Raw genomic sequence first — 56,564 nt, 5'->3', positions numbered from 1 at the left:
GTCAGCAACATCCATAAATCGTTCAAGTCGAACCACGTACTGCAGGGCATCGATTTTACCGCCCGCCAGGGAGCCATTACTTCCATACTCGGCCCCAACGGCTCCGGCAAAACCACGCTCATTAAATGTGTACTCGGACTAAACACGCTGGAAAAAGGCGAAATCACCATTAACGGACAAAACATCCGCAAGGGCTGGGACTACCGCCGCGATATCGCTTACCTGCCCCAGATGAGCCGTTTCCCCGAAAACCTGAAAATAAGGGAGCTCATCCACATGATAAAAGACGTACGCGGACAGGAGGGAAGAGAGGAGCATCTCTTCGAGCTGTTCGACCTGAAAAAGCACTTCGATACCAGCCTTTCCCGCCTCTCTGGTGGTACCCGGCAGAAGGTTAATATCGTGCTGGCCTTTATGTTCGATGCTCCCCTGATTATCCTGGATGAGCCCACCATTGGTCTCGACCCGGTTTCCATGATACGCCTGAAAGAACTGATTCTGGAAGAGAAAGCCCGTGGCAAAACCATCCTCATCACCACCCACATACTCGAGCTGGTAGAGGAGCTGACCGATGAGCTCATCTTTATTCTGGAAGGGAAAATCTACTTCCAGGGCACCCTCGAAGAAATGGAAGAAAAAACCGGCGAACACAAACTGGAAAGAAGCATCGCCAAAATCCTGCTAAAGAGCGAAGCGGCCCCCGAGGCCGCACTCCGGCTTAAAATAGCTTGAAATTAGTATTGAGTAGTGAGTATTGAGTAGTGAGATAGAAGAGAGCGAGGAATCAACAGTCAGGAGCCAGGACAGAAGGAGCCAATAAAACGCTGTCATTGCGAACTTAGCCATAGCCTACGCGGCGCGGCGGAGTGAAGCAATCTCTAAATAGGAAGCTGTAAATTTAAAAAGAGCAGAAAATGATAGTACAAATAGGCTAAAGATTGCCACGTCGGCCTAATGGCCTCCTCGCAATGACAATAACCATGAGAATACCCGCTTGTGTGCCAAAATCTTGATACTTAGTACTTAGTACTTAGTACTAAAAACCAGCCACGAACAACCAGCAACGACCAACCATCAACGAACTACTACCATGATAAAAATATTCAAATATAGCTTTTACGACCTGCTGAAAAGCCGCTGGTCTGTCATATCCCTGCTCTTTTACCTGGCCGCTACCTTTGGCCTGCTGTACCTTAACATGGATTTGTCGAAGTCCATCATCAGTCTGATGAACATCGTGCTGTTCCTCGCACCGCTTACCGCCATTATGTTCGGAGTAATTTACTTCTACAACTCCCGCGATTTTATGGAGCTGCTGCTGGCCCAGCCGCTGAAAAGAAGTAGTGTGCTATGGGGACTATACCTCGGGCTGGCTACTTCACTTTCACTCAGCTTCCTTATTGGAATGGGCGTGCCTTTCCTGAGCTATGGCATACTGGTATCCGGCGAAATCTGGAATTTCATGCTCTTAATTTTCATTGGGGTACTGCTCACCTTTATCTTTTCAGCCATTGCTTTCCTCATTGCCCTCAGGAATGAAAATAAAACTAAAGGCTTCGGCCTGTCCCTGTTGCTTTGGTTGTTTACCGCCCTTATGTACGATGGTATTTTCCTGCTAATTCTGATTGTCTTCCAGGATTATCCGCTCGAAAAATTATCACTGGCCCTTACGCTGCTCAACCCTATCGACCTGCTGCGTATCAGCATGATGCTGAAGCTGGATGTTTCTGCCCTCTTCGGCTTTAGTGGAGCCGTGTTTAATAAATTCCTCGGACAAAGCACCGGTATTCTCCTTTCAATTGGCTGTGCCCTGCTGTGGGTGGTGGCTCCGCTTGGCTTCCTGTTCCGTTCCCTGGCTAAAAAAGATTTCTAAAGATGAAAAAGTCTGCGCTCTCCACCATTTTAACCGCCCTGCTGGTGGTACTGTCGGTGCTGACCGGCATCTTTGCCGGCTATAACCACCTTGGCTGGACAGGATTTTCGACCGGACTGGCGGGGGAGCATGGGGCTTTGATGGTAGGGAGCTTCCTGGGTACCCTCATTGCCCTCGAAAGAGCAGTGGTGGCGAAGAATAAATGGTTTCTCCTGGTGCCGCTGGTAAATGCCCTGAGCCTGCCGCTCTTCCTGTTCGGCTTTGCTGATTTTGCCCTGCTGGCCCTCGTGGCAGGGAGTGCCGGACTCTGCTACCTCTACCTCGATATTATTCACCGATACAAAGAGCTGTATTTTTACGTGATGCTGGCCGGTGCTGCCTGCTGGCTCATTGGCAACATACTGGCCTGGAAGTATCACTTCTATCCGCAAGCCCTGCCCTGGTGGATTAGTTTTCTGCTCCTCACCATTACCGGCGAACGCCTGGAGCTGAGCAAGTTTCTGCCCATCAGGAAATGGCAAAAAGGGATGTTGCTGGCCCTGCTGGGAATATTTGTCATCGCGGCCGGAACCTCTTACCATGGCTGGGGGCAAGGGGTGGCAGGAGCGGCCATGCTGCTGACTGCCCTCTGGCTGCTGCGTTTCGATATGATTCGCAAAAGCCTGAAGCGGAAAGGGCTGCACCGCTTTTCGGCTGTTATGCTGGGGATGGGGTATATCTGGCTGGGACTGTCGGGCATTGCCATGATGCTTTCGGTTTTTGCCCAAGTGGCTTATGATGTGCTGGTGCATACCTTTTTCATAGGCTTCACCTTCAGCATGATATTCGCCCACGGCCCTGTCATTCTGCCCGGAATTGCCAAACTGCCTTTCCACCCCTTTAGTCCCGGCTTGTATGTATGGGGAGGGCTGCTGCACCTGAGCCTGCTGGTGCGGATGTGTGGGAGTATCCACGGCTTTTATCCACTCAAATACTGGGGAGGTATCCTGAATGGAATTTTCATTGTCGCCTACTTCATTACCATCGGTTACCAGGTACTTCGAATGCGAAAGGCAAGGCTGTTGAAAGCTGAGGTAAATTCCCTTTTTAGCTGATATATATCATAAAATTCTAAACTCCGCTCACTTATTTTTAGGATAGTGAAAGTCTGCCGGTAAAGCAGCCTGGAGTATAATTTTCTGGCAAAATCTCCAAAACAATTATTAGAATCATGAAAGAAATAAAAGGAAGGGCGGAGATTATTGAGCTCGTCGATGCCTTTTACGATAAAGTAAATAAAGACGAGCTGCTCTCTCCCGTCTTCAATGAAATTGCAGGTGTTAAGTGGGAGCTGCACCTGCCCAAGATGTACAATTTTTGGGATTCGCTGCTGTTCGGCACCCAGAGCTACAAAGGAAAGCCTTTCGACCAGCATATACCGCTGCCTTTAATGGTAAAGCACTTCGACCGCTGGGTACGCCTGTTCAATGAAACCCTTGATGAACGCTTTGTGGGGGAAAAGGCAGAGGAGGCAAGGGTGAAAGCCACCAATATTGCCGGCGTATTCCGTTTTAAAATGGATATGCTCGGCAGGATGCAAGCAGAAATTTAAGTCATATGTACCGCAGGAGCTGGATAAAAATAGCGGTAGGATTTTTACTGGTAGCCACCATTTTGGGAGGCTTCCTGCGTTTCCTGATGTTCAACCCCATTGCAGGCATTGACTTTAAAAACCTGCTGCATGCCCATTCGCATGTGGCCTTTATGGGCTGGATATTCAATGCCCTTTTCGTGGCCTTGCTGTATTCTTTTATTCCCAAAGATTATGAGGGCGGAAAGAAATACCATCAGCTTTTTCTGGCTTTTCAGCTGAGCGTGCTGGGGATGCTTTTCAGCTTTCCTGTTCAGGGCTATGGGGCGGTTTCCATTACCTTTTCTACCCTGCACATCGTATTTTCGGTTGTGCTGGCGGTGTTCTTTGTCAGGGATAAAAATAAAATCTTTCCGGAGAAAAAACCATTGAGCCTGCAGTTTGCCCTGGCCGGAATCTTCTTCCTGCTGCTGTCATCTTTCGGGCCTTTTGCCCTGGGTTACGGCATGGCCAATAATATGGGGCACGATTTTACCCAGCTCTCCATTTACTTCTACCTGCACTTCCAGTACGATGGCTGGTTTACTTTCGCCATTTTCGCCCTCTTCTTCCGAATGCTTGAAAGAGAAGGAATAGCCTACAACCAAAAAGCAGCCCGCAGTTTCTTTATCCTGATGCTGCTGGGCTGTATTCCTGCCTATGCCGGTTCGACTCTCTGGACACAGCCTGAATGGTGGGTATTTGCAGCTGCCGTATTGGCTAATATACTCCAGCTGGCCGGACTGTTATACCTCTTCATTTCGCTGAGAGGCCTGCAATCCCGCATTCGCCAAATCATGTCAGGCTGGCATTATTCGCTGTTGCTGTTCGCCTTTGGTTGCTTTGTTTTTAAAATGGGAATGCAGGCCGCCGGCAGTATTCCTTTCGTGGCCGATATGGCTTTTGTGGTTCGGAATTTCCTTATCTTCTACCTGCACATTATTTTCCTCGGTTTTGTGAGTGTGTTCCTCTTTGCCTGGTTTGGGAAATATAAGCTCTACCAGTTAAAACCCACACAGGGAAAACTCTTCCTGCTGGCCTTCGTGGGAAGTCAGCTCCTGATGGTAGCCCAGCCGCTGCTGTTAATGGTTTCAGGCCCCCTTATTCCTTATTACCACGAGCTGATGTTTGGCGTCAGCATCTTTATCCCGCTTTCGCTGCTATGGAATGGAATCCCGCAGCTGGAGCAAAAAGAGCAGCTTAGGGAGCTGGTGAAAGGGTAAGTGGCTTTGCCAAATGAAGAATTAAAAATTAAGAATGATGAATGATAAGGGAAAAGTCATGCCTGTCATTCCTGCATGGGGTATTTCCGGCTTCTTTGTTCATTAAACTCATATTTGGACTGTTAATGATACGCCAGCTTTTAGTTACTAAAAAGTATAGAATTGGCTGTAAAACAGAAGGCGTACAGACTTGGCAGAAAAAGCCCCCTTTGTCATTCCCGCAGGGAATCTGATTTGCTTCTTATGAAGAAGAGCCGGGAAGAAGATGAGGGTTAAGGCCTTAGCTCATTCGCTTATTCCGACTATTCGTTCTTTTTCAAGCTCCTCAGGTGCACAAAGGGCATGACAAACAGGAGGAAAGCGAATTCACTTCAGAGAATTCTTTCAAAAAAATTCTTTAACTGATTTGAATCATAAGAGAGGGCGGGAGAGGAGCTTAATTTAGCAGTATAGATTAAAGGTTCTGGCGGTACAGAGACTGATAGTCGTGCCATCCCAACTGCTAAAAAATAATCCGATGAGAAAAGAAAGCATACTCGACGTTCGCATGCTCCCGCCACAGGGCAAGCACCAGCATATATTTGAAACCCTCGAAAATATTGCTGAAGGAGAAGACATCATTCTCGTAAACGACCACGACCCCAAGCCACTCTTTTACCAGCTGAACCAGATTTATCCTGATGTATTCAGCTGGGAGTACCTGCAGGAAGGGGAGGATGATGTGTGGAAAATTAAAATTTCCCTCAAACCTCGCTTTAACAAAACTGTACGTGAAGTAGTGTTGCAGTATCCGCCATCAGTAGCTGTTTTCAAGAAATATAAAATCGATTATTGCTGCCGGGGGAATGTTAGCTTTATGGAAGCCTGTGCTGCCAAAGGACTTGATGGCGAAGAGGTGCTGGCCGAAATCCGCCAGAGCGAAACTCAGGGGAATTACCCACTGCGCTTCCAGGACTGGAAGCTGAGTACGATATGCGATTTTATCGAGAATAACCACCATAACTATATAAGGAAAAACGCACCTTTAATTGCACAATTGGTCAATAAGGTAACTAAAGTGCACCATACCGACCATGCATTCCTGGTTGAGCTGAACCGTACCTTCTTTGAGCTCAATAAAGAACTAATGAGCCACCTTGAGAAGGAGGAGTCTGATTACTTCCCGCTGATTAAGCAATACGAAGAAAGCGGTATGCTGCCAGATGGTGGTGCCGGATTGAAAGAAGAATTGGAAAACGAGCATCGTGAAGTAGGAGACCTGATGGCTGAAATCCGGGAGCTAACCAATAACTATGAACTTCCTGCAGGTGCCTGTGCGTCCTTCGAGCTGACGTATAAATTTCTGAAAGAATTTGAGGATGACCTGCATCAGCACATTCACCTCGAGAATAACATCCTCTTTCCGAAAATTAAGGAGGGGATGTTGGTATAAGACCCTAATTGGTTTAGGTTTAGATTGGTTCGAAAGAGGTTGCCGTGTACGTGGCAGCCTCTTTTTTTATATCCTGCCCTGCCTAACACTAAAAGCTTTTAGCGGTTCAGATAGTATGGAAAAACAGATATGGACCATCGGCCACTCGACCAAACTGCTGAATGAATTTCTGGAGCTATTGCACACCCACGGGATTGAGCTGCTGGCCGATGTGCGGCGTTTTCCAGGCTCCCGAAAACACCCACAATTCCTGAAAGGAGCCATGGAGCAGTCCCTGCCGGAAAATGGCATCGCCTACCGGCATTTCCCGGAGCTGGGTGGCCGGCGAAGACCGGAGAATAATGGCCGCAACAGCATCTGGCGTAATAAAGCCTTTAAGGGCGATGCCGACTATATGGCCACCGATTATTTCCAGGAAGGGCTGGAGCAGTTGGTGGAAGTTACCGCAGAAAAACCAACGGCCATGATGTGTTCCGAAGTGCTGTGGTGGCGTTGCCACAGAAGCCTCATTTCTGATTTGCTCAAGTCGAAAGGGTATACCGTCAACCATATTATGTCGCCGGTAAAAATACAGGAGCACCCTTTTACCAGTGCCGCCCGTGTGGTGGAGGGTAAGTTAAGTTACGATGAGTGATGCATTCTTTTCCGGAGAGGAGAGGTTAAGAATAATAAAAGGCACCAATCAGTTAAGTTCCAGCCTCGGTAGACCGTTCCTTTACTGAGGAATACTTTTGCAGGAAAGATGAAGGATGATTTTTTAAATGATACTGCTGAATATCTGCGTTTCCGGCTTATTTCGCCATAGCCAGGAATCGGGTGCCATACTTTTATTCTGGATAAAGACATTATCCTGCTCCTGAATCAACTCTTTTTCCTCCGCTAAAACCATCAGGTGGTCCAGTTATCGTTTCTTCTGGCGATCGCCGGCTTCTACCTTTACAGGTGTTATGGCTTCTGATGAAACTGGAAAGTTGGATATGTTAACTTACCTAAGCCTCTTTTTTGCTCATAGATTTCCCCTCTAACAGAATGTAATATTACACTTGTAATTAATCCCAAACTCCCGATAAATTCCAGGCAAAAGTGGGTCTAATGAAGGCTAATTCTTCTTTTTTTTAAGAAAAGCGGAGATTGAAAGTCCATAATCTCTTTTGTGCTTTTATACTTTTTCTTTTTGCTTACATCTCAATCCGCTTCGTAAAATTCTACCAAAAAAATATATTCCAACCGTAAGACGATAATTGAAGTCTTACAGGTGGATTTGAAAAAAAACTAAACAAACTTGGAAAGAATTATCGCACCATATTCAGGTATCCCATGAACGTAAAGGTATCTCTACCGAAATGCTGCTTCTCAAAATATTTTAGCGGCAGTCATTTAGAGCTGTATCAGAGCTGCTCGAAATTGAAACTAAAAGAAAAAGTAACTATGATAAAACAATGTACAAAAGACTATAGCTCGCTTATCCGCCTGTCTTTCTGTTTTGCATTCCTGATGCTAACGTGCTTCACGCAAGTGAAGGCACAATCCATTCAGCGGCAAAGCATAGGCATGATGGGGGTGAATATGGCAGAAGATGGCTTGTTAGTGAAGCAAACCATTGGGCAGCCTTATGCCACCACAACTTACTATGCCAATGGCGTAGGTTTCCGGCCCGGATTCCAGCAGCCAACAGTATCCGCCCAACAGTCTGTAATAAAGCAGAAGTTACTGCCACACAGCTTATCTCTACAGGTGTACCCTAACCCTGCTACTTCTTCCATTATCCTTGAAGCTGCAGAGGTTATTTCCAGTGGATTATTAAAGGTAATCGACAGTAAGGGCCGGGTAATAATCAACCTGCACCTGTCAGAATTCCGCAGTCAGTCTATTGATGTTCATAACTGGCAAAGTGGACTTTACCTGATTACGGTAAGTACAGAAGAAAACCTGAACTACTCGTCAAGATTAATTATCTCAAAATAAAGAACGTATGAAATTTTCTGATATGAAATTAAAAGTTTTACTCTTTATGTTCGGCTTAATGTCCGCAACTACAACCATGGCACAGTCCAGCCTGACGCTGGATGCTTCTCAGCTTTCTTCTAATTTTAAATTTATTAACAGCGAGGGTGAGGCAGACAGCGAGTATAACCCTACTTATACTGGTGCTTACAGCCTGGGCTACCAGTATGCTACTGAAGGAGGTTTTATAGCTCGGGCAAATGTAGGTATGCGGAATGCCGGCGCTACAATGGTCTATGATGATGCCAACTACCTCTGGGACCTGCAGTATGCTGATGCGAAATTAGGAGCTGGTTACCGCTACAATCCTGGCCGCTTTAGTCCTTACCTGATCGTTTCAGCCTACTATGCTTATTTGCTTAAAGGAAACCAGGTTCAGGGGACTTCTAACCATGACCTCATTAAGGCAGGAGAGCTTCAGCGGAGAGATTATGGTGTGGTGGTGAATCCGGGTGTGGAGTTGAGCCTTTCCGAATATATTTCGGTTTATACCGAATTTAGTTACCTAATGGGCCTGCAAAACATTGAAGCCAAGCCAGTGGAAGGAGCGGACGCAGTTCAGCAAGGCTACAATAGGGCATTTGCTTTAACATTAGGACTGGCCTTTACCATTACAAAATAAATATTAGATACACAGAAATTTTATAGGATGAAAAAGTTATACAGCCTCTTTACGATAATGTTTGTGCTTTTTGCAGGCCCTAGTGTACTGGCTCAGCAAATAGGGGATTTAAAAGGAATTCATTTCCAGGCCGTGGCAATTGATGACCAGGGGAAGGAAATTGTTGGGATGGACATTGAGGGTAAACCTCTTTATAACAAGACTATCGGGGTGCGCTTCTCTATTTTGAGTGGAGATTCCGGACCGGTACTTTATCAGGAAACTCATACTACTTTAACTGATCAGCATGGTTTATTTTCGCTGGTAATTGGCCAAGGCGAGCTTACCGGAGCTGGACAATACGCTACTCTGATGGAGCTTCCATGGATTGAGGCTAACCAGTTCTTAAAAGTAGAGATTTCAATAAAAAATGACGGAGATTATAAGCTGGTAAGTCTGCAGCAGTTTATGGCAGTTCCATACTCTTTCTACACGGATGATATAGCCGATAATGCGATTACTACGGCTAAAATTCTGGATGAGGAGATTCTTTCTGAAGATATTAAAAATGAAGTAATCCTTTCTGAGGATATCAAAGATGAATCCATTGTAAATGCGGACATTGCCAATGGTACAGTAGATCTTACTGCTAAAGTTACCAACGTATTGCCAGTAGCAAATGGTGGTACCGGAGCTGCTACTTTAACAAATAGTGGTATTCTATTAGGGGGTGGGAATACTCCCGTAAGAGCACTTCCTGCAGCAACTGATCTCCAGATTCCTGTTGGTGTTACCGGAGCGGACCCGAAGCTATTAACTTTAACTCAGGGAACCGGAATTATTATTGAAGAGGATGCAAATAGAAATCTGGTAATATCTTCAGGTGTAAAAGGTGTAAATACTCAAGAAACAAGTGCTGTAACTGTAGGAACAATTGCGGCAGGAACAAACTTTGTTGTACAAGTAACTTTAGAAGGTGTAGCACTTGGAGACTTTGTGGTAGCCTCTTTTTCTAATCCACTACAAGGTTGTTTGATGTCTGGTTATGTAAGAAATAATAACCAAATTGAGGTAGCTATATTTAATGGAAATGCTACACAGAAAAACCTTGGATCGGGTACTTTTAAAGTATTGGTAATTAAATAAATATGTTTAGAAAAAAGTAAAGGCTGTTCTATTGAAAAGGAGCAGCCTTTACTTTTTTCTATACCTTTCAGTTTTTAAAAAGTTGGGTATATGGCAAAATTTCCTAAAGCAACAAGTTTTTTGGGTAGCAGCAAGAGGATGACTCATGTTTAATATCAGTATCTTTATTAGCTTCTTTGGAAATAAGGGCCGGAAAAACGGAGATTTTGAGCAATCTTTCTTCTCAAATCGTGCTGCTGAAAATCTGAGTTTCAGGCTTATTTCGCCATAGCCGGGCGTCGAGTGCCATACAAATGTTGCGGATAAAGGGTTTGCCGGATTCCCTTACCTGCACACTGTCTTCTTCCAGAACTAATAACTGGTCCTGTGCCAGTTCCTTCAGCCGGTCTTTGGCTTCTACAAGGGCAAAGGTTTTGCCTTCCTCTTCTTTCCAGTTGGTCTGGAAGCGGCACATCAGGTTTAAGATATGCTGGCGGAGCACCAGGTCCTCCCGGTTAAGCAGGTGTCCACGGAAAATTGGGAAGCGGCCGGATTCTACTGCTGCCCGGTAGGTTTCCACCTTTTTCAGGTTCTGCCCGAAAGCCGTCCAGGTATCGCTGATGGCCGAAGCTCCGAGTCCGAGTACAAAACGGGTGCCGCTGCTGCTGTAGCCCATAAAGTTGCGGTGCAGCTGTGCTTTTTGGGAAGCAGCATAAAGCTTGTCGGTTTTGAGGGCAAAGTGGTCCATGCCTATCTCCACATAACCTGCAGCTTCGAACATTTTCTTTCCTTCCTCATACAATGCTCGCTTTTCCTCATCACGGGGGAGGTCGGCTTCCGAATAACCACGCTGGCCCGGGCTTGTCCATGGCACGTGGGCATAGCTGTAAAACGCAATGCGGTCGGGACGTAATGAGTTGGCTATTTCAATGGTGCGAATAATGCTGGCCAGGGTTTGCTTCGGCAGTCCGTAAATAAGGTCGTAATTGATTGAGTCGTAGCCGATTTCACGGGCTTCGCGGGTAACCCTTTCCACATTTTCGAGCGGCTGAATGCGGTTAATCACCCGCTGCACCTCGGGGTCGAAATCCTGTATCCCAAAGCTAACACGTCGGAAACCAATGTTGTAAAGTGTTTGCAGGTGGTTCCGGGTAGTATTGTTCGGATGGCCTTCGAAGCTCATTTCCGCATCGGGTGCCACAATGGCTCCTTCAAATAAGCCATCCATTAACTTCTGGAGGTTAGCAGGGGAGAAAAAGGTAGGCGTACCGCCACCGAGGTGTACCTCTTTGATTAGCGGTTTTTTTCCAAACAGCTGCAGGTACAAATTCCATTCCTGTAGCAGGTTGGTAATATAAGGGTCTTCTACCTTATGGTTCATGGTAATGCGTTTGTTGCAACCGCAGTAGGTGCAAAGCTTTTCGCAGAAAGGCAGGTGCAGATAAAGGCTCAGCCCTTCGCCGGAGTTATCTGCCACCTGAAAAGCATTTTTTACATGCTGCTTCCATTCTTCTTCAGTAGGAGGAACTTCATTCCAGTAGGGTACTGTCGGGTAGCTGGTGTAGCGTGGACCCGGTACATTATATTTTCTGACTAAGTTGGTGTTCATTTTAGTGCTTGTTGGTCGTTGTTGGTTGTTCGTTCGTCGTCCGGGCTGAGCAAGGATTGATTTACCTAATCGATTTTCAGAATACTTTCATGGCTATTGTCATTGCGAAGGCGACGTAGGAGCCTGAAGCAATCTCCTACACATTGGTACTTTCCTCTTTGTTGTTCCTCTTCGAATCGAAAGAGATTGCTTCACTCCGCTAAGGCTACGTTCGCAATGACAGTCTTTAATGGGCTCCATCTTGTTTCTTGACTCCTGATTCTTGATTCATGTCTCCAATTCCAGAATCTATTGTCTATTGTTTCAAGTCTCAAATCTCCTGTCTATAAGCCTCACTTCAACCCACACATGGTCATGCCTTCCTCCACCAGCTCCAGTACAGGGCTGAAGGGGATGTCCAGCTCCAGGCCGCGGACAATCAGCAGAAGTCCTGTAAGGACACCGGCTACAGGCAAAATTCGGCGTATGGCATTCCGCCAGTGTAGATTCAGGAAGTTTCCGGCAAAGACTACGACCAGCATGGCGGGAAGGGTTCCGGCACCGAAAGCAGCCATATACAGAGCCCCTTCCAGAGGGGTTTCGCTGGTCACTGCAGCAGCGGCAGCCAGGTAGATTAATCCGCAGGGGAGCAGGCCGTTCAGGAGACCAATGGTATAGACGGATGCATAGCTCCTGCGACGGAACTGCAGCTGCATTTTCTGCTTCAGCCAGCTTACCAGTGTTCCCAATTTTCCGGCTGGATTTAAAGCAGGGGAAATGGCCAAAGGAAACAGGGCGGCAATGATTACGAGCAGGCCTAAGCTAATGGATAATCCTTTCTGCAGCCCGGCAAAAGCAAAACCTTTCCCGAGAAGACCGAAGAGGAAACCGATAGCAGCATAGGTGGTAATGCGGCCGATATTATAGGTGAGGCGGTTGCTGAGGAAGCGGACTTTTCCTTTTCCGGTGTTGGGTAAAGCAAGGGCAATGGGACCACACATACCCACGCAGTGGAAGCTACCCAGAAAACCCAATGTGAATGCTGTCCAGAGTGCCATGCTTAGCGGAGGTGAAGGGCTTCTTCGGTATAGTATTCGGTACCGCCTGCCTGCCAGTTGATTTTGATGCGGTAAAATCCGGCCGGCAGCTCTTTGGTAGAGATGTAGTGACTGTTATCCTCATCGGGCTTAATCGTGCTGAGGGTATCGAAGCGGGCATCGGAGGGACGGAATATCTGTACCTCTCCACTCACCGGCTTGCCGATAGGAGGAAAGTGCAGGCCCAGTTGCCCTTCTTTATTGCTGATGCGTACTCCTATTTCGAGTGCTTCTGCATTCTTAATTTTTTCAATCTGATGCTGATATTCCAGCTCCTGCTGGTAATAATTTTCCGTTACCAAATCGATATTCTGCTGAAAGCTTTTCACCACCAGCAACAGAATAAAGCCTACAAAGCAGGCAAAGAAAATGGCAATTCCGTGTCCCCAGTTCATATATTGAGTATTGAGTATTGAGTATTGAGTAGTGGGTATTGAGAAAATCAGCCTCAATTTCTCTTTTATTTACCTTACAAAAATGGGTGGAAAAGAGGAGGGGGCGAATGACGGGTATCAAGTGGAAAGCTGATTGTTGTCAGTTTTTTTCGGGAAGCAAGAAAGGCCCAACCATTTGGCCGGACCTTTTTCTTTGGCTGAATAATTTTAGGAACGTTTAGAGTGCAGGCCCGATAAATTTGGTATCGACTGTTTTAAGGAGCTTGCCGTTGTGGTAAATCCCAATTTCCAGCTCCTGCGATATGCCCTGCAGTTCTTCCTTGTGTAGCATCAGGAAGAGAGCACCTTCTGCCACTCCCTGGCGGGGAAGTATCAAGGCCCTTTCCTTACCTACAATTTTAACTTCTCCCTTATCGCTTTCCATCCGGAGGCTGAGCTCCATCTCCTGGTCTGTTTTATTGATAATTTTGAAGTTGTAGAGATTGCTGAAGCTGCCGTCGGGCTGCTCCTGGTACATCATGCCGGGGGTGCGGAGCACGGTGGCATCGACCTGCGGACGGACGAAGAGGAGGAAGGCCAGCAGCGAGCAAATTCCCACCAGAATGGCCGTAAAGGCAATGCTTCGACTGGTCCAGCGGAAGCCTTTTTTGCCTTCAGCCACATTGGCTTCGGAATCGTAGCGGATGAGGCCTTTCGGAAGACCAACATTTGCCATGATACTGTCGCAGGCATCGATACAGGCAGTACAATTTATGCACTCCAGCTGGGTTCCGTTGCGTATGTCGATGCCGGTGGGGCAAACGTTTACACACAGGCTGCAGTCCACACAGTCGCCTTTTGCGGCAGCCGCACGGTCTTCTCCACGGCGGATTTTACCCCTGTTTTCACCTCGTTTATAGTCATAGGTTACCACCACCGATTCCCGGTCGAGCAGTACACCCTGCAGGCGGCCGTAAGGACAGACTGTGGTACATACCTGTTCGCGGAAGAAGGCAAATACCCAATAGAATGCACCGGTAAAGAGCAGGATGGAAATAAGACCAGCTATATGGACAGCAGGCGGGTCAGTGATAATTCCGATAAGTGCTTCGCTGCCGATAATGTAGGCCAGGAAGGTATTGGCAATGATGAAAGAAATCAGGAAGAAGATAAAATGTTTGCTTCCTTTCTTCAATACTTTTTCCCGGTTCCACTCCTGCTTGTCGAGCTTTTTCTGTGCAGTCCAGTCGCCTTCAATCCAGTATTCAATCGGGCGGAAAACACCTTCCATAAAAACGGTTTGCGGACATATCCAGCCGCAGAACACCCGGCCGTATACTACCGTAAAAAGGGCGATACCTACTACTGCGGCCAGGGTGGCTACCACGAAAATATAGAAATCCTGCGGCCAGAAGATTTGGCCGAAAATAACGAATTTCCGTTCCACCACGTTGAGCATGAGCAGCGGAAGCCCGTTGATGCGGATAAAGGGGCCTGTAAACAGAATGGTCAGAAAGATGGCATTCACCACCATCCGCCAGTTGGTAAATTTTCCTTTCGGCTTCTTCGGATATACCCACACCCGCTTTCCGGCTTTATCAACCGTCGATACCTTATCTCGGAAACTTATCTCTGCTGCGGTACTATTCATAGTGAATGATGAATTAAAAATTAAGAATGATGAATTACGAGCACCATGTGATTCCCTCTTTCTTCATTCTTAATTCTGCATTATCGTTTAAAAACTTCCCCCTGTGGCTCTTTGGCGTTGGGTGGATTGCTGCCGGCTTTGCTGATGATAAAGCTGCTGACGTTCTGGATTTGCTCCGGGGAGAGCTGGGCTTTCCAGCTAATCATACCTTTGCTGGGAACACCATCGCGGATGGTTTTGAAGATATCGCCCACACTTCCGCCATGCAGCCAGTACTCATCCACCAGGTTCGGGCCTACGGTACCCTGCAGTTCACTTCCGTGGCAGGCGGCACAGTTGGCGGCGAAGATTTGTTCACCTTCCGACAGCAGGGCAGCATCGGTTACCACTTCCACATTTTCTTCCGTAAGGGCACCCCCTTTGGCAGCCATATAAGCTTCTATTTCCAGTTTGGCAGCGGCCACTTCCTGCTGATATTCTTCGTCCTGCAGGGCACCCCAGCCAAATACATGGTAAGCAGCCATATATACTACCGAGAATACAATAGTGGCGTAGAAGAGAGCCTTCCACCAGGGCGGCAGACTGTTATCCAACTCGCGAATGCCATCGTACTCGTGGTCGGTCATCCTTTCTTCTTCCTGCTCAGGTGATTCTGAATCCATCAGGCTGCTTTTCAGCTGCTGCCACAGGCTCTTTGAGCCTGCTTGTTCAGCGGTTTCAGTCTGAGCCTGAGGAGAGCCGGATAATATTCCCTTTAGGGCAATGGTGGCAAACAGGAGCCCGAGTGCAGCCAGGACGAGAGCGGCGGCAAGGAAAATGGCCAGACCCATCATCAGCTCACTGTCAGAAAAGGAAGGGGCAGTTTCTGTAGCAGCTGCTTCCTGTGCCTTTGCTGCAAGCGGAGCCATGAGCAGAAGGATGCTTGCTGCCATGCCCATTTTTATCGTTCTTTTACAGATTAACTTTTTCATGATTCGTTTAATTAAACAGCTGAGCATCATCCTCTTCTTCCAACGGAAGCTGTGCCATGCGGGCATTATAGCCCTTGTCGGAGCGGTATACCCACAGAATGAGTACCGTGAAGAAGATGAAAAAGATGAGCAGGGAAATCATGGGGAAGATTTCTATCCCCATGATGGTTTCCATATGATGTTTGATGAACTTGAGCATTTTTTCTACTTATTTTCAGGTACTATTTCGTAGGGCTTCACTTCCTTATCCGCATCGGCTTTAATGTCGGTGCCGAGGCGTTGCAGGTAGGCAATTAGGGCTATGATTTCTTTATCGCTGCTTACCTGTATGCCACTCTCTGCCAGGTTAGCGGTAATTTCCTCGGCCTGCAGTTTCATGTCGGCAACTGCCTCTTCTTCATACCCTTCAGGATAAGGCACTCCAAGGCTACGCATGGCGGAGATTTTGGCTTCAGTGGTTTCCACTTCAATCTCATTCTCGAACATCCAGGGGTAAGCAGGCATGATAGAACCTGGCGACATAGATTCTGGGTCGAGCATGTGGTGGTAGTGCCAGCTGTCGGGGTACTTGCCACCTAAGCGGAGCAGGTCAGGACCGGTACGTTTGGAGCCCCAGAGGAAGGGGTGGTCGTATACAAACTCCCCGGCTTTGGCATACTCGCCATACCGTTCGGTTTCGCTGCGGAACGGCCTCACCATTTGAGAGTGGCAGTTATTACAGCCTTCCTTTATGTAGAGGTCGCGACCGTGCAATTCGAGCGATGTATATGGTTTCACACTCGCGATGGTTGGTACGTTGGATTCTACCAGGAAGGTCGGAATCATTTCCACCATCCCGCCAATCAGGATTACGATTAAGCTACCTACCATCAGCTGAACGGGGCGGCGTTCAATCCAGCGGTGCCAGTGCTCGCCCTGTGGTTTTTCGTACACATCTTTCAGCGGAGCGGCTTCGGCTGGTTCGTTTTTTAGGAAGCTGCCCTGTTTGGCAGTCATTACCAGGTTATAGGCCATAATGAGCACACCCACAATATACATACCGCCACCAAAGGCACGGGCTGCATACATTGGCTTGAGTTGGGTAACGGTTTCGAGGAAGTTAGGGTAGGCCAGCATGCCTTCCTGCGTAAACTCTTTCCACATTAAGCTTTGGGTAAAGCCGGCCCAGTAAAGCGGAAGGGCGTAGAACAGTATACCCAGGGTAGCAATCCAGAAGTGGGTATTCGCCAGCTTGGTAGAGAACAGTTTGGTCTGGTACATTTTTGGCATCAGCCAGTAGAGCATCCCAAAGGTGAGCATACCATTCCAGCCAAGGCCACCTACGTGTACGTGGGCAATGGTCCAGTCAGTAAAGTGGCTGATAGCGTTTACGTTTTTGAGTGAAAGCATGGGGCCTTCGAAAGTAGCCATCCCATAAGCGGTAAGGGCCACTACAAAGAATTTCAGAACAGGCTCTTCACGAACCCTGTCCCATACACCACGGAGGGTTAAAAGGCCATTGAGCATACCACCCCAGCTGGGGGCAAGGAGCATCACGCTAAACACTACACCGAGCGACTGTGCCCAGTCAGGCAGGGCATTGTAGAGCAGGTGGTGCGGGCCGGCCCAGATGTAAAGAAAAATAAGAGCCCAGAAGTGGATAATGGAAAGTTTATAAGAATACACCGGGCGGTTGGCTGCCTTTGGTACAAAGTAGTACATCAGGCCCAGGTAAGGAGTGGTAAGGAAAAATGCAACCGCATTGTGGCCATACCACCACTGTACTAAAGCATCCTGTACACCGGCATAAAAGCTGTAGCTCTTCATAAAGCTGATAGGCAGCTCAAAAGAGTTCACCACATGCAGAACGGCTACGGTTACAAAGGTACCAATGTAAAACCAGATGGCCACATACAGGTGACGGGTACGGCGTTGCAGAATGGTAGCAAACATATTGTAACCGAATACCACCCACATAATGGTAATGGCAATGTCAATAGGCCATTCCAGCTCGGCATACTCTTTTGAGGAAGTATAGCCCAGCGGTAGGGTTATTACGGCAGAAAGGATGATGAGCTGCCATCCCCAGAAATTAATATTACTCAGGGCATCGCTGTACATGCGGGTTTTGCAGAGCCTTTGCAGCGAGTAATATACCCCTGTAAAGATACCGTTGCCCACAAAGGCAAAGATTACGGCATTGGTATGCAGTGGGCGGATACGGCCGAAGGTAATGTATTCGATTCCGCCATTGAGGCCGGGGAATACCAGCTCAAGGGCTGCCAGCAGGCCAACCAGCATGCCAATTGCCCCCCATACCATGGTGGCGGTGGCAAACAGCCGCACAATGTTGTTGTCGTAAGAGAAACGGTCGAGCTCCAGCTTTCCGCTGTAGTGGTCGGGTCTCTCCAGAATTGCTCCTTGCGTACTCATAAGTTATTCAATGATTTGCTTAAATTGGTTTATTGGTTGATTTATGGGTTCTATTTTAAATCGTGGTATTCCTATTTTCTTTTTCATTCTCCTGATTTCTGCTTCCTGCATCCGGCTTTCTTAGTCCTTCATCGAACAGCATGCGGACAGCCGGGGTATAGTCATCGTCGTATTGCCCGGAGCGGGTGGCCCATAAAAAGGCAGCCAGAAAACCCAGGGCAACCAGCAGACTAATGGCGATAAGAATAAATAATGCACTCATAGTTCTTTCATTCAGTATCACAAAATTGGGCTAAAAAAGAGGGGGTGAATATGATTGAAATCACAAGGAAAGGTGACCTTCATCAGCTTTTAATAATAATTCGAGAGGGCAGGGCCGATGTGCGGAGTGGGAGAGCAAAGTCTGAGAGAAGCTGACTTCAGAAAGAAAAATGGCTCCACCAGAGCTGCAAAGGCAGTTACTTTCCACTTCCTGATAAAAATCATCTTTCCTGCTGACCGCCCTCATGGTTATCCGCCGATTTTGTAAGGATTTTTGAGGCTGGATGGATAGGTGTGGGATGGGTTTCTTAATCAGGAACCATAAGCCAGTAAGCAGGACAGGAGAAGCTTATAGAATGCTGTCATTGCGGCCTACGCGGCCCGAAGGTAGCCCTAGCCTACGCGGCGCGGCGGAGTGAAGCAACCTAAAAGGGGCTGTAAAGGGGAAGATAAATAGTAACAACCTGCAACAGATTGCTTCGTCGTGCCTCCTCGCAATGACAGTAACCATCTAAAAGTCGGCTCATATTCCAGATTCTTAATACTTACTACTGTCTACTTAATACCCACAAACCACCAGTCACTAATACCGAACAACCAGCAACGACCAACGACCAACGAATTAATGTCCAAAATACTCGAAAAACAAAGCTGTTACCATTGCGGGGAAGACTGTCCTGAAACGCCCATTATAGCCGACCAACATTCATTTTGCTGCCAGGGCTGCCATACGGTGTATGATATCCTGAAAGGGAATGACCTGGCCGGCTACTACGAGATGGAAAAAGCGCCCGGCTCTAAAAGAGGGGAGGAGAATGCCGAAAAATGGGCTTTCCTGGAACTGGAGGAGATAAGGAAATCGCTGATTCAGTTTACCGATGGTCGAATTAGTAAGACTACTTTTTATATTCCTGCCATCCATTGTAGTTCCTGTATCTGGCTGCTCGAGAACCTGAACCGCCTGGATGGGAATGTTTATTCTTCTACCGTTAATTTTCTGAAAAAGGAGGTAAGCCTGAGTTGGTCGGAAAAAGGACTGAGCCTTCGTCAGCTGGCAGAGCTGCTCAGTCGCCTGGGCTATGCTCCGGATATTAAGCTGGAAAGCGGGAAGGAGAAGAAGAAAAATACTAGCCGCAGCTTTTACATTCAGCTGGGGGTAGCGGGCTTTTGCTTTGGTAATATCATGATGTTGAGCCTGCCCGAATACCTCGATAGCAAGTCGCTGGTAGAGGAGTCTTACAAGCAGTTTTTTGCTTACCTGAACATGCTGCTGGTGCTGCCGGTGGTGCTGTATTCTGCAAAGGACTTTTACATTTCAGCCTGGCGGGGCATCCGCTATAAATACCTGAGCCTCGACCTAACCATTTCCCTTGGCATACTCACCATTTTCGGCCGCAGCTTATACGAAATGCTGAGCCAGACAGGTGCAGGCTATATGGATAGTCTGGCTGGCCTTGTCTTCTTTCTGCTCATTGGCAAATGGTACCAGAGCAAAACCTACGAGGCATTGAGCTTCGAACGCGATTATAACAGCTATTTCCCCCTGGCCGCCACCCGAATTAAAGAGGGAAAAGAGGAAACCGTACTGCTGAAGGAACTGCAAACGGGTGACCGTATTCTGGTGCGAAACCAGGAGCTGATTCCTGCCGACTCTATTTTGCTGAAAGGAGAAGGAAAAATTGATTATGCTTTTGTAACTGGCGAATCGGAGCCGGTAAATAAGCAAAGTGGCGACTTCTTATATGCAGGCGGTAGACAAATCGGTGGCATGCTGGAAGTAAGTATTCAGAAGCCGGTGGAGAGCAGCTACCTCACCCAGCTCTGGAACCAGGAAGTGTTCAGAAAGGGAAATAAATTCCAGCTGTCGGCCATGGTGCAGGGACTCAGCAAACGCTTTACCTGGTTTATCTTAATACTGAGCCTGGCCACCCTTGCCTTCTGGTTTTTTGTCGACCCGGGCAAGATGTGGAATGCCCTCACCGCCGTGCTTATTGTGGCCTGCCCCTGTGCCCTGGCACTCGTTATTCCTTTTGCCCTGGGCAATACCCTTCGGGTGCTTGGCCGCTGGGGGCTGTATCTCAAAAATGCAGAGGCCGTGGAAGCCCTCGCGAATATTGATACCCTTGTTTTTGATAAGACAGGAACTATTACACACAAAAGTAAAGGCAGCCTGCAGTTTACCGGCACTACCGATTATAATATGTTGCTGGCTGTTCGCTCGCTCACCCGAAACTCCACCCACCCTTTGAGCCAGTCTATTTACGCCAGCTTAGGAGAAATGGTACCTGTTTTAGCAGTAGAAGATTTTAAAGAGGAAGCAGGTGCCGGCCTGAGTGGAAAAGTAAACGGGCAGGAGTATCGACTGGGTTCTGCGGCATTTACCGGAACCCATGTAGAAGCAGCCGATAGGGGAGCTACCAGGGTGTATGTAAGCCGCGATGGGCAGTCTTTAGGTTTTTACCAGTTTAACAGCCAGTACCGCGAAGGATTGGCCGACCTGCAGGCAGAATTAAGAGAGCATCAGTACCAGCTGCACCTGCTGAGTGGCGATAATGACCGCGAGCGGACCAAGCTGCAGCCCTTATTCGATGAACTTCATTTTAACCAGCAGCCGATGGGTAAGCTTAGCTATATCCGAAAGCTGAAGGAAAAAGGAAGAAAAGTGCTGATGATTGGCGATGGACTGAACGATGCCGGTGCCCTGCAGGAAAGTAATGTAGGTATTAGCGTGAGCGACGATATTTACCACTTTTCACCTGCCTGCGATGCTATCCTCGATGCGAAGAGTTTCGATAAAATTCTGAAGTCGATGCAGCTGGCAAAAGGGAGCCGGAAAATCATTAATATCGCTTTCCTGCTTTCATTTCTCTACAACATCATCGGCTTAAGTTTCGCGGTAAGTGCCCAGCTTAGTCCCATTGTCTGTGCCATTTTAATGCCGCTAAGCTCCGTTACCATAGTGGGCTTTGTAACGCTGGGAGTGCAGCTAATGGCCCGGAAGCTGGAAAAGCAAAAGTACAGCCGGGCAGAGGTGGCGGCAGGCTCAGTGCCTGCGATGAATAAGGCTGCCTGATAAAAGGTTGGTGCAGCAGATAAAGGAGAAAATGTTCAGTCTGACCCCCTCAGAAGAGAGGAAAATCAGTCAGCCATGTATAAATAAAGAAGGCTGTGTCGCTCACTCAGGCGGCACAGCCTTTTCTGTTTCTGAAAATATTTTTAAGATTCGGCTTCCCCGTTATTAGTTTCGCTGAGGGTGCGGAAATATTCAAGGATGGCTCTGGCCTGCTCTTCTGTTAAATTCTGGTCGGCCATGGGCGACATATACTCGGCCAGCAGTTGCTTGGCAATGGGGTCTTCCTTTACCATCTGCTCAGGGTTCAGAATCATATTCATAATCCATTCCGGGCTCCGGCGGGTAGTAACATCACCAATTGCTGGTCCGATATAGCGTTCCTCAATTTTGTGGCAGGGGGTGCAGTACTGGCTAAAAATAGCCTCGCCTTCCGTGGCAAGTTCCTGGTTAATGGCTGCTTCCAGGGTAAGTTCATGTATAGGGCCAACGCCTTTCACTTCCATGGGATTTGCCAGGGCTTCTTCTGCGGAAATTCCGACTTCTTCCACTCCGGTCTCCTCTGTAACCTCACCTTCTTCAGTTCCGCCACCGCAGGCGGTAAATGCGAACGGGAACAGGCTCAGGAAAAAAATGGTGCCGTACTTTTTTAGTATCGGTAAATGCATAGATAAAAAAGTTAAAGTTTTAAACTATCGTACACCCTTTTTACGAAGGCCTTAACGATGAGTTGGCTTTGGCAGCATCAGGCAGGCATCTTTTTTCCAGATAAAAGCCGAAAAAAATTATAAAGCAGCCCCAGAAAGGTAAGTACCCATGCAGTAAAAGCCAGGTAAATAAAGTAGGTGGGAATCAACTTCAGGTAGTCAAGGTCAAAGGCTTGAGCCAGTCGCCAGGTACAGACGGTATACATACCAAGGGGGAATACCATGCCCCAATACTGGGGGTGATAAAAGAGGGGGATGTGGTTATAAATGTGTCGCCAGATGCCCAGAATAACGATAATGGGAATCCACCAGCTGCCGGTAGCCCAGAAAAACAGGCTGAAGCCCTTCAGGAATGGAATAAAATCGAGAAAGCCTGTATTTTCATTGATAAACAGGATGAGTGTGGCTCCTGATAAGGTGCTGATGGCGACCGCTCCCATATTAATCCAAAAAGGAGGTGCAAATTCTTCTGCCCGCATAGGGTAAAATGCAAGGCGGTAGAAAATAAGGGTAATGAGGATGATGTAGAGCATACAGCCGAGCAGGTAACCGGAGAGGGTAAGAAAAATGACCCTTTCGGTGGGGAAGGGCAGGTGCTCAGAGAGTAAAGTTCCGAGAACAGAAACGGCCTGTGTAGCGACCACTATGACCAGCCAGATTCCATTAATACCCTTTTCCAGCGATGGCTTTTCTCTCTTCACAATAATCATGACGAAAAAGGCATAAATCAGGACCAGCCAAAGAATAAGCCCGAAGTACCAGAGTCCCATGGCTGGCATAAACCAGCCTTTCAGGAGAACATACTGGGTTCCTAATATACAGGTTCCGGCCACCAGTGTAAAAAAGCCGGCCCCTTTTGCATGTGAATTAAAATCTTCGAGAAAAGAAGGGAAATAAAAGAGTAGCCGTGAGAGGAGCATTCCCAACAGAAAGAAGTAGAGTGCATTATTGAGCCAGAAAAGCCCATTACTAATAGAAGGGAAGTCCAGTAAATGAGCGGCAATCGAGACAATTCCGGTGGACATTACAAGGGCAAAGTAGGCGGGAAAAAGGCTCTTTGCTTCTTCTTTCAGGGTGGCTACAATCGTCATTTTATTTTTTGTTGCTGGCTGTCAGGGTAAAGGGTAAACAAGTTTGTTTTTGCAAAATAAGGAGCCTGTGCCCGGATAATAAATGATGGTACTCAGTAAAAGAATTGATATTACTCAATAAATGTCCAGAAACGAAAGGCAGGAGCAGGGGCTGACGGAGAAGGAGCGGTGCATTTTCAGGAAGAAGTGCAGACTTCAGGAGCAAACATGATAATTATCATTTCAATTACTGAGGATTGTCATCCTTTTAGATCTGCCAGATAGGTAAATTTGAACTTCATTTAGTAAAGAATGCATCTGTTCTCTAAATAGAACGGGTATATAGAGTGTTGATACGTTTTTATAATGTTTTGAATTTTGTATTGTATTGAGAAGATTAGGACAACTGACTTAAAAGAGATACAAGGAGGCTTTAGGGCCGATTTTATATTGCTGTATCTTTTCTGTTGTGTTGTGGCCGATTTCATGAGGTAGTACATGAGTGGAATTTTAAACCATCTCTTCTATGTTTAGAATCTTTTATTCCTTAAACAGAAAAGCTTTAATAAACGCCACCATTGCCATGCTATTGGCAATAGCTCTGGTATATGTTGGCTCCCGCGACCTGCAGAACTTCGATGCGGCACTGATTGCTTATCTCTTCGGAACTATCTTTGCGGTGTTTGGTATCATGTACCGCTATTCTGTATGGCTACAGCGGCCACCAACACGGCTCTACTGGCGGCGGACCTGGAAGTTTGTGTTCAGTAAGCGATTCTTCCCTTACTTAGGCTTTGTAATTCAGCAGTTTGTCAAGAATATCATGTTCCAGCGCTTTATCTACCCACGTGGAAGGAGCCGCTGGTGGGGCCACTTTCTGCTGGCTACCGGCTGTATGCTGGCTTTTATGGTTACTATTCCCCTAACCTTCGGCTGGATTCACTTTACCCTACAACCCGGAACCTTGGATATTTACGAGGCCCATGTGTTTGGCTTTCATGTGGCAGAATTTGAGTTGGGAGGCTTTATTGCCTTCAATGCTTTCCATATCCTTAACTGGTGCTCCCTTTTAGTCATCGTTGGTGCTGTTTTAATGATGCGTCGCCGCATAAAAAACGGAGGACTGATTGCAACCCAAACCTTTCAGGACGACTGGATGCCGCTCATATTACTGCAGGCCATTTCAGTTACCGGTTTGGGCTTAACCTTCGACTACTCCTTTATGCAGGGCAAAACCTTCGAGTTTATGTCTGTTACACATGCCATAACTGTCATCCTGTTCCTGGTATGGATTCCCTTCGGAAAGTTCTTTCATATATTTCAGCGACCGGCACAGCTGGGTACTAATGTGTACCGGAAAGAAGGTGCCCGTTTAGGGATGGCGGTTTGTCCGCATACCGGCCATGAGTTTGCCACTCAACTTCATGTGAATGACCTGAAAAAGGTAACGAAAGAGCTCGATTTTAACTTTGACCTCGAGGGAGGCGGAAGCCACCTTGATTACAGCCCTGAAGGAAAACGAGCCGCCCTTGCCAAAGCCCAGTTTGCCGCACGTGAGCAGCAGGGGCAGTTTTTCGGTTAGCGGGAGATGGGAGACAGGAGACGTGAGATTTGAGATTTGAGACAGGTTGACTTTAGACCACCTAGCTGTCGGAAGGTGGACAATAGATGTAAGCGCATGGCACAAACCTCTTAATGCTTGATACTGACTACTTAATAATAAAAATAACCGGCACGCAACAATCAGGGGCTTAAGACTAAGGACTCAAGACTAACGACTATAAAAATGGCAAAACTGCCCACTTCTGTTGATAAAATTGTAGAACAATACGGCCCCCACAAAGCATATACGCCCAAAGGTGGTTTTGAGGGGCATGCCGAGCCCGATAAGATGGTGAAGACCCACTGTTGCTTTTGTGGTATGCAGTGCGGCATTCAACTAAAGGCCAAAGACAATAAAATTGTAGGCTTTGAACCCTGGATGGAGTTCCCCTTCAATGAAGGCCGGATGTGCCCTAAGGGAGTAGCCCGCTACCTGCAAAATAACCACCCCGACCGCCTGATGTCTCCCATTGAAAGAGTGGAGGGAGTGGGCTTTCGACCGATAGACTGGGAAACTGCCATGAGTAGGACTGTTTCGGAAATGAAGCGTATTCAAAGCACTTACGGGAATGATGCTTTTGCAGTGCTTTCGGGCGTTTCGCTCACCAACGAGCAGAGTTACCTTATGGGTAAATTCGCCCGTGTAGCTCTTAAAACTGCTAACCTAGATTATAACGGCCGCCTTTGCATGGTGAGTGCCGGTGGCGGGAATAAAAAAGCATTTGGCCTTGACCGTATCTCCAACAGCTGGGCTGACCTGAAGCATGCTAAAGTCATAATGATTTGCGGCTCAAATGTCAGCGAGACCTTTCCAACGCTTATTCACTACATCTGGGAAGCACGCGATAATGGAGCGAAAATTATTGTTGTCGACCCACGGGTTACCCCAGTTGCCCGTACCGCCGACCTGCACCTGCCAATAAAGCCCGGAACCGATTCGGCTTTGTATGGTGCCATGCTAAACCACCTGGTGGAAAATAACTGGCTTGACCACGATTTTATCGATAACCACACCAGCGGCTTTGATGAAACCATTGCCTCAGTGAAAAACCACAGCCTGGAGTGGGCCGAAGAAATCACTGGCATTCCAGCAGAAAGTATCAGGAAGGCAGCTGAAATGTGGGGAAAAACCGATACCAGTTTTATGCTGCACGCCCGGGGTATTGAACAGCACTCCAAAGGAGTTGAAAACGTGCTGGGTTGCATCAACCTGGTGCTGGCAACCGGCCGTCTTGGAAAGCCTTATTGTATGGCACCATTACAGGACAGGGGAACGGACAGGGAGGCCGTGAGCACGGACATAAGTGCGACCAGCTGCCGGGCAACCGCGATATCACGAATCCTGAGCACCGTAAGTATATTGCGGACGTTTGGGGTATAGATGAGAAGGAAATGCCGGGTAAGGGCTTGTCGGCTTATGAGCTGGTGGAGGCCATCCACCGTGGCGAAATCAAGGGCTTACTATCTATCTGCTTTAACCCGATTGTTTCCCTGCCTAACAATAATATGGTAAGGGAGGCCTTGGAAAAACTGGAATATTATGTCGCCATCGACTTCTTCCTGAATGATACTGCCCGCCATGCCGATGTAGTGCTGGCAGGCGCCCTGCATGAGGAAGAAGAAGGCACGGGTACAACTGCTGAAGGGCGTGTCGTAAAAATAAATCCGGTAGTGACACCGCCTGGCGATGCCCGTACGGATGCCTCTATCATTATTGAACTGGCACATCGCCTGGGTGCCGGCGATAAATTCCCTTATAAAAAGAGCGAGGATATTTTCAATGAATTGAGGGTTGCTTCCAAAGGCGGGACTGCGGATTATTTCGGTATCACCTACGAAAAAATTGTCAAGAACTACGGAGTTTTCTGGCCTTGTCCTTCGCTTGATCACCCGGGTACCCCCCGGCTCTGGGAAGACCGAAAGTTTGCCACGGCAGATGGAAAAGCCCACTTTAATCCGGCCCCTTACCGTCCGCCAAGTGAACCGACTGATAAAGATTATCCTGTTGTTTTAACGACCGGACGGGTGGTTTCCCAGTACCTGAGTGGTACCCAAACCCGGCGCATTGGCCGTTTGGTAGACCCGTACCCGGAGCCACTATTAGAGATACACCCAAGCCTGGCACAGCAATATGGAATAAAAGACAGGGAAATCGTAAAAGTCAAAACCCGACGAGGGGAGGCCGAATTCCCTGCCCAGGTGGTCACAACCATCCGGAAAGATACCGTTTTTATTCCTTACCACTGGGCGGGACCGAAATCAGCCAATCAGCTTACGATTGGTACGCTGGACCCTATTTCGAAAATGCCTGAATTTAAGGTATGTGCCTGCCAGTTAATTCCTACGGGAGTACAGGCACCACCATCATCAGAATCGAAAGCATACCAGAGTGCATAAAATATTTTTTTGAATTTGTAAAAACAGACTTATGGCATCAGAACCAGTAAAGAATTTTAACCAGGAAATGGAGTTTTTTGTGGACATGCAGCGCTGTATTGGCTGTCGTGCCTGCGAGGCCGCCTGTGCCGAGTGCGAAACGAATGGAGAGGAGCCTATGATACATGTAAACTATGTCGACAGAGCCCATTCCGTGCAAACGACCGTGCAGGTATGTATGCACTGCGAAGACCCTGCCTGTGCCAATGTTTGTCCGGCCGATGCCATTGCCAAAGACAGCAATGGAGTAGTGCACTCAGCCAACACATCCCTCTGTATTGGCTGCTCCAACTGCGTAATGGCCTGTCCGTTCGGGGTACCGAAGAAAATGGAAGCGGCTGAGCTCATGATGAAGTGCAACCTCTGCTACGACCGCACCAGTATCGGCAAAAAGCCAATGTGTGCCACCGTATGCCCAAGTGGTGCCCTTTACTTCGGCCCAAGAGAAGAAATTCAAAAAAAGCGTCCCCACAGCACGCCTGTCAATACATTCAAGTTCGGAAACCAGACAGTTAATACTAAAGTGTATGTAATGATGCCAAATGGCAGTACGGAGCTGCGGGTGCACTAGGAGATTTTAGATGGGAGACAGGAGATTTGAGACGTGAGACAATGGACTAAAGACGGTAGTATCAGATTCAGGAGCAAAGAATCAAGAGCCAGGAACCAGGACAGGAAGAGCTCACAGAATGCTGTCATTGCGGCCTACGCGGCCCGAACGGAGCTTTGCGGAGTGCGGCAATCTCTTTCAAAGTGAAAGAAAGCACTAAGGAGCAGAAAATGATTCTACTGATGTGCCTGAGATTGCTTCGCTTTGCTCGCAATGACAATGACCATTGGGGATTATCAGTCCACAAACCAAACAGCACCAGGCACTAACCACCAGCCGCAAAAAATAACGAACAACCAACAACGAAAAACGAACAACTAAACCATGGCCTACTCACCAAAAGACGAAAATCCGCCAAACTGGAAGCGTGATTTTCCTATCCGTCAGGATGAAGCCACCCATATTTCGCGTCGCGAATTTGCCAAGTTTCTCTGCCTGCTATCGGGCGGACTGGCATTGGGCAATGGCTATGTGCTCATCAATTCCTTTGCCTACCCAGATAAGGAAATTGAAGGCGAGCATTTTGTCTGCAATGCCTCTGAAGTCCCGGTGGGCGGTATGACCATGTTCGCTATCAAAGGCACCAAGGAAATTCCGTATATCCTTATTCACCTGGAAGAGGATGAGTGGCGGGCTTTCGAACAGAAATGTACCCACCTTTCCTGTGCCGTAGTATACCGCGATGAGGTTAAGAAAATTGAATGTCCCTGCCACAACGGCTGGTTTAGTGCTGATACCGGAGAGGTGCTACAAGGGCCACCACCGCGCGACCTTCCCCAGCTGAGAGTAGTAGTGCGGGATGGGAAGGTGTATGTTACTTCTTTCAGAGACCAGGTAACCACTTAGGGCTTTGCATAATTATGAATTAAAAATTATGAATTAGAAATGAAAGGCTGAAAGGCACCATATTTTATTAGTAATAGGGAATCATCTGGGCTAATTAAACCATAAGAAGATGTTTCTATTTAATAAGGATGCATAGAAAAACAGAAGGAAGATGAGCCTCAGCAGACTTCTATTCAATCATTCTATTATTCACTCATTCTATCATTCAGTCATTTATTCTAACATGAGCGATATAGGGAAATTCAGGGAAGGACAGGGAGATGTCCACCCAAATAAAACGAATACCATAATGCTAGGCATCATTATGCTGCTGATTGGCATTTTGAGTATCCAGATATGGTTGTTGTATAGTGCACTCAATAATGCATTGGATGCTAACCAGGAGCTGGCACTGGCTGCTTTTATCGGTTCCGTTATTCTTTTTATAACAGGATTGTGGCTCCTAAAATACCTGCCCGATTCCCGTGTTGTCCATAATAAATTGCAGGTGCCGGAGAAGGAGCAAAGGATGCATGAGGAGAATAAGTACAAGTAAGGGAACCAACAGCTGCCGGAACAGTTGATTCGGGACGAAGAGCACGAACTTTTAGAAAATTGTATGATAACAGACCAACACCAGCGGGTGCACGATTACCTGCGGCTCTCCCTTACCGATAGCTGCAATTTCAGGTGTACCTACTGTATGCCGGAAGAGAATATCAGCTGCATGCCCAATGCTCACTTAATGCAGCCCGATGAGATAGAGCAGATTGCCAGGACTTTTGTGAAGTTGGGTGTGAAGAAAATTCGCCTCACAGGTGGGGAGCCACTGGTAAGAAAAGAGGCTCCGCAGATTATCGGGCAGCTGGGGAAATTACCGGTGGAACTGTCTATTACCACCAATGGCGTGCTGGTAGATAGATTCCTTCCTGTTTTCAAAAAAGCAGGTATCCGCTCCCTTAACCTGAGTATCGATACCCTGCAGCGCGATAAATTCAAAAAAATTACCCGCCGCGACCGCCTCGAAAAAGTATGGGAAAATATTCTGCTGCTGGTAGAGGAAGGCATTCACGTAAAACTGAATGTGGTGCTGATGAAAGGGGTGAATGATGAGGAAGTGATGGACTTTATCCAGCTTACGCGCGAACTCCCGCTGTATGTTCGCTTCATTGAATTTATGCCTTTCGATGGCAACCGCTGGGAAAATGAAAATGTCATCACCGCACGGCAGGTGCTGGACAGGGTGGAGCAGGAGGTATCTTTCATTAAACTAAAAGATGAAAAGCATGCTACCGCCAAAAAATTTAAGCTGCTCGATGCCGTAGGTACCTTTGCCTTTATTACCACCATGAGCGAACCCTTCTGCGGCGATTGCAACCGCATGCGGCTTACGGCAGATGGTAAAATGAAAAACTGCCTTTTCTCCAGAGATGAGGCAGATATCCTTGGTACACTCCGCCGGGGAGAAGATATTGTGCCGGTCATTAAAATGTGTATGTGGAACAAACATGCTAAAATGGGCGGCCAATTCAGCGAAACCTATGAGAAAACAGATGGTGCCAGCATCGATAACCGCAGCATGATAAAAATCGGGGGCTGATTTTTTTGCTTCCCGTTATGACATTTTAAACATATCGAATTTTTCAAACACCAGATGATTCCTGTTGACGAAGCTAAAAAGTTACTGAGTAAGCATATTCCAGCCCCTTGTCCGGTAGTGCTGCCGCTGGAGGAGGCGGTGAACCATGTGCTGGCATCTGACATTGAAGCTCCCATGGAGGTACCCTCATTCGACAATTCAGCGATGGATGGTTACGCCTTTGCCTTTGCGGATTTCCAGACGGAGAAGCCTCTCAAAATAAGCTACACCATACAGGCCGGCGACACCCGGCTTCCTGTGCTGAAAAGGGGCGAAGCAGCCCGGATTTTTACCGGTGCTCCTATCCCTGAAGGAGCCGATTCCGTGGTGATGCAGGAGAAAACCGAAGTAAATAACCAGCTCCTGCAGGTGCTCGATAATGGACTAAAAAAAGGGGGGAATGTCCGGCGGAAAGGGACCCAGACTGCCATGGGGGAAAAGGTATTAAAAGCCGGCACTCGTTTAAAAGCCGGCATGATTGGCCTGCTGGCTAGTCTCGGACTAAAGGAGGTTTCAGTATATACCGCTCCCAAAATTGCGGTAATTGTAAGCGGCAAAGAGCTGGTAAAGCCGGGGAATCCGCTGCAGCCTGGCCAGATTTATGAAAGCAATTCCTTTGCCCTGCAGGCAGCCTTGGCAGAGATGGGTATTAAGTCTCCACTCCTCTCTTCTATCGACGATGAGGCGGAGGAAACTTTTAATGCCATTGCCCAATATCTGGAGAAATGCGAGCTGCTTCTGATAACTGGGGGTATCTCAGTCGGTGACTATGACTATGTACATCAGGCTTTGGAAAGAGCAGGTGTGGAGAAGATATTCTACAAGGTAAAGCAGAAACCAGGCAAGCCGCTGTATTGCGGTCGCAAGCGAAATACCCTCGTGTTTGGCCTGCCGGGGAATCCGGGGGCGGTGCTGAGCTGCTTTTACCAGTATGTTAAGCCGGCCATCCGACAGATGAAAGGGATGAAAAATACATTTGAAGCTGAAGGCCTTTTAAAGTTGTCGGCCAATGTGCAGAAAAGGCAGGGGCTCACGCATTTCATGAAAGGGAAAATGGAAGGAGAGGAGGTGACAGTATTGCAGGGGCAGGAATCCTACAAGCTTAATGCCTTTGCAGAAAGTGATTGCCTGGTAGAGCTGGAGGAAGGGAAAGAGCATTTCGCAAAAGGTGAAATGGTAAAGGTATATCCGCTGGAGGACGGGGCTTTTTAACAGAATGGGAATGGAAGTAAAAGGAAATTTATGGCTGCAGGGTGAAGAGGGCCTGATGCTCGGCAAAGGCAGGGCCACACTCCTCAGGCAGATAGAAGAGACCGGCTCCATTGCCGAGGCCGCCCGCCAGATGGAAATGTCGTACCGAAGGGCATGGGGCATGGTAAAGGCCATGAACGAAGCGGCAGCCAATCCGCTGGTAGAGAAAAGTACGGGAGGAAAGAAAGGAGGCGGTGCCAGGCTGACTGCTGAAGGAAAAAAGCTGCTCGGAAGTTTTGAGTAGCTGATGGAGGAGTTTCAGGAATTTAAAACCAGTTTTAACACAAAAAACAGTATGGCCCGATAAATGGCGGAGCTCTCTCTCATTTTTTACGTCCTCTTGTTTGTCGTTGCTTTTTTATATGCAGCAGTAGGGCATGGAGGGGCCAGTGGCTATCTGGCCTTAATGGCCCTGTTTAATGTGCCGACGGTGCTTTTGAGACCCTCGGCTCTCATCCTGAACATCTTCGTGTCCCTGATGGCCTTTTACCAGTACTTCCGCAAGGGCAAGTTCAACTGGAAGCTCTTCCTGATGCTGGTGGTGGTATCGATGCCGGCGGCTTTTCTTGGAGGGATGGTGGTACTTGACCCAACTATTTATAAACGAATTTTAGGCGTGATATTGATTTTACCCATCATACGTTTTGCAGGATTCTGGCCGCAGGAAGAGGGAAAGAAAAGAGAAATAAAACTATGGCTGAGCCTGCTCATAGGGGCCGTTATTGGCTTTCTTTCCGGGCTCATTGGCATTGGTGGCGGTATCATTCTTACGCCGGTTCTTCTGCTGCTGGCATGGGCCGATATGAAGGAAGCAGCCGGCATTAGTGCTTTATTCATTACCGTTAACTCTGTCGCCGGACTGCTGGGCAATGTAATGATGGGGATGGAGCTGGGGCAGGACATCGTGTGGCTGGTAGCGGTCGCCCTGGGTGGAGGTACTTTAGGCTCTTATTTTGGTGCCAATTATTTCAGTGGTACCTTCCTGAAGCGGATGCTGGCACTGGTGCTGGTTATCGCCTGTTTTAAACTGCTTTTTGCATGAGTGTGGCAAAGGAAAACATCACCGCTTTTGTGCTGGCCGGAGGTCAGAGCTCCCGCATGGGGCAGGACAAAGGACTGCTTATGCTGGGCAAAAAGCGGATGGTGGATTATGTAATTGAAGCGCTGGAACCCTGTGTAAGGGAGGTTATTCTCATCGCCAACGACCCGGCTTATATGGAGCTGGGGTATCAGGTGCTGGAAGACGAGGAAAAAGGACAGGGGCCACTAGGCGGTATCTGCACCGCACTAAAGCATAGCCCCTCGCCTTATAACTTTATGGTAAGCTGCGATATGCCCTTTATTAGTCGGGAAGCTGTCCGTTACCTGATGGAAAAAGCCGGAGACGCGGACGTCACACTCCCTCTTACAGAAGGACGCATACAGCCGCTCTGTGGCATCTATGCTAAAAGTTGCCTGGCAAGTATGGAAGCAGCTCTAAAAGCAGGGAGGCTGCAACTTCGGAGTTTAATGAAGGAATTTGATTGCCAAATGCTACCGATGGAGGAAAGCGGATTGGATTTCCGGTACCTGTTTAAAAATGTAAATACGCCTGAAGAATTTGAAGAGGCAAAAAAAGAGATACAGCAATGGAAGTAAAAATACTGGCCTTCGGAAAAATAGCCGATGTAACAGGTCAAAAAGAATGGAAGTGGCAGGACATTGCCGATACCACTGCTTTGCGAAAAAAGCTGGAACAGGAATTTCCTGCCCTGCAAACGATGAAATACCAGTTGGCCGTCAATAAGAAGCTGGCCAATGCTGAAGTGGGTTTAGAAAATGACGCAGAAGTGGCACTCCTTCCCCCATATTCCGGTGGTTGATTTTTTAAGATAACGTGAGTTATGGGTTGGTTTCACGCGAAAGCAGCACCTACTGGGCTGAATGCGATTTAAAGCATTTCAGGCTTCTCCTCCATTTTCTTTGTACTTTTGCCTTGACGCAAAAGTACCGCAGCGGCGGACCGTCAAAAGGTCAAGGCTGTGATGAAAAAGCTAAATTTCAGTTCATTCCGCTGAAAACCTCCAAACTCGCCTGCGGCTCAAACAGTGGAGGTTTTTTAACCGCTCCATTACCTGAAATTCTTCACGCTTTTTCATCAAGGCCGTCCTTATTGAATATCAGTTTATCCAATAATTCACGTAAAGATGAAATGATGAATACATTCGAGAGATATCAGCGGCAAATGATACTGCCGGACTTCGGAAGGGAAAAGCAGGAACGGCTGCAGCAGGCCCGAATCCTGATGATAGGTGCCGGTGGACTCAGCTGTCCTGCTATGCTCTACCTGGCTGCGGCAGGCGTTGGTTATATCGGTATTGTCGATTTTGACCGGGTGGAGCTGTCGAACCTGCACCGTCAGGTATTGTACACCGAAGGCGACATTGGCAGATCCAAAGCAGAGGTGGCAGCTGAAAAACTAAGGGCTTATAATCCGGAGGTGGAAGTGCAGGCCTATACCACCCGCTTGAGTACAGAGAATGCACTGGAGCTGATGAGGGGCTATACCGTCGTGGCCGATGGTTCCGATAATTTTCCTACCCGCTATCTCGTCAACGATGCCTGTGTGCTGCTGGATATCCCGCTCATATATGCATCCATCTTTCGCTTCGAAGGACAGGTGGCGGTATTTAATTATTCCGGGTCAGAAAACAAGCAGCCGAAATTCACCTATCGCGACCTCTTCCCCGAACCGCCTAGGCCGGAGGAAGTGCCGAATTGTTCGGAAGCCGGTGTACTGGGCGTGCTGCCGGGAATCATTGGAAGCCTGCAGGCCAATGAAGCCATTAAACTGATTACCGGCATCGGGGAAACGCTGCATAACCGCCTGCTCACCTTTAATGCTTTAAATAATTCATTTTACGAACTTGAGTTGCAGCCCAATCCGGAATCAGCAGTCACCGCACCAAAAACTGAAGAGGAATTGAAGCAGATGGACTATGGTAGTTTTTGCGGAATGCCGGAAGTGGAGGTAGAAGAAATAGTGCCGGAGGACTTTGAGCGGCTCCTGCAGGAATCAGCTACGCTTGCCATTGATGTAAGGCGGCCTGAAGAGCAGCCAAAGCTGAAAAATCCTAAGGTTTGCAGAATTCCGCTACAGGAGCTGAACAGGAGGATGGAAGAACTGCAGGAAGCCGAACAGCTTCTCTTCATTTGCCAGTCGGGCATCCGCAGTAAAAAAGCAGTTGAGCTGGTGCGGAAAATATATCCTCAGAAAAAGCTGTGGAGCCTGAAAGGAGGCGTTAATGCTTTAGCTGCATCAGAAATAACAGAACAGGAAAAACAGTCATCATGAAAGAAAAGAAAAAGCGAAATTCATTCAGAGAAGGGGCCATTCCTGCTGCTTTTATCGGCGAAGCCATCGCCAAACACAGCAGTAAAACCGAGATAGGCGCCCATAGCATCTTTTTAGGGCAGGTGCGTAACGACATTATTGAAGGAAAAGAAGTAAAAGCCATTGAGTACACCGCCTATGCCGAAATGGCGGAGGAGGCAATTTATACTATCCGTGAAGATGCCTTCAGTAAGTATCAGCTCACCTGCATGCACATTTACCATAGCCTCGGAAGGGTAGCGACTGGCGAAATATGCCTTTTTGTATTTACCTCCTCCAAGCATCGTCGCGATGCCATTGACGCCTGCAACGAAATTGTGGAACGTATTAAAAAAGAGGTGCCGGTATGGGGAAAAGAGCTTTTTGAAGATGATACTTCCGTATGGAAAGTCAATACCTGAAGCCCCGCGGATTAAAAGTTGCTCCGCCTGAAAAACTACCATCAATTAAATACCTAATCCACCAGTAAAAAATAAATGGTCGACATTACCCATAAATCCAGTACCCTTCGCAAAGCCATCGCACAGGCTACCGTAAAAGTAAGTACTCCTGAAACCATTGAAGCCGTCGTGCAGAAGAAAGTCCCGAAAGGCGATGTGTTTGAGATGGCCAAAACCGCAGGACTCTTTGCCGCCAAGCGAACCAGCGATATCATCCCGGACTGCCATCCGCTGCCGGTGGAGTATACCGCTGTCCGCTACCGTATAGAAGAGCTGGAAATTTTTGTAGAGGTGGAGGTGCATACCATTTACAAAACAGGGGTGGAAGTGGAGGCCATGCATGCCGCTTCCGTGGTGGCTCTCACCATGTACGATATGCTTAAACCCATCGATAAAGGCATCGAAATCCGGAACATCAGACTGCTGGAGAAAAAGGGCGGGAAATCGGATTTTAAAGATAACTTCAGGCAGGGATTGAAGGCGGGTGTAATTGTCTGCTCCGATACCATTTCGGCCGGAAAGAAAGAAGATAAAGCAGGGAAGGCGGTGATGGAAAAGCTGGAGCAGCATAAGGTAACTATTGCCGACTACACCATTATTCCCGATGAGGTGGAGCAGATTCAGGAAAAGGTGCAGGCGCTGGTAAATGGCGGCTGCGATATGGTACTCATCAGCGGAGGTACCGGTCTCTCCAAAAGAGATGTTACACCCGAGGCAGTACGGCCGATGCTGGACAGGGAAATTCCTGGTATAGTGGAAGCCATCAGAGACTATGGACAGCAGCGGACGCCCTTTGCCATGCTCTCACGCTCTGTAGCAGGGCTGGTGGGTGATACTTTAGTGATAACCCTGCCAGGTTCTACCAGAGGAGCTGCTGAATCGGTAGATGCGGTTTTTCCTGCCGTTTTGCATATTTTCAGAATTATTGCCGGGGCGCGGCATTAGCAAAATCAGGTTTATAAAACCTATTTGAGGCTCAGATGTTTAGCAAAACCGGCTGAGATGAATCAGGCCTGGATATGATCTGAATCATAATTTTTCCGGTCTCCGGACGCTAATTTTATTCCATAGTAAAACTTAAAAATATTTTATTATGGAAAACCTGATGAACTGGTACAATACGAAATGCGAAGAGGCAAATTTTAATCGTTTGGGCCTGATGGCTTTTATTCTATTGGTTCAGACCTGTATTATTGTGCCTGTAACGCTGCTGTTAATCTGTGTGAATGGTAATGATCCTATCCAATTCGCGCTGATGGCAGTTTTGTCTTTTGCCATCCTGGTTAGTCTGCTTGGCGATATGTCTTCTAAAATAGTGTTGCCGCTCTTTATCATCAGTAGTCTCATTCACCTGGGCCTTATTCTGATCAATATTATTTAATTCAGTGAGCCAGCTGCTGATTATTATACCAGGGCTGGCTTTATTTTTTACACCCGAATAGTCCGGCTTTGGAAATTAGATCAGATGAGTAAGTATAGAATTTACATGGAGAATGAGTCGGGAGATGAAGAAATGCTGGAGTTTGAAGGGCATGAATACCGCAGTCTGATGGAGTTTGTGTACAATGAATTATTTGAAGACTGGGGCGATTGCAAGGGTCAGGCCATGTGCGGAACCTGCCACATTGAAATTTTAGAAGGAGAAAAGGGAGGGATGGAGCCTTATGAGGCACATACGCTTGAGGGACTTCCTAACAAAACTTCCCAAAGCAGGCTCTCCTGCCAAATGAGTCTCGATGCTTCTCTCCACAACCTCCGCTTCAGGATACTGAAGGATTATTAAGAAAATTCAATTAAACTGATGTTTCTGCTCTCCTTAGCAGCAATATTAAATATAAAATAAATGGATATGGAAAGCAGAAATGACAATCAGGTTGCCGGATCGAGAACCTCCCATGATGGACTCTTTAACTTTTCTCTTCCGGCCCTGGTACAGGAATTGAAGCAGGAAAATAGTTGGGCAAAGACTGGCCGAAGTGCCAGGTTAATGCATAAATCAGAAGCTCTTCGCCTGTTGCTGAATGTATTAAAAGCAGGTACAGAAATTAAACCTCATCAGGCTCCAGGCCCAATAACTGTTCATTGTATCGAGGGAAAAATAAAGTTCTTTGCGGAAGATAAAGCTGTTACTCTCGAAGCAGGCGAAATGCTGAGCCTGGAAGCGTTTATTCGCCATAGTGTCGAAGCATTAGAAGAATCAGCTTTTCTGCTGACTATTATTCCTCTGAATGTCCCGGACAAAAAGTAAAAGGATAGCCTTATGAAAAGAGAGCTAAATACAAGGGAAGACATTAGTTTCCTCATTCACACTTTTTATGGAAGAATTCGGAAAGATGAAATGCTGGGGCCGATTTTTAATGGCATGATCAAAAACTGGCCGGAACACCTGGAGCGGCTAACGGATTTCTGGGAAACAAATCTTACGCTGAACAGGACTTACAGGGGCAATCCGCCTGAAGCCCACCGGCGGGTGGACCGTTATATGGACTACAATATAAGTATGGAGCATTTCGGGCAATGGCTGCAAATCTGGTTTGCTACTATAGATGAGTTCTTTACCGGTACCAATGCCCAAATTGCAAAGAACCGTGCAAGAACCATGTCTACCCACCTTTTCCTCCGTATGTTCGAAAACCGGCCAAAACTGGTATAATACCTTTTCACGTGACAGCTTAGTGGCGGGAATCTTTGATGGTTTTTAAAGAACTTCATAAAGAAAAGTGTATGAAATTATTCCCTGTTACAAAAATTAAGCTCCCAATGAAGCCGAAGATTCTTCAGGAGTTTGATCGGCTACAGGAAGGGGAGAGTATGGTTATTTCTAATGAAAGCAACCCTTTTATTCTTTATTACCAGTTACTGGATGACAGAGGCGATTCTTTTAGTTGGGAATACCTTGAAAAAGGGCCACAAAAGTGGAGGGTAAGGATTCGGAAGCGGTTTAATTCGGTAAAATAGCTTTTTTAGGGTCGGTCTTCTAAAAGGATCGACCTTTTCTTTGTTTACCAGTTTTGGAGAAGTAGCCGCCTCATTACTTATTTCTGCTTTGTATACTCTTTCTCCTTATCTGGGGATGTAGAATTGGGAGTGTCCATGGTAGGGTTAGATCTTGATTGGAAAGGATTGGGTTTTGGCATTTGTAATAAAAATGGAGAGGGTTTCTCTTTTTTTGTTCAGGTAAGAGATAATTTTAGGCCGTGGAACCCCTTTTCCGGATAAGAGGGAAAAACAAAAAGAGCTGTCAGGTTTCGGCAGCTCTTACTCTCTTACGGTTATTAGTTACTTAATTTTATACAATTGCATTTTCTCTTTGGAGTAAAGAATGCTTTTAACTTCTAAGCATCCGGAGCAGGTAAATCGCTGTAATGGAAAGGATTACAGCTGCAGTACTCAATAGGCACAGAATAACTTTTACAGACATGGGCATTTCGGGGCTACCGGCTTTTACCACTTGTGCTTCTGCTATTTCAGGAGTTCCCTTTGGAAGAGTGGTTTCAGCTACAGCTTCCGGGCCTGCTTCTTCCAGATAGCTGAGCAGGTTATTAAGCTCCTCATCAGAGAATTTGTGTGGTGGCATAGGAATTTTGTTGTACTTGTTGAATAATTCAGCCGCCACTTCATCTCCTGCGGCTATCATTTGCTGCGAATTGGTGATAAAGCTTTTGATCCAGTCTGCCTCCCTTCTTTCCGTAACGCCTGCCAGGTCTGGTCCAAGGATATCTCCTCCACCAATGGAGTGACAGGCCGTGCAGTTGCCGGCGAAAATTTCCTTTCCGGAAAGGGTCTGGGCACGGGCACTAAACCCTACCAGCATCAACACCAAAGTGGCCCATAATCTTGTTTTCATGGTTAAATTAGTTTAGAGTTATTTAATGCTAAATAAGCATACAGCCATGAAAATAATTATGATGATAATCATATCCGGAAGGATTTTCTGTTTAGGGCAATTACTTGTTGCAGGAGAACTGCTTAACCCACCAGGTAAGCGAGGCCATTATTAACTGGCTGACATAAGTCCTTTATTTTGTTTTCCCTAAACAGCTTTTCCATGAGTTCCCTTGGCTTTTTGTATTGCTCATGGATAGGGCAGGGATGGGTTTCGGAACACTGGCTAAGGCCAAGGCCGCACTCATTAAACACGGCAAGTCCATCGATGGCTTCCACAATTAGAATTATGGGTTGGAGGAGTTGAGCTTCGCTTAGGTAAAAGCCTCCGGATGGTCCTTTGGTGCTGTTGATAACACCTCTCTTTACAAGCGTTTGCAACATTTTACTTACTGTATGTCCGCTTGCATTTATATGTTCGGCAATATCTTTGATAGATTTCTTTTCGCCGGTTTCTATCCCGGAGGCGAGGTAGATTACTGCTTTAATGGCTGTCTTACAGGTGTAGCTTAGCATATTCTGCAAATTTATAAATAAGGGGCTCCTGCAGGAAATATCAGGAGCCCCGGATCAGGAGGGAAATTTAAGGCAAATAAGTGACCTTTAGAAGTGCAATGGTTTCTTTCCCGCTTCCTACAGCTGGGCTTTTACCCGGAAGGCCGCTATTGCAAAGGCAGGTGAGGGAGCCCTCCTGTTTAGCTGCGATTTTCCGCAGTGATCTCTTTTGGCTTTCGCTCCCAAAAACGGTCTCTCCATTTTTCATCCTCAAGGTGTGGTCTGGCTGGTACCTCTTTTAAAAGCTTTAAAAGCTCCGCTTCACTCATGAGGGTCTGTAGTTGGTTAAAAAGTTCTCGCTCTTCAAACCGGATATGTGCCTCCAGCAGCTCGGCAAAGCTTTTGAGCCACTCAGGGTCAAAAGGAAAATGCCGGATGCTACTTACAAGGCCCCTTATTTCAGCATGTTCTCTCTCCGCCCGCTGTCGAAGAGAGTTATGCTCATGGAGAGTAGGAAAGAGAAATTTTTCTTCATCAGCGAAATGGTGCTGCAGGTCTTGTTCGTAAAAATAGGTCACGTACTGAGCAATGCGAACAGGCGGTATGCCTGCTCGCTGTCCCTGCCGAATCTTCCATACCAGCAAAAGCCCGAAATGATGATCCTTCGAAAACTCCACCAATGCAGGGCTTCTTTTGATAGGTTTTGTTTTTTTACTCATGATCTTAGCTCTTTTTCTATTTCCAGGGCTTTAGGAAAAAGAATGTTATTCTCGAGGTGAATATGGATGAAGAGATCATTTTCAAAGTCTTCCAGCATTTTAAATAGTAGCTTATAGCTGCCGCAGGCATCTTCCGGCAGGGCATAATTCCGGCTCAACTCTCTTATCTTTTCAAGGTCCCGTCCTGCTGAATCATGTTCTGCCTCCATCATCCGAACGGGGTTTTCTACCGTTCCAAAACCAGGTTTTGCTAAAGGAGTATTTTCTTTTTTTGCCCGGGCCAGTTCTTTAATGAAAGGGAAGAGGATATTTTCCTCTTTAGGCATATGGTCCAGTAACTCCTCACTTATCTTTCCTACCAGTTGGTTTATTTCAAATAATTCTGGGTGTTGCCTGCCATGGACCCGTGCTACTTTTTCGGCATAAGTACTAATATCCGGCAGCGTATTTCTAACATAGCTGTGGTGAGTATTTACTATGTAGTCTGCCAGGAAGCCAGGTTCCCAGCTCTGGTAAGGTAATGGCCTGCTGGCTGCAGGGTTTTCGTTTGCTTGTTGTAATTCCTGCTCGATTTTAGTTACATCAAGGCCTTTTTCCGCACAAGCCTCTTTAACAGTTTTCTTTCCACCACAGCAGAAGTCAAGTCCGTATTTTTTAAAAACTGCTGCTTTTCGCAGGTCTTTTGCTGCAATTTCACCGAGGGTTTCATCTTTTTCCCCGGCCGCCCTTTTTGTTAATACTACTTTCCACCACTCTGGCCCCTCCTCCAGGTACTCCCAAATAAAAATATTGCCCAGCTCGCCCAGCATCTGGTAGTAGAGAGGTTTAGGGTCATGGTCGTTATGGATGGTAAGACTTTGGCCCGGGGCAAGCTCTTCGAATCTTTTGAAAATGGTGGGATGTTTTTCCCGCGGGTCTAAAATGGTGACGTCGAGGATATTTTCTTCCTGTGCGATCATGGTATAGGTGTTTAAGTTTCTACTATGGCAAATGTAGTAAGAAATAAATAAAAGTAAAAGAGTGCCTCTATACTTTTAAACTATTTTCTAATTACTTCGAATCCAGCAAAATAAAGGCAAGGAATTCTGCTACAGCCCGAAGAGAATAATGATCCTTTCACCTTCTAATAAACTTAGCCCTATCTAATATAGCAATTCTGCCCTTTGGGCTTAGCGGTGGAGAAAGTACTGACTTTGATCAGGCAAAAAGCCATCAACTGTCATAACCCGGCCCATCATCCCTCATATTTTCCACCCTCTTTCAGGTCTACCTTTACATTATAATTAAAATAAAAAAGCACCACCAAACTTTAGAAATCATGAAGACCCTACTAATAATCTTTAGCTTGTTATGGTTTCCCTTTACCTACAACAGCCCACAGCATATTTACCAGTTCTCAGCCAACAGTAAGCTTTCCATTACAGGAACTTCTACTCTGCATGTCTGGACTATGGATACTAAAACAGTTAAAGGGAATGCAAATATAGAAATAGCCGACACTGAGATTCTTCACATTAAAGAAATCAATGTCCGTGTTCCGGTAGAAAGCCTTAAGAGTGGAAAGGCAGTGATGGATAAGAATGCCTATAAAGCGCTCAATTCTAATAAGTATCCAGACATTCACTTCCAGATGAAAGACTTTAATAAAATTGCTCAGCGCAATGGCGCTTCTGCCCTGGAAGTATCAGGAAATTTAACCATTGCTGGAAAAACCCGACCTGAAAAAATACTGGTGGAGTATAGGACAGATGCAACAGGAAACATATAGGTAAAGGGTTTAAAGGACATTAAAATGACGGACTATGGAGTAACTCCTCCGGAAGTAATGTTCGGCACTGTTAAAACTGGCGATGACATTACCATTTCCTTCGACCTTTATCTAGGCCAAACCAATATCTTATAAATATGCACAACTTCTTATCCTAATTATTATGAAACGCTTCATTCTTAAAACAACTTTTGTAGCTTGTACAGCGGTCTTTATGACTGCTCCGGTAGCACTACTTGCCCAGCAGGCGCCCTTTGATTCGTTCAGGGCCTATGACTTAGGAGGCCTGAATGTTTTTGAGCCTGTTCCAACAGACACTCTTCCTTTTGATGAGGTAAAGGTACGTTTTGGTGTAGGTTTTGCCCAGCAGTTGCAGGCTATCAGCCATACGAATAAGGCAGCAGAGCGACTGGTGGAGGGAACTGACCTGAACAAGTTAGCAGACATAGGAGTAGGAGCTAACCTTGCCACAGCCAACCTGAACCTGGATGCGCAGTTAGCAGATGGTATTCGCCTGAACCTGGTGACTTACCTATCCAGTCGCCACCACTCAGAGGCATGGGTAAAAGGAGGTTATCTTCAGATAGAGAAACTTACCATGCTCAACAGTGCGCTCATTGACAGGGTAATGGAGAATGTGATGATAAAAGCAGGGCACATGGAGATTAACTATGGTGATGCCCACTTCAGAAGAACAGACAACGGTGCGGCCATGCACAACCCTTTCGTGGGCAACCTGATAATGGATGCCTTTACCACAGAGGTGGGTGGAGAAGTGTACTACTTTAACAATGGCTTCCTTGCCATGGCAGGTATCACTACAGGTGAGCTCAACCCAAGTGTAATCAGCAAAGAAGATAAGTCCCCAGCCTTCCTGGGTAAGATTGGCTATGACAGCTATGTTGCTGATGATGTACGTGTCCGCTTAACAGGCTCTCTCTATACAGCTAACAGTGATTCAAGAAACACCCTCTATGGTGGCGACAGAACAGGCTCCCGCTATTACAATGTAATGGAGAATACAGTAGCCCCCGGCTTTACCTCAGGAAGAGTGAATCCTGGCTTAACAAATAAAGTAACCTCCATTATGGTCAATCCTTTTGTAAAAGTAGGAGGACTGGAATTCTTCGGAGTGTATGAAACGACTGCAGGAAAAGCTTCTGCTGAAGTTGAGGACAGACGCTGGAATCAACTGGCAGGTGAAGTTATTTACCGCTTCCTTGAAAGGGAACAGCTCTACATCGGTGCCCGCTACAACACGCTCAACGGGCAGCTGGCTCCTGCTAATGGAGTAGCCGGCAATGATGTAACCATTGACAGAGTGCAGGTAGGCGGTGGATGGTTCCTGACTGATAACATCCTACTGAAAGGAGAGTATGTAAACCAGCAGTATAAAGGATACGCCGAAACCAGCATCTTCCACGGCGGAGAATTTAAAGGGTTTGTCTTCGAGGGAGTTATCGCTTTCTAAAGTAGAAAAATCTCCTGCTGGTTTTGTTTGGAAATGAAGCCGCCCAAAAAAAGGCGGCTTCCCTGGTTTAATAATGCCAGAAGAGCGTTATCCTTCTTTTTCAGAACGAGCGGCAAAAGTCTCAGGAGGAGGTTTTGTTTTCTTCTTTCACGGTTATTTTCCTGGGTGGAGCAGGAGTAATGAACCTGTCTTTTAAGCCGGAGAACCTTCCCCTTAGTTTAATTTCCCCAGAAGCCTGCTCTTTCTTTATAATGTTAAGAACAAGGTTCATCCCTAGTTCTTCTCTGGTATACAGGAGCAGGCTGTAAATAAAATAGCTAATCCCCAACATTTCAAGTGCCTCTTCAATATTGGTAACCATGGCATATAAAAAGTTTTCTGTGCCCCGATTGAAGTTAATGTAGCCACCTATCATTTCAATGCCTAAAGCACCACCCAGGTACAGCAATGCGGCTAAAATAAACCTGTTCCTGAAACGGTCTTTCAGCTCAAGCAGGAACCGTATAAAGAAAATGCTCAGAATCCCTACAAATATCATTCCCGGTACTACCCAGGCAAAGTGCAGAAAGCCTGTTGCCTCCATGGCTCTCTGCATGGGCTCAATCATTAATTCATGAACACCTATAAACTCATCCATTGATAAGAGGAGGAAAATACCACTTAACAGAAGCCAGTAATATTTAAATGAATCAGCAATTTTAAATTTATTCAGGGAGATGTAAAACAGCAAAACCGCTACCGACAGTAGAAAGACAGAGGAAAAATAAGTGGGGATATTGTTCTCGTTATCCAGGTAAAAAAAGGTGAGCAGGATATGAACGATGTTCGTGCTCTTTTGTAAGTAGTATTTAAGAAAAGCTATAATGCTGCTGAAGGAGAAAAGCAATAAAATGAAGGAACACAAAAAATAGAAGACCTTTACCGGAGAAACTCTTAGAAACAGATGAGGCTGGTCGTTTTCCTGTGAAAAGGGCCGCGGGTACTTCATGAATTAACTTTTAGTAAGATGAAAAAAGAACATCAAAAAGGACTGTATCTTTAAAAAACAAGCAACAGCAGAACCAGTCTTCCCATATAAATTTTATTGTGTCGTTTAGGATATAATTAACAATAAATTAATATTGTTTAAATATAACGATCTTTTATGGTGATTTTTGCGAGTATTCAGAGAAGAAGGTAGTGTTGGCAGGAGAGTAGAAAAAGAAGGAGATGGGGAAGAAAGGTGAAAGCTGTTCAATGATTATGAATCAAGCCGCAGGTTTGATAAAAAGCCAAGCCCGGTGGTATTACAAAGGTTTTGCTCTTTTTCTACCATAAGGGCCAGTTGCTGAGTGAAATTCAGGAGAGCAGCCGGAGGTACACATACCACCGCAAAATCGTTTTTCCTGAGGAGTGTAGCGGCTACGGTACCCACAAAACCCAGTTCCTGTTTTGCTCCCTGAGTCCCAACAACAATTAGCTCCGCCTTTAAGTGTTGGGCCATGGCAGGTATTTCTGTTTCCGGAGTGCCAGGTTTAATCAGCCGGCTCACCGATATGCCAAACCGGCTGTGTATTTCCTGGGCAATAATATCCAGCTTTTGTTGGGCCAGTCCCTCGGGGCTCTTCTTTTTATCAACATTTTCTTCCTCCAGCATTTCGGGGGAAAAGGATAAGGCATGGAAAATGATTAAGCGACCTTTCAGACGATAAGCCAACTCAGCTGCATAAATGGCAGCTATTTGTGCATTTGCAGAAAAATCAGTGGCCAGTAAAATATTCTTCATTATTCTGAACTTTAGCTATCGCTGTAAATATCCTTTTGTTACTTTTAGAAAGTAGCCGGCACTCTCCCTTTCAGGTAGTTATGGCTGTTTCCTGAAATGTAAAAATACAGGTATGTGGAGTGAACAGGCATGATAGCCAACAGCCCGGAATATGATAAAAGTCATTATTTAACTACAGCAGTTGGAATATCTTTGGCAAAAAGCTTTGAGCCGAAAAATGCCTGCCTGCAAGGGCCTTTAAAGACTTTATGGTGCTTGATTTGGCTGGGTTTTTTACCTTTTGACTGATTGTTTAGTATATTTGATTACCTTCAAAACGATTTTTAGTAAAAACAGAAATACTTGGAAGAGCCACCCTACAGACCTGACTGGAACACAGAAGATAAATCAAGGCTGAAAGCAATCATTGACACAGCTATCGATGGAATTATTACCATTGATACTCATGGTATAATGGAATCGGTAAATCCGGCAGCGGCGAAAATATTTGGATATCAGCCTGAAGAAATCCTGGGGCAAAACATAAAAATTCTGATGCCTGAGCCCGACCGCAGCAGGCACGATGATTACATCGGAAACTACCTCCGCACAGGAGAGGCTAAAATAATTGGAAAGGGAAGGGAAGTTCTAGGCAAAAAGAAAGACGGCTCTGTTTTTCCTTTTTTGCTCAGCATCAGTGAGGTGCGCCTCCATGATAAGCTAATTTTTACCGGTATTGTGCATGATATCAGCGAACTTAAACAAGCAGAGGAAGCGCTACGGGAAAGTGAAAATAAAATAAACTCTATCATAAAAGCAGCGGTCGATGGAATAATTACCATCGATACCCGTGGCATTATGGAAATGGTGAATCCTTCGGCCGCAAAGCTGTTTGGTTATGAAGAGCATGAGCTGTTGGGGAAAAGTGTTAACATGCTCATGCCAGAGCCGGACCGAAGCCTGCACGACAGCTATATGGGGCGCTACCACGAAACGGGCGAAAAACGTATTATCGGGATTGGAAGAGAAGTAACCGGCATGCGGAAGGATGGGAGCCTGTTTCCTTTTTATTTAAGTATAAGCGAAGTTTACCTCTCTGGTCGAAAAGTGTATACCGGTTTTGTACACGATATAACTGAGCAGAAAATGAATGAAGAAAGGCTCCGCCGTTATGCAGCTGAACTTGAGCGCAGTAACAGGGAGTTACAGGATTTTGCCTATGTATCTTCGCACGACCTGCAGGAGCCGCTCCGAAAAATTCAGGCTTTTGGTGATCGCCTCCTGGGTAAGGACTATGAAAATTTAAGTGATCAGGGAAAAGATTATGTTGACAGGATGCTGAATGCTGCCTCCCGCATGCAAAACCTGATCAACGATTTGCTTTCTTTTTCAAGGGTTACCAGCAAATCAAAACCTTTTGTAAAAGTAAAACTCGATAATGTCCTTTCAGAAGTATTGTCGGACCTGGAAGTCGCGATAGAAAAGAGCAAAGCCGAAATTATTCGTTCGCCTTTACCGGAAATAGAAGCAGAACCAACCCAAATGCGCCAGCTGTTCCAGAATCTGATCAGCAATGCTATTAAATTTCGAAAGGAAAATGAAAATCCTATTATCAATATTTACGCTAAAAGTTTGCAGCGGAAAGCCCACCTTACCGCCACCCCGGGTGACCAGCTTACCGAAATTTATGTAGAAGATAATGGAATTGGCTTTGATGAAAAATACCTGGATAAGATTTTTAATATATTCCAGCGCCTGGAAGGCCAGAAGTACGAAGGCTCGGGCGTGGGGCTGGCCATTTGTCGTAAAATTGCCATCCGGCATGGGGGTGATATTACCGCCCGAAGCCAGCCGGGTGTAGGTACGCGTTTTATTGTAACCCTGGCCATCAGGCAACCCCAGGAGTCTTAAACGAAAAGAAAGATGAGTAAAAGACCAATTGTGATATTAATCGCTGATGACGATGCGGAAGACCGGATGCTGATTCAGGAAGCACTGGAAGAAAACCGGCTTAAAAATCAGATTCAGTTCGTTGAAAATGGGGAGGAGTTAATGGACTACCTTCATAACCGTAACCGCTTTAACGATAAGCAACAATTTCCTACTCCCGGCCTTATTCTGCTTGATTTAAACATGCCTAAAAAAGATGGCAGGGAAGCTTTGAAAGAAATAAAGACCGACGATACACTTCGCCTGATTCCGATTGTAGTGCTTACCACCTCCAAGGCCGAAGAAGATGTGCTGCGGACTTATGACCTTGGCGTTAGCTCTTTTATCACAAAACCGGTTACCTTTTCTTCCCTGGTAGATGTTATGAAAACCCTGAGCAAATACTGGTTCGAAATAGTGGAACTCCCAAAGTTTTAAGTAATAGACAATAGAGGTGAGACATAAGAGCTGAGACTGAAGAGCAAAATACCCAAGACTCATGACGAATGACTCCAGATTATACTCATGCCTGACAAAATAAAAATACTGCTGATAGATGACGATGAGGATGACTTCATCATTACCCGCGACATCATCAATGATATTCCGGGTCGAAATTATCTGCTCGACTGGACCGCTTCTTTTTCAGACGCCCTAAGGATGATTGATGAGCGGAAGCATGATGTATATCTGGTGGATTTTCGCCTTGGCGCTCAGGACGGACTGGAGTTAATTGAGCAGGCCATTGAGGCTGGCAGCACTGCTCCATTTATTCTGCTTACCGGGCAAAGTGATCGAGAAACAGATGAAAAAGCCATGCGTGTAGGAGCGCTGGACTACCTGGTAAAAGGAACAATTAATCCTTATGAACTGGAACGCTCTATCCGATACAGTATTGAGCATGCCAAAAGCCTTGCCCAAATTCAGAAGCTTAATACGGAACTGGAAGAGCGGGTGGAGCAGCGGACGCACGAATTGGCCGAGGCCATCCGGAAACTGGAGCGTACCAACAAAAGCCTTTTGGAAGCAGAACAGGAAGTAAGGAAAGCCTTACAAAAAGAGAAAGAGCTGAACGAACTGAAATCAAGGTTTGTAACCACTGCTTCGCATGAATTTCGAACTCCACTCAGTACAGTCCTCTCCTCGGCCTCTCTTATTAGCCGATACCACAGCGCGGAAGACGACGAAAAAAGGCAAAAGCATGTAGAGCGCATAAAGTCTGCTGTTAACAACCTTACCCTAATCCTTAATGATTTCCTTTCCATTAGCCGGATTGAGGAAGGTAAGATTTATAATGTGCCGGTTTCCTTTGATCTCCCGGCTTTGGCAACAGAGGTAAAAGATGAAATGCAGGGGTATTTAAAAGCAAGACAGAAGATTGATTTCCAGCATAGCGGCAAAGAAACTGTCGTGGTGCTGGACAAACAACTGCTGCGCAATATCTTTCTTAACCTGCTATCGAATGCAAGCAAATACTCCGGCGAAGGGGAGCCTATTTATTTTTGCACTGCCATAGAGGCAGGAGAAATTCGCATAAAAGTGGAGGACAAAGGAATTGGCATTCCTGAAGAAGATCAGGCCCACCTTTTTTCTCCTTTCTTCCGGGCAGGCAATGTGTCGGATATACAAGGCACCGGCCTCGGTTTAAACATTGTTAAACGGTATATTGATATAATGGGAGGGACCCTTGAGTTAAAAAGCCGCCTTGGTGAAGGAACCCGACTAACAGCCACTTTCCCAAAAACAGCCGAAATATGAAAAAGATTTTACTGATAGAAGACCACCAGGAAATCCGGGAGAACACAGCCGAAATTTTATCGCTTGCCAACTATGAGGTTATAGAGGCAGAAAATGGAAAAATTGGAATGGATAAAGCTAAATCAGAAAAACCCGATCTGATTATCTGCGATATTATGATGCCTCAGCTCGATGGCTATGGCGTTTTGCATATGTTAAGTAAAAATCCTGCCACCTCCGGAATCCCTTTTATTTTTCTGACAGCCAAGTCAGAAAAAGAGGACTTTAGGAAGGGAATGAATTTGGGAGCAGATGATTACCTGGTTAAGCCTTTCGATGATATAGAACTGCTAGATGCCATTGAAATGCGCTTGAAGAAGAATGAAATTCTCAAAGCCGATTTTCAGAAAAATGCCGAAGGGCTCAAGCAGTTTATGCAGGAAGCCAGTGGACTGGAAAACCTTGACAAAATGATTGGCGGTGGCCAGAAACGATCGGTATTGAAGAAAAAGCAGTACCTCTACTCAGAAGGGAGCTACCCCAATGCTCTCTACTTCCTGGACAAAGGAAGTATAAAAGGATACCAGACGAATAATGAAGGCAGGGAGTATATTACCAACCTCTATAAGCCCGGCGATTTTATTGGTTATATCGATTTACTCGAAGAGCAGCAGTATCGCGAAACGGCCGTTGCCCTGGAAGAGTCTGAAGTGGTGGTAATTCCACGGGATGATTTCTTTTCGCTGATTCACAAAAATCGCGATGTAGCCAATAAGTTTATCAAAATACTCTCCGATAATCTGGCAGAGAAAGAAGAACGTTTATTAAAGCTGGCCTTCCATTCTGTTCGCAAAAGGGTGGCAGAAGCACTGCTGCTGGTTGAAAAACAGTATAAAAAAGAAGGAGAGCAGAAGTATAAACTCTCCATCTCCAGGGAAGACCTGGCGAACATTGTAGGAGCATCGACCGAAACAGTCATTCGTACTTTAAGCGATTTTAAGGATGAAAACCTGATTGAGGTCAATAGCGGGAAAATCACCATTGTGAATTCAGAAAAACTAAGCCGGCTTAGGGGTTAATCGCAGGGCAGGATAAAATTTTGCTGGAAAGCGGGTTATCAAATAAAACAACCAAACCGAATAAAGTCTTTCAAAAATGTCCACTTCCTATCTTCCAAATTCTGTAATGCTGATAACAGGTGCGGCTTCCGGTATTGGACGGGAACTGGCGCTCCAGGGAGCAAAAAGAGGGGCTGCTGTAATTGGGGTTGATATAAATTTTTCGGAGCTGGAGGAGACCCAGGCGCTGGTGAGAAAGGAAGGGAATGAAATCGAAATCCACCAGCTGGATGTTGCCGATAAAGCTGCTGTTTTTGCTTTTGCTGATAAAATAATTCCCACTTTAGCGGGTCGCCGGCTGGTGCTGGTAAATAATGCAGGAGTAGGTTTATTTAGCGGGAGTTTTGAGCATACTGAGCTGGAAGACTTTGAATGGTTGCTTAACGTTAACCTTTGGGGAACGATATATCCCTGCAAAGCTTTTTATCCTTACTTCATCCGGCAGAATGAAGGTCATATTGTTAACCTCTCCAGTGTATTCGGCCTTGCTGGTGCCGCCAACCAGTCGGCCTATTGTACCTCCAAATTCGCCGTGAGGGGTTTTACCGAAACCCTTCGAATGGAATTAGCCGGCACTAACATTAGAACTACGGTTGTACACCCAGGTGGTATTAAAACTAACATTGTTCGAGCTTCCCTTCCTAAGGGGCCTATAGCAACCGAGGCCATGCACTGCAAATCAGTACGGCAATTTGAGCGAGCAGCCCCAACAACGGCCGAAAAGGCGGCCCGCCTTATACTGGAAGCGATAGAGAAGAAAAAGCAACGACTTGTGATTGGGCCCGACGGTAAAGCACTTGACTTTATCAGCCGTTTACTCCCTGTGCGCTATACCAAAATACTGAAGGGGCAGATTGCAAAAACCTTTACTGATCCCTATCAGGAGAGAAAGCGAGGAAAAAGGTGAAAGCAGATTTTCAGGTAGGCATCGTAGGAGCAGGCTTTGCCGGTTTGGTAGCAGCCCTGAGGCTGAAAAAGAGCGGGCGTGATAACTTCATCATTTTTGAAAGAGCGTCTGAAGTAGGAGGCACATGGCGCGAAAACATCTACCCCGGCTGTGCCTGTGATGTGGCCTCACCCCTCTATTCTTTTGCCGGGGAGCCTAACCTGGGTTGGAGTAAAATGTATGCCAGCCAGCCCGAAATTCTTGCCTATATCAAACGAGTGGTGGCTAACAACGGACTTGACAGGCACCTGCGCCTGAATACCGATGTGGTAGAAGTCCGCTTCCTCGAAAGCGAAGGCTACTGGAAAGTAATAGACCGGAAAGGGAATAGCTATACAGTGGCCGTTTTGCTCCTGGGCCTTGGACCTCTTAACCGGCCCCACATTCCCCGCTTCGAAGGCCTGGAGGAGTTTAGAGGCCGAACCTTCCACTCTGCCCGCTGGGATAGCAGCTACGACTTAAAAGGAAAAAGAGTAGCCGTTATAGGTACAGGAGCCAGTGCCATACAAATCGTACCCAGTATTGCTCCCATGGTAAAACAGTTGCTGGTTTTGCAGCGGACTCCGGCCTGGGTAGCGCACCGCTTCGATAAAGATTTCAGTGGTTTTAGCAAATGGCTGTTCAGGCGTTTTCCACTATTACAGCAAATTCAGCGTGAAGTTATTTACTGGCTCAATGAGCTCAGCGGGCTTGGGTTTATAGGCTATTCGCATTTCAATCGGCTGATGGCATGGCTCTCCTTACGAAAGCTGAAGAAGGAAGTAAAAGACCCCGAAGTACGGAAAAAGCTTCAGCCTCATTATACCATTGGCTGTAAGCGCATCCTCCGGTCCGACGATTTCTACCCCACTTTTAACCGCTCCAATGTTCAACTTATTACAGCCTCCATTGAGCGTTTTACGCAACAGGGCATACGCACAAAGGATGGACAGGAACATTTCCTCGATGCAGTTATTTTTGCGACGGGTTTTGTGGCCGCTGACATTCAGCTGTATACCAAAATAGTAGGAAGACAAGGCCGCCTTCTAATAGAAGAATGGAAGGAGAAGGGAGCTGAAGCCTTTCTTGGAACCACCGTGGCAGGCTATCCAAATATGGGCTTTATTCTTGGACCTAACACCGGCCTGGGACATAATTCGGTAATCCATATGATGGAATCGCAGATGAATTACCTGATGCAGTACATCGAATACCTTGAACAGAGCGGCAAGGAAAGCTTTTTAGAGGTGCGGGAAGAAGTACAGGAGGCTTATAATAAAAAACTACAGAGGCAGTTTAAAGGAACCGTTTGGAACTCGGGCTGCCAAAGCTGGTATATGAATGAGAAGGGAAGGAATACAACTTTGTACCCACGCCTGACGACCACCTTCCGAAAAATAACGAGAAAGTTTAATCCGGAAGATTACCATCTCGTACAAAAGGGAGGATAGGAGTAATCTGTTGTTTTCGAAAGCAATTGAAAAAGAAACTATGCGTCTTATTTTTATTCCCGGCTTTGGAGAAGATGAATCTGTTTTTGAAAAGCTTCATCCGCACCTGCCCGGCGAAAAAGTTTTCCTGGATAATTGGAGCCTGTTACCCGATAGAGAAATGCGAGGATTAAACGTGCTGCAGTATTCCGCTGATTTAGTCAGGCAGTTTAACATTACTGAAGAGGATGTGGTAATCGGGCATTCCATGGGGGGATGGATTGCCTGGCATATTAAGCACCTGGTGTACTGCCCCATTGTGCAGATTGCCTCCTGGACCGACCCCGGAAAAGTAGTGGCGCCCACCCGCAACCTTCCGCTCATCTTCTGGGCTACTAAAAAAAAGGTCGTGCTTAACCACCTGGTGAAAAAGCTGACGGTTTGGAAATATTACAAAGGGAAGCCCTCCATGGAAGTTTACCGCCATGTCTTCGAAAACATGGTGCAGGGGAATAAGGATAATGTCAACAATCAGTTCAGGCTTATTTTTAATCCTGTAAGGGAGAAAGTGCAGGAAAGCCCGGACCTTCGAATTCATGCCCGGGCCGATACGATTGTCCGCTTTCCTGACGAATCCACGTTCGAGGTGCCTGGCGACCATTTCTGCCTATATACCTATCCGGAGAAGGTGGTTCCTCCTATTGTAGCTTTGCTAAAGAAAGTGAAAAAAAGGCATTGAGTAAAGAATCGATGGTCCTCCTGGTTTAGCACTTTTCCATTCAACTCTGAAGGCGGATCTTTTAAATTTTCCCATTCATCTTCCATTATTTCCCTTTTTACACCTCAAGATACTCCTGCCGTTATTATTGAAGTAGCCGGAATCGCAAGGAAGCAGGCTTCAGGAAAAATAAGGTCATGAAAATCCAAGGTAAAGGCGGAGAGAATAAAATGCCTGAAAGAGCGCTTTTCGGTACAACTACCAAATAGCTGTTTTCCTTCACCTTACAAGATGGTCTAATCTTTTTCCTGTTGGGCTACCTCTCATTTCTCATTAAATAATAACGGCAAGGGTTTAACCTTGCCGTTTTGAAAATATTATTGTTACAGGGGAATGAAAAGTCCTGGTAAAAAAGTCTGCAACCTCCTGAAAAAAAGAGTTTAAAAAATGTTTGGTTCCGGAAACTCTTACTCAGGAATGGTGCCAGAAATAGAGAAAGCCTGGTGAAAGAGGGAAAATAGGTAACAGATTGTAAAATGAGAGGTTTGTTATATTAAAAGAATAGAGGAGGTGGATTGTTAACCTATTTATTATGAGTTAGTTGTTTTCAATATGAATGGGTTTTAGGATATGAGCTGGCTCAGAAGCGTTATCCCTCTCTTTATTTGAACCGGGTTAAATGGAGAATAGCTGGTTAATTTACTTCTGCTTTCTGTATGCGACAAACAACGGTTATGCTCAGGCATTTTTTTAACTAAATGAAATATATATGGGTACATGGATATGGGCTTTGGTTTTGATAGCGGCCGTGTGGGCGGCACACTGGGGAGCAGAACATCTGGCACATCCTCTCAAAAAATTAAGAAAGCAATGGGGCTTCTCTGTTGCCGCAGGTGGAGCTTTAGTAGGGCTGGCAGCCGCAAGCCCTGAAATAGGAATTAACATTGCCAGTGCTATAAAAGGAGTTGGGGACATTGGACTGGGAACTATGTTCGGATCAAATGTTATTGCCATTCCATTTATGGTTGTAACTGCTTATTTGGCTACACGGCACCTAAAGAAAAAGAATGCAGATAAAGAGCATCAACAACATATAAAGGAGCACCTTCTGAAGGTAGATCCAAAAGCGGTAACTGTGCAAGCTCTTCCGTACCTTTTGATTGTTGCGCTTGTGGCTATTTTAACAGTGCCACCTCAATGGAGAGGGCTGCAGCCTGTGGATGGGTGGATTATGCTGGGCATGTACGCCCTGTACTTAAGCCAGGCCTTGTTAAGAGGAAGAAAAGAAGGCGAAAAGGTAGAATGGAAAAAGAAAGAAATATGGCTGGCTATTGCCGGGATAGCTGTTCTTGCCCTAGGAGCCTACTTTACCGTTAGGGCTACCGAAAATATTGTGGACGCCCTGGGAATGTCGAAGATTGTGGGTGGCCTTTTTATTACCGCACCTATGGCGGCGCTCCCAGAAGTTTTTGCCACCTGGAATGTTGCCAAAAGTGGACAAATCACTTCTGGGGTTACCAGTGTAATAGGAGATCATGCAGTTACTTTAACAGTGGCTTTTTTCCCTCTGGCCATGGTAACCCTGCCGGTAAATAATTTCCCCCTTTTTGTAACAGTTCTCAGTTTTGTAGGTCTTATGGGTATTTTATATGCGGCTTTTATTCAATGGGGCGGCGAGGCGGATCAGGATGGTTTTAAGCGTTGGCAGGTAGTTGCCTTAGGCCTTGTTCTCCTTGTTTATGTGGCCGTAGTGCTGTTTGGGGTCCTGAATATTTTAAGTAACGGTTCAGGAGCCACAAGTGGTAGTGCAGGCTAAAGCCTGCTAAAAAGGAAGGGGAAGCTACGGGCATTTCTGTAACTGTTTACGTTTGCTAACATAAGAAGTGAAATAAATAGGAACGATAAAATAAATAGGCCACAGCTGCTGAAGTTCTGTTGCTTAAGAAGAAGGGACTAAAAGTATTTTTCTTAATAGTTTGCTATTAAAGAGGGAAGCCCGACTGGAAATTGGTTTTTTCAAGGAGGGGATAATGTACTGGATATAAGACTTTTTGTCCCTCGTTCTCCTGGCCGGCTACTCTTACCAATTAAAACAACTTATGCCGCTCAGTGCTTTTATAAGTTAAACAGATATCAATAAAATGGAAAGAATAAAGTTGCAGGTAAGCAATGAAACTGCTCCGCTTAAGGCAGTCGTACTCGGCATAGGTAAAGACATGGGAGAGCCAAGAACTATCGATCCCATGAGCCGAAAACATTTAAAAAACAATACCTATCCTGAAGAGGAGGATGTAAGAGAGGAGATTGGTGCTTTTGAAAAGGTGTTGCGGGAGAATGGGGTGGAGGTGTATCGTCCACAGAATTTAGAGGGTGTCGAACAGATATTTACCCGGGACATTGGCTTTGTTATCGAGGACAACTTTTTTGTAGCCAACATGAAAGAACCCGTCCGGCAGAAAGAATTGGAGGGAATAAGCGGAATCATGGAACAGCTCGACCCCAGTAAAATTATTGAAATTCCTGAAGGGGCGACCATAGAAGGGGGTGATATTGTACTATGGAATAAATTTGTTTTTGTTGGGCAAAGTGGCAGAACCAATTCGGAAGGAATTACTTTCCTGCAGAAAATGCTACCCGATAAAGAAGTGATTCCACTGCGGATAAGAGAGAGTAAAGACCCTGTGGAGCATATTCTGCACCTCGACTGTGCCTTTCAGCCAATTGGGGAGGAGGAGGCCATTATATTTCCGGAAGGTTTTGTCGATCCACCGGAAGCTATTCTCGATATTTTTTCCGATAAACAGCTGATAAAGGTAAACCAGGAACAGAAGGTAAGAATGTGCCCCAATATTTTCTCTATCTCCCCTGAAAAAATAGTGGTAGAGGAAGGGTTTAAAAGCTTGAAACCTCTGCTACGATCGAGGGGCTATGAGCTGTTTGAAATTCCCTACAGCGAAACCTCTAAACTAAGCGGCCTGTTAAGGTGCTCCACCTTACCCCTTCGGAGAGAGGGGTAAAAAGCTTCAGGCATAGGGAAATACAGTCACAGAAGCTTTCATGGTAATTACAACCGGCATTACCAAACAATGATGGTAGGCAACTGTTGGTCAAGGTAAACAGGTAACAAAAGAAAAAGGGAAAGATACTGCCATGGTAGAATCTCCTTTTTCATTTTTTAGCCGGTTAGATAAATTTTTTAACCTGAAGTGAATGCCATGAAAAAAGCTCTTTTAATTTTCACCCTTCTTTTGTGTGTTACTTTTTCTGGTTTTGCCCAGAATAATATCATCACCGTGCCTGTTCCGGAGATTGTTCCAAAGAAGAAGGTGTATGTGCAGCCAGGGGTGGTGGTAAATCGTAACCTTGCCCAGTTTGGCACTA

Annotated in this window: 60 protein-coding genes (2 of these 60 cut by a window edge); 44 read left to right on the top strand and 16 right to left on the bottom strand. The window is 46.3% G+C overall.

What is annotated here, in order from left to right:
* The 10 genes from F752_RS0106645 to F752_RS0106590 form a co-directional block, all read left to right on the top strand.
* Window positions 1–732, top strand: the 3' portion of a protein-coding gene (locus F752_RS0106645; protein ID WP_017730953.1) for an ABC transporter ATP-binding protein. 9 nt of this gene lie to the left of the window's left edge; 732 of the gene's 741 nt are visible here — the last part of the coding sequence; the start codon falls outside the window, past its left edge; the stop codon is at window positions 730–732.
* 358 nt (window positions 733–1,090) lie between these two features.
* Window positions 1,091–1,873 (top strand): ABC transporter permease, encoded by a 783-nt coding sequence (locus F752_RS0106640; RefSeq protein WP_017730952.1) that lies wholly within the window; start codon window positions 1,091–1,093, stop codon window positions 1,871–1,873.
* Between the two features lie 2 nt (window positions 1,874–1,875).
* On the top strand, window positions 1,876–2,967 hold the full coding sequence (locus tag F752_RS0106635) for a hypothetical protein (RefSeq protein ID WP_017730951.1): 1,092 nt from the start codon (window positions 1,876–1,878) through the stop codon (window positions 2,965–2,967).
* A 116-nt stretch (window positions 2,968–3,083) separates the two neighbouring features.
* Complete coding sequence (locus F752_RS0106630; protein ID WP_017730950.1) at window positions 3,084–3,464, top strand: group III truncated hemoglobin; 381 nt, start codon at window positions 3,084–3,086, stop codon at window positions 3,462–3,464.
* Between the two features lie 5 nt (window positions 3,465–3,469).
* Window positions 3,470–4,705, top strand: a complete 1,236-nt coding sequence (locus F752_RS0106625; protein ID WP_017730949.1) for a hypothetical protein — start codon at window positions 3,470–3,472, stop codon at window positions 4,703–4,705.
* 517 nt (window positions 4,706–5,222) lie between these two features.
* Entirely contained in the window at window positions 5,223–6,137 is a 915-nt protein-coding gene (gene ric, locus F752_RS0106615; RefSeq protein ID WP_017730947.1) for an iron-sulfur cluster repair di-iron protein, read from the top strand.
* Window positions 6,138–6,252: 115 nt separating this feature from the next.
* Window positions 6,253–6,771, top strand: coding sequence for a DUF488 domain-containing protein (locus F752_RS0106610; RefSeq protein ID WP_017730946.1), 519 nt, complete (start codon window positions 6,253–6,255; stop codon window positions 6,769–6,771).
* Between the two features lie 794 nt (window positions 6,772–7,565).
* The gene (locus F752_RS25740; RefSeq protein ID WP_160164088.1) at window positions 7,566–8,102 is read left to right on the top strand and encodes a T9SS type A sorting domain-containing protein; all 537 of its coding nucleotides are present in this window, start codon (window positions 7,566–7,568) and stop codon (window positions 8,100–8,102) included.
* Window positions 8,103–8,124: 22 nt separating this feature from the next.
* On the top strand, window positions 8,125–8,763 hold the full coding sequence (locus tag F752_RS0106595) for a hypothetical protein (protein ID WP_152425054.1): 639 nt from the start codon (window positions 8,125–8,127) through the stop codon (window positions 8,761–8,763).
* Window positions 8,764–8,790: 27 nt separating this feature from the next.
* Window positions 8,791–9,888 carry a hypothetical protein gene (locus tag F752_RS0106590; protein WP_017730942.1) on the top strand — a complete coding sequence of 366 codons (1,098 nt, stop codon included), beginning with the start codon at window positions 8,791–8,793 and terminating at the stop codon, window positions 9,886–9,888.
* A 223-nt stretch (window positions 9,889–10,111) separates the two neighbouring features.
* Here the strand turns inward: F752_RS0106590 and hemN are convergent, their stop codons facing one another.
* The 8 genes from hemN to ccoS form a co-directional block, all read right to left on the bottom strand.
* Complete coding sequence (gene hemN, locus F752_RS0106585) at window positions 10,112–11,476, bottom strand: oxygen-independent coproporphyrinogen III oxidase (RefSeq protein WP_017730941.1); 1,365 nt, start codon at window positions 11,474–11,476, stop codon at window positions 10,112–10,114.
* 332 nt (window positions 11,477–11,808) lie between these two features.
* Window positions 11,809–12,513: a sulfite exporter TauE/SafE family protein gene (locus F752_RS0106580; protein WP_026135569.1), complete on the bottom strand. Its 705-nt coding sequence runs from the start codon at window positions 12,511–12,513 to the stop codon at window positions 11,809–11,811.
* Between the two features lie 2 nt (window positions 12,514–12,515).
* Entirely contained in the window at window positions 12,516–12,947 is a 432-nt protein-coding gene (locus F752_RS0106575; RefSeq protein WP_017730939.1) for a FixH family protein, read from the bottom strand.
* A gap of 217 nt (window positions 12,948–13,164) precedes the next feature.
* Window positions 13,165–14,577 carry a cytochrome c oxidase accessory protein CcoG gene (gene ccoG, locus F752_RS0106570; RefSeq protein ID WP_017730938.1) on the bottom strand — a complete coding sequence of 471 codons (1,413 nt, stop codon included), beginning with the start codon at window positions 14,575–14,577 and terminating at the stop codon, window positions 13,165–13,167.
* Window positions 14,578–14,657: 80 nt separating this feature from the next.
* On the bottom strand, window positions 14,658–15,548 hold the full coding sequence (locus F752_RS0106565) for a cbb3-type cytochrome c oxidase N-terminal domain-containing protein (RefSeq protein ID WP_236613988.1): 891 nt from the start codon (window positions 15,546–15,548) through the stop codon (window positions 14,658–14,660).
* Window positions 15,549–15,555: 7 nt separating this feature from the next.
* Complete coding sequence (locus F752_RS25735; RefSeq protein WP_081604522.1) at window positions 15,556–15,747, bottom strand: CcoQ/FixQ family Cbb3-type cytochrome c oxidase assembly chaperone; 192 nt, start codon at window positions 15,745–15,747, stop codon at window positions 15,556–15,558.
* Window positions 15,748–15,752: 5 nt separating this feature from the next.
* Window positions 15,753–17,960 (bottom strand): cytochrome-c oxidase, cbb3-type subunit I, encoded by a 2,208-nt coding sequence (ccoN, locus tag F752_RS0106555; RefSeq protein WP_017730935.1) that lies wholly within the window; start codon window positions 17,958–17,960, stop codon window positions 15,753–15,755.
* A gap of 55 nt (window positions 17,961–18,015) precedes the next feature.
* Window positions 18,016–18,222: a cbb3-type cytochrome oxidase assembly protein CcoS gene (gene ccoS, locus F752_RS0106550; protein ID WP_017730934.1), complete on the bottom strand. Its 207-nt coding sequence runs from the start codon at window positions 18,220–18,222 to the stop codon at window positions 18,016–18,018.
* Window positions 18,223–18,846: 624 nt separating this feature from the next.
* Here ccoS and F752_RS0106540 point away from each other — a divergent pair.
* Window positions 18,847–21,294 (top strand): heavy metal translocating P-type ATPase, encoded by a 2,448-nt coding sequence (locus F752_RS0106540; protein WP_017730932.1) that lies wholly within the window; start codon window positions 18,847–18,849, stop codon window positions 21,292–21,294.
* 143 nt (window positions 21,295–21,437) lie between these two features.
* Here F752_RS0106540 and F752_RS0106535 read toward each other — a convergent pair whose 3' ends face one another.
* Complete coding sequence (locus F752_RS0106535; protein WP_017730931.1) at window positions 21,438–21,959, bottom strand: c-type cytochrome; 522 nt, start codon at window positions 21,957–21,959, stop codon at window positions 21,438–21,440.
* 77 nt (window positions 21,960–22,036) lie between these two features.
* Window positions 22,037–23,089 (bottom strand): tellurite resistance/C4-dicarboxylate transporter family protein, encoded by a 1,053-nt coding sequence (locus tag F752_RS0106530; RefSeq protein ID WP_017730930.1) that lies wholly within the window; start codon window positions 23,087–23,089, stop codon window positions 22,037–22,039.
* A gap of 505 nt (window positions 23,090–23,594) precedes the next feature.
* On the opposite strand from F752_RS0106530, the gene F752_RS0106525 reads away from it, so the two are divergent.
* From F752_RS0106525 to F752_RS0106435, 20 genes are all read left to right on the top strand, one after another.
* Entirely contained in the window at window positions 23,595–24,650 is a 1,056-nt protein-coding gene (locus F752_RS0106525) for a hypothetical protein (protein ID WP_017730929.1), read from the top strand.
* 204 nt (window positions 24,651–24,854) lie between these two features.
* Window positions 24,855–26,051, top strand: coding sequence for a molybdopterin oxidoreductase family protein (locus F752_RS26605; RefSeq protein ID WP_262491827.1), 1,197 nt, complete (start codon window positions 24,855–24,857; stop codon window positions 26,049–26,051).
* Between the two features lie 11 nt (window positions 26,052–26,062).
* Window positions 26,063–27,067, top strand: a complete 1,005-nt coding sequence (locus F752_RS26600; protein ID WP_262491828.1) for a molybdopterin oxidoreductase family protein — start codon at window positions 26,063–26,065, stop codon at window positions 27,065–27,067.
* A 31-nt stretch (window positions 27,068–27,098) separates the two neighbouring features.
* On the top strand, window positions 27,099–27,677 hold the full coding sequence (locus F752_RS0106515; RefSeq protein ID WP_017730928.1) for a 4Fe-4S dicluster domain-containing protein: 579 nt from the start codon (window positions 27,099–27,101) through the stop codon (window positions 27,675–27,677).
* Window positions 27,678–28,040: 363 nt separating this feature from the next.
* Window positions 28,041–28,562, top strand: a complete 522-nt coding sequence (locus tag F752_RS0106510; RefSeq protein WP_017730927.1) for a QcrA and Rieske domain-containing protein — start codon at window positions 28,041–28,043, stop codon at window positions 28,560–28,562.
* A gap of 151 nt (window positions 28,563–28,713) precedes the next feature.
* Window positions 28,714–29,097: a DUF6755 family protein gene (locus F752_RS0106505; RefSeq protein WP_017730926.1), complete on the top strand. Its 384-nt coding sequence runs from the start codon at window positions 28,714–28,716 to the stop codon at window positions 29,095–29,097.
* Window positions 29,098–29,160: 63 nt separating this feature from the next.
* On the top strand, window positions 29,161–30,141 hold the full coding sequence (gene moaA / locus F752_RS0106500) for a GTP 3',8-cyclase MoaA (RefSeq protein ID WP_017730925.1): 981 nt from the start codon (window positions 29,161–29,163) through the stop codon (window positions 30,139–30,141).
* A 54-nt stretch (window positions 30,142–30,195) separates the two neighbouring features.
* The gene (locus F752_RS0106495) at window positions 30,196–31,392 is read left to right on the top strand and encodes a molybdopterin molybdotransferase MoeA (protein ID WP_017730924.1); all 1,197 of its coding nucleotides are present in this window, start codon (window positions 30,196–30,198) and stop codon (window positions 31,390–31,392) included.
* A 10-nt stretch (window positions 31,393–31,402) separates the two neighbouring features.
* Window positions 31,403–31,675, top strand: a complete 273-nt coding sequence (locus tag F752_RS23605) for a winged helix-turn-helix domain-containing protein (protein WP_040664436.1) — start codon at window positions 31,403–31,405, stop codon at window positions 31,673–31,675.
* A 63-nt stretch (window positions 31,676–31,738) separates the two neighbouring features.
* A complete protein-coding gene (locus F752_RS0106485; RefSeq protein ID WP_017730922.1) occupies window positions 31,739–32,473 on the top strand; it encodes a sulfite exporter TauE/SafE family protein in 735 nt (244 codons plus the stop codon).
* The gene (gene mobA / locus F752_RS23600; RefSeq protein WP_017730921.1) at window positions 32,470–33,069 is read left to right on the top strand and encodes a molybdenum cofactor guanylyltransferase; all 600 of its coding nucleotides are present in this window, start codon (window positions 32,470–32,472) and stop codon (window positions 33,067–33,069) included. The genes F752_RS0106485 and mobA overlap by 4 nt, the downstream gene beginning before the upstream one ends.
* On the top strand, window positions 33,060–33,293 hold the full coding sequence (locus F752_RS0106475; protein WP_017730920.1) for a MoaD/ThiS family protein: 234 nt from the start codon (window positions 33,060–33,062) through the stop codon (window positions 33,291–33,293). Before mobA ends, F752_RS0106475 begins: the two co-directional genes overlap by 10 nt.
* Before the next feature lie 329 nt (window positions 33,294–33,622).
* On the top strand, window positions 33,623–34,765 hold the full coding sequence (moeB, locus tag F752_RS0106470) for a HesA/MoeB/ThiF family protein (protein ID WP_026135565.1): 1,143 nt from the start codon (window positions 33,623–33,625) through the stop codon (window positions 34,763–34,765).
* Window positions 34,762–35,205 carry a molybdenum cofactor biosynthesis protein MoaE gene (locus tag F752_RS0106465; protein ID WP_017730918.1) on the top strand — a complete coding sequence of 148 codons (444 nt, stop codon included), beginning with the start codon at window positions 34,762–34,764 and terminating at the stop codon, window positions 35,203–35,205. The genes moeB and F752_RS0106465 overlap by 4 nt, the downstream gene beginning before the upstream one ends.
* A 75-nt stretch (window positions 35,206–35,280) precedes the next feature.
* Window positions 35,281–36,189, top strand: a complete 909-nt coding sequence (moaCB, locus tag F752_RS0106460; RefSeq protein ID WP_017730917.1) for a bifunctional molybdenum cofactor biosynthesis protein MoaC/MoaB — start codon at window positions 35,281–35,283, stop codon at window positions 36,187–36,189.
* A 148-nt stretch (window positions 36,190–36,337) separates the two neighbouring features.
* Window positions 36,338–36,625, top strand: coding sequence for a hypothetical protein (locus F752_RS0106455; protein WP_017730916.1), 288 nt, complete (start codon window positions 36,338–36,340; stop codon window positions 36,623–36,625).
* Between the two features lie 84 nt (window positions 36,626–36,709).
* A complete protein-coding gene (locus F752_RS25240; RefSeq protein ID WP_017730915.1) occupies window positions 36,710–37,027 on the top strand; it encodes a 2Fe-2S iron-sulfur cluster-binding protein in 318 nt (105 codons plus the stop codon).
* Window positions 37,028–37,093: 66 nt separating this feature from the next.
* Window positions 37,094–37,492 carry a cupin domain-containing protein gene (locus F752_RS0106445; RefSeq protein WP_152425053.1) on the top strand — a complete coding sequence of 133 codons (399 nt, stop codon included), beginning with the start codon at window positions 37,094–37,096 and terminating at the stop codon, window positions 37,490–37,492.
* 12 nt (window positions 37,493–37,504) lie between these two features.
* The gene (locus F752_RS0106440) at window positions 37,505–37,897 is read left to right on the top strand and encodes a group III truncated hemoglobin (protein ID WP_017730913.1); all 393 of its coding nucleotides are present in this window, start codon (window positions 37,505–37,507) and stop codon (window positions 37,895–37,897) included.
* Window positions 37,898–38,004: 107 nt separating this feature from the next.
* Window positions 38,005–38,202 carry a DUF2249 domain-containing protein gene (locus F752_RS0106435; RefSeq protein WP_201766051.1) on the top strand — a complete coding sequence of 66 codons (198 nt, stop codon included), beginning with the start codon at window positions 38,005–38,007 and terminating at the stop codon, window positions 38,200–38,202.
* Window positions 38,203–38,572: 370 nt separating this feature from the next.
* Here F752_RS0106435 and F752_RS0106430 read toward each other — a convergent pair whose 3' ends face one another.
* The 4 genes from F752_RS0106430 to ric (F752_RS0106415) form a co-directional block, all read right to left on the bottom strand.
* Window positions 38,573–39,091: a c-type cytochrome gene (locus tag F752_RS0106430; RefSeq protein ID WP_236613987.1), complete on the bottom strand. Its 519-nt coding sequence runs from the start codon at window positions 39,089–39,091 to the stop codon at window positions 38,573–38,575.
* A 122-nt stretch (window positions 39,092–39,213) separates the two neighbouring features.
* Window positions 39,214–39,645, bottom strand: a complete 432-nt coding sequence (locus F752_RS0106425; protein ID WP_017730910.1) for an RrF2 family transcriptional regulator — start codon at window positions 39,643–39,645, stop codon at window positions 39,214–39,216.
* Window positions 39,646–39,824: 179 nt separating this feature from the next.
* Window positions 39,825–40,343: a hemerythrin domain-containing protein gene (locus tag F752_RS0106420; RefSeq protein WP_017730909.1), complete on the bottom strand. Its 519-nt coding sequence runs from the start codon at window positions 40,341–40,343 to the stop codon at window positions 39,825–39,827.
* Entirely contained in the window at window positions 40,340–41,302 is a 963-nt protein-coding gene (gene ric / locus F752_RS0106415) for an iron-sulfur cluster repair di-iron protein (RefSeq protein WP_017730908.1), read from the bottom strand. The genes F752_RS0106420 and ric (F752_RS0106415) overlap by 4 nt, the downstream gene beginning before the upstream one ends.
* Before the next feature lie 359 nt (window positions 41,303–41,661).
* Between ric (F752_RS0106415) and F752_RS0106410 the strand changes: the two genes are divergently transcribed.
* Window positions 41,662–42,111 carry a YceI family protein gene (locus F752_RS0106410; protein ID WP_081604521.1) on the top strand — a complete coding sequence of 150 codons (450 nt, stop codon included), beginning with the start codon at window positions 41,662–41,664 and terminating at the stop codon, window positions 42,109–42,111.
* A gap of 163 nt (window positions 42,112–42,274) precedes the next feature.
* Complete coding sequence (locus F752_RS0106400) at window positions 42,275–43,582, top strand: hypothetical protein (RefSeq protein WP_026135561.1); 1,308 nt, start codon at window positions 42,275–42,277, stop codon at window positions 43,580–43,582.
* A 121-nt stretch (window positions 43,583–43,703) separates the two neighbouring features.
* Here F752_RS0106400 and F752_RS25235 read toward each other — a convergent pair whose 3' ends face one another.
* Window positions 43,704–44,570, bottom strand: a complete 867-nt coding sequence (locus tag F752_RS25235) for a hypothetical protein (RefSeq protein WP_017730903.1) — start codon at window positions 44,568–44,570, stop codon at window positions 43,704–43,706.
* A gap of 252 nt (window positions 44,571–44,822) precedes the next feature.
* Complete coding sequence (locus tag F752_RS0106385; RefSeq protein ID WP_017730902.1) at window positions 44,823–45,347, bottom strand: universal stress protein; 525 nt, start codon at window positions 45,345–45,347, stop codon at window positions 44,823–44,825.
* A gap of 129 nt (window positions 45,348–45,476) precedes the next feature.
* On the opposite strand from F752_RS0106385, the gene F752_RS26215 reads away from it, so the two are divergent.
* From F752_RS26215 to F752_RS0106330, 11 genes are all read left to right on the top strand, one after another.
* Entirely contained in the window at window positions 45,477–45,635 is a 159-nt protein-coding gene (locus F752_RS26215; RefSeq protein WP_017730901.1) for a hypothetical protein, read from the top strand.
* Between the two features lie 54 nt (window positions 45,636–45,689).
* Window positions 45,690–47,237, top strand: coding sequence for a PAS domain-containing sensor histidine kinase (locus F752_RS0106375; RefSeq protein WP_017730900.1), 1,548 nt, complete (start codon window positions 45,690–45,692; stop codon window positions 47,235–47,237).
* A 12-nt stretch (window positions 47,238–47,249) separates the two neighbouring features.
* Window positions 47,250–47,693: a response regulator gene (locus tag F752_RS0106370; RefSeq protein ID WP_017730899.1), complete on the top strand. Its 444-nt coding sequence runs from the start codon at window positions 47,250–47,252 to the stop codon at window positions 47,691–47,693.
* Between the two features lie 87 nt (window positions 47,694–47,780).
* Window positions 47,781–49,013, top strand: a complete 1,233-nt coding sequence (locus tag F752_RS0106365; protein ID WP_017730898.1) for a hybrid sensor histidine kinase/response regulator — start codon at window positions 47,781–47,783, stop codon at window positions 49,011–49,013.
* Window positions 49,010–50,071: a response regulator gene (locus F752_RS0106360; RefSeq protein ID WP_017730897.1), complete on the top strand. Its 1,062-nt coding sequence runs from the start codon at window positions 49,010–49,012 to the stop codon at window positions 50,069–50,071. Before F752_RS0106365 ends, F752_RS0106360 begins: the two co-directional genes overlap by 4 nt.
* 76 nt (window positions 50,072–50,147) lie before the next feature.
* A complete protein-coding gene (locus F752_RS0106355) occupies window positions 50,148–51,017 on the top strand; it encodes an SDR family NAD(P)-dependent oxidoreductase (RefSeq protein ID WP_152425052.1) in 870 nt (289 codons plus the stop codon).
* Window positions 51,014–52,486: a flavin-containing monooxygenase gene (locus F752_RS0106350; protein WP_017730895.1), complete on the top strand. Its 1,473-nt coding sequence runs from the start codon at window positions 51,014–51,016 to the stop codon at window positions 52,484–52,486. Before F752_RS0106355 ends, F752_RS0106350 begins: the two co-directional genes overlap by 4 nt.
* A gap of 40 nt (window positions 52,487–52,526) precedes the next feature.
* A complete protein-coding gene (locus F752_RS0106345) occupies window positions 52,527–53,204 on the top strand; it encodes an alpha/beta fold hydrolase (protein WP_040664431.1) in 678 nt (225 codons plus the stop codon).
* Between the two features lie 748 nt (window positions 53,205–53,952).
* Window positions 53,953–54,999 carry a sodium:calcium antiporter gene (locus tag F752_RS0106340; protein ID WP_017730893.1) on the top strand — a complete coding sequence of 349 codons (1,047 nt, stop codon included), beginning with the start codon at window positions 53,953–53,955 and terminating at the stop codon, window positions 54,997–54,999.
* A gap of 325 nt (window positions 55,000–55,324) precedes the next feature.
* Complete coding sequence (locus F752_RS0106335) at window positions 55,325–56,200, top strand: dimethylarginine dimethylaminohydrolase family protein (protein ID WP_017730892.1); 876 nt, start codon at window positions 55,325–55,327, stop codon at window positions 56,198–56,200.
* A gap of 198 nt (window positions 56,201–56,398) precedes the next feature.
* Window positions 56,399–56,564 carry the beginning of a hypothetical protein gene (locus F752_RS0106330; protein WP_017730891.1) on the top strand. The gene runs 575 nt beyond the window's last position, so the window shows 166 of its 741 coding nt (coding positions 1–166); it begins with the start codon at window positions 56,399–56,401; its stop codon lies off the right edge, out of view.

It is taken from the genome of Nafulsella turpanensis ZLM-10 (assembly GCF_000346615.1).
In the GTDB taxonomy this organism is placed as follows: domain Bacteria; phylum Bacteroidota; class Bacteroidia; order Cytophagales; family Cyclobacteriaceae; genus Nafulsella; species Nafulsella turpanensis.
Note: the sequence above shows the minus strand (reverse complement) of the source record. Positions and strands in the feature narration are given on the sequence as shown.

Excerpts from the sequence above, each read along its gene's own strand:
- F752_RS0106575 (WP_017730939.1), bottom strand. The coding sequence starts at position 12,947 with ATGAACTGGGGACACGGAATTGCCATTTTCTTTGCCTGCTTTGTAGGC.
- F752_RS0106365 (WP_017730898.1), top strand. The coding sequence starts at position 47,781 with ATGCCTGACAAAATAAAAATACTGCTGATAGATGACGATGAGGATGAC.
- F752_RS0106385 (WP_017730902.1), bottom strand. The coding sequence starts at position 45,347 with ATGAAGAATATTTTACTGGCCACTGATTTTTCTGCAAATGCACAAATA.
- ric (WP_017730908.1), bottom strand. The coding sequence starts at position 41,302 with ATGATCGCACAGGAAGAAAATATCCTCGACGTCACCATTTTAGACCCG.
- F752_RS0106360 (WP_017730897.1), top strand. The coding sequence starts at position 49,010 with ATGAAAAAGATTTTACTGATAGAAGACCACCAGGAAATCCGGGAGAAC.
- F752_RS0106340 (WP_017730893.1), top strand. The coding sequence starts at position 53,953 with ATGGGTACATGGATATGGGCTTTGGTTTTGATAGCGGCCGTGTGGGCG.
- mobA (WP_017730921.1), top strand. The coding sequence starts at position 32,470 with ATGAGTGTGGCAAAGGAAAACATCACCGCTTTTGTGCTGGCCGGAGGT.
- F752_RS0106535 (WP_017730931.1), bottom strand. The coding sequence starts at position 21,959 with ATGCATTTACCGATACTAAAAAAGTACGGCACCATTTTTTTCCTGAGC.
- F752_RS0106635 (WP_017730951.1), top strand. The coding sequence starts at position 1,876 with ATGAAAAAGTCTGCGCTCTCCACCATTTTAACCGCCCTGCTGGTGGTA.
- F752_RS0106610 (WP_017730946.1), top strand. The coding sequence starts at position 6,253 with ATGGAAAAACAGATATGGACCATCGGCCACTCGACCAAACTGCTGAAT.
- ric (WP_017730947.1), top strand. The coding sequence starts at position 5,223 with ATGAGAAAAGAAAGCATACTCGACGTTCGCATGCTCCCGCCACAGGGC.
- F752_RS0106580 (WP_026135569.1), bottom strand. The coding sequence starts at position 12,513 with ATGGCACTCTGGACAGCATTCACATTGGGTTTTCTGGGTAGCTTCCAC.
- F752_RS0106495 (WP_017730924.1), top strand. The coding sequence starts at position 30,196 with ATGATTCCTGTTGACGAAGCTAAAAAGTTACTGAGTAAGCATATTCCA.
- F752_RS0106345 (WP_040664431.1), top strand. The coding sequence starts at position 52,527 with ATGCGTCTTATTTTTATTCCCGGCTTTGGAGAAGATGAATCTGTTTTT.
- F752_RS25740 (WP_160164088.1), top strand. The coding sequence starts at position 7,566 with ATGATAAAACAATGTACAAAAGACTATAGCTCGCTTATCCGCCTGTCT.
- F752_RS0106425 (WP_017730910.1), bottom strand. The coding sequence starts at position 39,645 with ATGCTAAGCTACACCTGTAAGACAGCCATTAAAGCAGTAATCTACCTC.
- F752_RS0106590 (WP_017730942.1), top strand. The coding sequence starts at position 8,791 with ATGAAAAAGTTATACAGCCTCTTTACGATAATGTTTGTGCTTTTTGCA.
- F752_RS0106565 (WP_236613988.1), bottom strand. The coding sequence starts at position 15,548 with ATGAAAAAGTTAATCTGTAAAAGAACGATAAAAATGGGCATGGCAGCA.
- F752_RS0106400 (WP_026135561.1), top strand. The coding sequence starts at position 42,275 with ATGAAACGCTTCATTCTTAAAACAACTTTTGTAGCTTGTACAGCGGTC.
- F752_RS0106435 (WP_201766051.1), top strand. The coding sequence starts at position 38,005 with ATGAAGCCGAAGATTCTTCAGGAGTTTGATCGGCTACAGGAAGGGGAG.
- F752_RS0106410 (WP_081604521.1), top strand. The coding sequence starts at position 41,662 with ATGAAGACCCTACTAATAATCTTTAGCTTGTTATGGTTTCCCTTTACC.
- F752_RS0106420 (WP_017730909.1), bottom strand. The coding sequence starts at position 40,343 with ATGAGTAAAAAAACAAAACCTATCAAAAGAAGCCCTGCATTGGTGGAG.
- F752_RS26600 (WP_262491828.1), top strand. The coding sequence starts at position 26,063 with ATGCCGGGTAAGGGCTTGTCGGCTTATGAGCTGGTGGAGGCCATCCAC.
- F752_RS0106335 (WP_017730892.1), top strand. The coding sequence starts at position 55,325 with ATGGAAAGAATAAAGTTGCAGGTAAGCAATGAAACTGCTCCGCTTAAG.
- F752_RS0106445 (WP_152425053.1), top strand. The coding sequence starts at position 37,094 with ATGGAAAGCAGAAATGACAATCAGGTTGCCGGATCGAGAACCTCCCAT.
- F752_RS0106505 (WP_017730926.1), top strand. The coding sequence starts at position 28,714 with ATGAGCCTCAGCAGACTTCTATTCAATCATTCTATTATTCACTCATTC.
- F752_RS0106430 (WP_236613987.1), bottom strand. The coding sequence starts at position 39,091 with ATGAAAACAAGATTATGGGCCACTTTGGTGTTGATGCTGGTAGGGTTT.
- F752_RS0106515 (WP_017730928.1), top strand. The coding sequence starts at position 27,099 with ATGGCATCAGAACCAGTAAAGAATTTTAACCAGGAAATGGAGTTTTTT.
- F752_RS0106485 (WP_017730922.1), top strand. The coding sequence starts at position 31,739 with ATGGCGGAGCTCTCTCTCATTTTTTACGTCCTCTTGTTTGTCGTTGCT.
- F752_RS23605 (WP_040664436.1), top strand. The coding sequence starts at position 31,403 with ATGGAAGTAAAAGGAAATTTATGGCTGCAGGGTGAAGAGGGCCTGATG.
- F752_RS0106540 (WP_017730932.1), top strand. The coding sequence starts at position 18,847 with ATGTCCAAAATACTCGAAAAACAAAGCTGTTACCATTGCGGGGAAGAC.
- F752_RS0106630 (WP_017730950.1), top strand. The coding sequence starts at position 3,084 with ATGAAAGAAATAAAAGGAAGGGCGGAGATTATTGAGCTCGTCGATGCC.
- F752_RS0106595 (WP_152425054.1), top strand. The coding sequence starts at position 8,125 with ATGAAATTAAAAGTTTTACTCTTTATGTTCGGCTTAATGTCCGCAACT.
- F752_RS26215 (WP_017730901.1), top strand. The coding sequence starts at position 45,477 with ATGATAGCCAACAGCCCGGAATATGATAAAAGTCATTATTTAACTACA.
- moeB (WP_026135565.1), top strand. The coding sequence starts at position 33,623 with ATGATGAATACATTCGAGAGATATCAGCGGCAAATGATACTGCCGGAC.
- F752_RS0106530 (WP_017730930.1), bottom strand. The coding sequence starts at position 23,089 with ATGACGATTGTAGCCACCCTGAAAGAAGAAGCAAAGAGCCTTTTTCCC.
- ccoG (WP_017730938.1), bottom strand. The coding sequence starts at position 14,577 with ATGAATAGTACCGCAGCAGAGATAAGTTTCCGAGATAAGGTATCGACG.
- F752_RS0106475 (WP_017730920.1), top strand. The coding sequence starts at position 33,060 with ATGGAAGTAAAAATACTGGCCTTCGGAAAAATAGCCGATGTAACAGGT.
- F752_RS25735 (WP_081604522.1), bottom strand. The coding sequence starts at position 15,747 with ATGCTCAAGTTCATCAAACATCATATGGAAACCATCATGGGGATAGAA.
- F752_RS26605 (WP_262491827.1), top strand. The coding sequence starts at position 24,855 with ATGGCAAAACTGCCCACTTCTGTTGATAAAATTGTAGAACAATACGGC.
- F752_RS0106455 (WP_017730916.1), top strand. The coding sequence starts at position 36,338 with ATGGAAAACCTGATGAACTGGTACAATACGAAATGCGAAGAGGCAAAT.
- hemN (WP_017730941.1), bottom strand. The coding sequence starts at position 11,476 with ATGAACACCAACTTAGTCAGAAAATATAATGTACCGGGTCCACGCTAC.
- F752_RS0106370 (WP_017730899.1), top strand. The coding sequence starts at position 47,250 with ATGAGTAAAAGACCAATTGTGATATTAATCGCTGATGACGATGCGGAA.
- F752_RS25235 (WP_017730903.1), bottom strand. The coding sequence starts at position 44,570 with ATGAAGTACCCGCGGCCCTTTTCACAGGAAAACGACCAGCCTCATCTG.
- moaCB (WP_017730917.1), top strand. The coding sequence starts at position 35,281 with ATGGTCGACATTACCCATAAATCCAGTACCCTTCGCAAAGCCATCGCA.
- F752_RS25240 (WP_017730915.1), top strand. The coding sequence starts at position 36,710 with ATGAGTAAGTATAGAATTTACATGGAGAATGAGTCGGGAGATGAAGAA.
- F752_RS0106625 (WP_017730949.1), top strand. The coding sequence starts at position 3,470 with ATGTACCGCAGGAGCTGGATAAAAATAGCGGTAGGATTTTTACTGGTA.
- ccoN (WP_017730935.1), bottom strand. The coding sequence starts at position 17,960 with ATGAGTACGCAAGGAGCAATTCTGGAGAGACCCGACCACTACAGCGGA.
- F752_RS0106440 (WP_017730913.1), top strand. The coding sequence starts at position 37,505 with ATGAAAAGAGAGCTAAATACAAGGGAAGACATTAGTTTCCTCATTCAC.
- moaA (WP_017730925.1), top strand. The coding sequence starts at position 29,161 with ATGATAACAGACCAACACCAGCGGGTGCACGATTACCTGCGGCTCTCC.
- F752_RS0106640 (WP_017730952.1), top strand. The coding sequence starts at position 1,091 with ATGATAAAAATATTCAAATATAGCTTTTACGACCTGCTGAAAAGCCGC.
- F752_RS0106525 (WP_017730929.1), top strand. The coding sequence starts at position 23,595 with ATGTTTAGAATCTTTTATTCCTTAAACAGAAAAGCTTTAATAAACGCC.
- F752_RS0106510 (WP_017730927.1), top strand. The coding sequence starts at position 28,041 with ATGGCCTACTCACCAAAAGACGAAAATCCGCCAAACTGGAAGCGTGAT.
- ccoS (WP_017730934.1), bottom strand. The coding sequence starts at position 18,222 with ATGAGTGCATTATTTATTCTTATCGCCATTAGTCTGCTGGTTGCCCTG.
- F752_RS0106355 (WP_152425052.1), top strand. The coding sequence starts at position 50,148 with ATGTCCACTTCCTATCTTCCAAATTCTGTAATGCTGATAACAGGTGCG.
- F752_RS0106465 (WP_017730918.1), top strand. The coding sequence starts at position 34,762 with ATGAAAGAAAAGAAAAAGCGAAATTCATTCAGAGAAGGGGCCATTCCT.